Consider the following 57220-nt stretch of genomic DNA (forward strand, 5'->3'; position numbering starts at 1 on the left):
GTGCCGAGGTCGCGGGCGACCGCGATGGCCTCGCGCGTGCGCTCGGGGCCGTAGGACGAGATGCCGACGTAGGTGGCCTTGCCCTGGCGCACCGCGGTGTCGAGCGCGCCGATCGTCTCCTCGACCGGGGTGCCGGGGTCGGCGCGGTGGGAGTAGAAGACGTCGACGTGGTCGACGCTCATGCGCTGCAGGGACGCGTCCAGGCTGGCGAGCAGGTACTTGCGCGAGCCGAGGTTGCCGTACGGGCCCGGCCACATGTCCCAGCCGGCCTTGGACGAGATGACGAGCTCGTCGCGGTACGGCTTGAGGTCGGTGCGCATCATCCGGCCGAAGTTCTCCTCGGCCGAGCCGTACGGCGGGCCGTAGTTGTTGGCCAGGTCGAAGTGGGTGATGCCGTGGTCGAAGGCGTGGCGCAGGATCTCGCGCTGGCTGTCGAACGTCCGGTTGTCGCCGAAGTTGTACCAGAGGCCGAGCGAGATCGGCGGGAGCAGCAGCCCCGAGCGTCCGACCCGGCGATACTCCAGCTGCTGGTGCCGGTCGGCGGCGGCGACGTAGGGGCGGTGGGTCTCGGGGACGTCGGCGGCGTAGTAGGGAGTGCTCACCCGATCACGCTAGCCGCGCGGAGCCGGCGCGCACCGCGAGCGGCGAGGTGACGCCGTGGGGTCGATCCGTCAGGAACCCTGTCCCGGCGCGGTGTTCGCGACTACTGTTCGTGTCGGAAGGGGCACCCCATGACGGCTGAGCACGTCCTGGTACTCAACGCGAGCTACGAGCCACTGCAGCGCGTGTCGGTGCGACACGCCATCAAGATGCTCGTGCGCCGGGTCGCCGTCGTCGAGGAGGCCACCGACCAGGACTTCGGCCCGTTCAAGGTGCCGAAAGTGCTGCGCCTGGTGCGGTACGTGGTGATGCGCTGGACGCACGGCCGCACCCGGTTGTGCACCAAGGCGGCGATCAAGGCCCGCGACAAGATGTGCGCCTACTGCGGCGGCCACGCCGAGACCGTCGACCACGTGGTGCCGCGTAGCCGCGGCGGCACGCTCAGCTGGGAGAACGCCGTCGCCGCGTGCCTGCGCTGCAACCACCGCAAGGCCGACCGCACCCCGTCCGAGGCGGGCATGACGCTGCTGCTGACGCCCGTCGCCCCGGGCTACCTGGCCCTGGTCTAGGACCGGCCGAGTCAAAGGCCGACCCCGGGAGCGGTGAGTGAGCAACCGAACGCCCGCCTGAGCGGTGACCTGGCAACCGAATGAGGGTCTCAATCGGTTGCTGACTCACCGCCCCGACGGCGGACGGGCCGGAAGAGGCTCCACCAAGCGCCGCCGAAGGTCGGTGCCGGTCCGTCGTAGCCCCGGCGGACCAGGGCCTCGTGGACGAGGGCCACCACGGCGCGCGGTGACCGCATCATCGTCCGAGTGACCTGCACGTACTCGATGCCGTGCTCCCGAAGACGTGCGTACCTGGCGAGGTCGCGCGAGAACTGGCCCGGGTCGAGCTCGTGCTGCCGTCCCTCGTACTCGACGGCCACCCGCCACCGCCGCAGGTAGAGGTCGGTCACGGGCGACCTGACGTCGTCCAGCACCGGGACGTTGACCTCCGGCCGGGGCAGGCCGGCGGCGACCAGGAGGCAGCGGACCTGTGACTCGGGCAACGAGCGCGAGCGCCCGTCCAGCAGTGGGAGGACCGAGGCGGCCGCTCGGGCACCACGGCGCCACGACTGTGCCGCGGCGAGCTCGCCGAGACCGACCGCTGACATGAGGCCGCGATGCGCGAGCCAGTCACCGGCGGCGACGACGTCCAGGAGCCGCTCGGTGGCGGCGAGCGCGACGAAGGCAGCCGTCGGCGTGACGCCCTGCTCGTCGAGCGGCGGCAGCAAGGGGGTGCGGTGCAGGAGAACGCCGTCCAGCGCGAGGTGGAGGTCACCCGCGACCACGAAGCGCAGGGGCGGCCGCACGACGTCCAGGCCGGAGAGCAGCAGCCGGGTCGCGTGAGTGGCGTGCACGTGAGGCGGAAGAGCCAGCGTCGCGGCGCGCACCTCGTCCAACCGGGTCATGACGTGGTCACGGTGGACCCAGACCCGCGGATGGACCCGGCGGAACGAGGCACCTTGAAGCTGGCGCGAGGTCAGGCCCGCGGCGAGCCCCTGCGCACGACTGAACGGACCGGTGCGGAGGACCGGCGGGACGACGGCGGTGCGCGGCATGCCGCCACCGTGCGGCGGCGCGAGGGAACGACGGCACGACCGCGACCGGTCCTGGGGACGTCCGGATGGTCCTCGCGTCCTGGGGACATCCGCTGGGCGGTGACCTGGCAACCGAATGAGGTCGTCTTTCGGTTGGCGACTCACCGGCATGAGCGGCGAAGGGTTGCTATCTCACCGCTCAGGCACGGTGACGGCTCAGAGGCCGACGGACTCGTAGATCTCCTCGATCGCGTCGAGGTAGGCGCCGGTGTCGTCGCCCGCGGCGGCGTGGGCGGCCTGGGCGCGAGCGATGACGTCGGCCGCGACCTGCTCGTAGCGGGCATTCCACGCCTCGGCGTCGAACTGCCAGTAGCCGCAGGTGTAGAAGTCGCTCTGCTCCCAGCCGAGCACCTTGCGCAGGTGACGGCGGACCGCGCGGCTGGCGCGCGCCTCGCCGGCGAACCAGACGTAGCGCTCGCCACCGGTCTCCGGCAGCGCCCGGCCCAGGACGGCGCGGGTGAGCGCCTCCTCGACGGCGCGCTCGTCCTGGACGACCTGCCACGTGATGGTGACGTCGCCGGGCGAGGGGAGGTCGAGCTCGTCGGCGGCGTCGGTCAGCACCACGAGCGCCTCGGCGCGCTGACCGGGACGCAGCCCGCGCAGGATGCGGGCGAGGGCCGGGACACCGGTGATGTCGCACACCAGCAGCTGCCACGGGACGTCGGCGCCGGCGGTGTACAGGCCGCGGGGCTCGACGACGCCCACCTCGGAGCCGATCGCGCAGTCGCCCGCCCAGGCCGCGCCCGGGCCGACGTCGTGGAGCGCGACGTCGACGTCGATCTCGGCGCCGCCGGCGGTCTCGCGGTGGTCGGAGATCGTGTAGACGCGGCTGATCGGCTCGACGGCGCCCTCGGGGAACGTGACGTTGAAGTCCGCGTCGATCTGCGGGAGGAACAGCTCCTCGCCCTCGGGGGCGATGAGCACGCGCACGTACTCGTCCGGGACGTCCGTCGTCACCGGCGCGGGCAGCGCCAGGGTGAGCCGCACCAGGTGCGGGGTCAGCTGACGCCGGTCGGTCACGGTGGCACGGCAGGTCTGCATGAGGGTCCTCTCGGCAGGTTTCTTAGGGAAGGCTAACCGACATCGCCTGAGAAGCCCAGGTTGGTAGCCTCGACGGGTGACCCGACCCCTGCGCGTCCGACCGATCACCCCCGAGCAGCACCTGGCCTTCCTGCGCACGCAGCCGTCGGCGAGCTTCCTGCAGACCCCGGCCTGGGGGCAGGTGAAGAACGAGTGGCGCAGCGAGTCCGTCGGCTGGTTCGACGGTGACGAGCTCGTCGGCGCCGGCCTGGTGCTCTACCGCAAGGTTCCGAAGCTCGACCGCTACCTCGCGTACCTGCCCGAGGGTCCCTCGATCCGGTGGGACGCCGCCACGCTGGACGACTGGCTGACCCCGCTGCGCGCCCACCTCAAGGCGTCCCACGCGTTCGGCATCCGCATGGGTCCGCCGGTCGTGCGCCGCCGCTGGCACGCCGACACGATCAAGAAGGCGCTCGCCGACGACGGCCTCAACACGCTGGGCGAGGTGCCCGCGGACGAGGCGGACCCGGCCGCCGAGGCGGTCCGCGACGCGCTCGTGGCCGCCGGCTGGACGCCCGTCCCCACGACCGGCGGATTCTCGGCCGGCCAGCCGGCGTTCAACTTCCAGCTGCCGCTGGCCGGACGCACCGAGGACGAGGTGCTGGCCGGCATGAACCAGCTGTGGCGCCGCAACATCAAGAAGGCGGCCAAGAACGGCGTCGAGGTCACCCGCGGCACGCGCGCCGACCTGGCCGACTTCCACCGGGTCTACGTCGAGACCGCCGAGCGCGACCACTTCACGCCGCGGCCGCTGTCGTACTTCGAGCGCATGTGGGACGCGCTCACCGCCGAGGACCCCGAGCGCCTGACGCTCTACCTCGCCCATCACGAGGGCGACCTCGTCGCCGCCACCACGCTGGTGCGGGTCGGCGAGCACGCCTGGTACTCCTACGGCGCCTCGACCACCGAGAAGCGCGACGTGCGCGGCTCGAACGCCGTGCAGTGGCAGATGATCCGCGACGCCCTGGCCGCCGGCGCGACGGTCTACGACCTGCGCGGCATCACCGACACCATCTCGTCCGACGACCCGCACCGCGGCCTGATCCAGTTCAAGGTCGGCACCGGTGGCGAGGCCGTCGAGTACCTCGGCGAGTGGGACCTGCCGATCAACCGGGTGCTGCACAAGGCGTTCACGGTCTACATGGGGAGGCGCGGATGAGCTTCCGGCTGCACGTCGACGGGGCGCGCTGGCGCGCCCACCTGCGCCACCACGCGGCGGCCCACCCGGGCATCGTCCCGGTGGTCAAGGGCAACGGCTACGGCCTCGGCCGCGACGTGCTCGCGCGCGAGGCGGCGACGCTCGGCGTCGACATGATCGCCGTCGGCACCTACGCCGAGGTGCCCGGCGCGCTGCAGGACTTCGCCGGGGACGTCCTCGTGCTGACCCCGTGGCGCCCGTTCCTGGACGACGTCGTGCTGGACCCCCGGGTCGTGCACACGGTCGGACGGGTCGAGGACGTCGCGGCGCTCGCGGCCACCGCGCCCGCGGGCACCCGCGTCGTGGTGGAGGGCGAGACGTCGATGTCGCGCCACGGTCTGGACCGGCACGAGATCGCCGCCGCGGTCGCGGCGCTGGGCGAGCTGCAGGTCGAGGGCTTCGCGCTGCACCTGCCGCTCGGCCGCGGCCACCTGGCCGAGGCGGAGAGCTGGGTCGCGGCCCTGGAGACCTCGCGGCTGGACACCAGCACCGTCTTCGTCTCGCACCTGGACCCGGCCGAGCACGCCGAGCTGGCCTCGCGCCGCCCCCAGCTGACGATCCGGCCGCGGGTCGGCACGTCGCTGTGGCTCGGCGACCCGGGCGCGCTCTCGGTGCGCGCCCACGTGCTGGACGTCCACCAGGTCGAGCGGGGGGAGCGCGTCGGCTACCGCCAGCGCCCCGTGCCGCGCGGCGGCTACCTGCTCGTCGTGGCCGGCGGCACCAGCCACGGCATCGGCCTGGAGGCACCCAAGGCGGTCACCGGCGTCCTGCAGCGCGGCAAGTCCGTCGCCCGCGGCGGCCTCGAGGCCGCCGGGCTGGCGCTGTCGCCGTTCGTGGTGGCCGGCCGTCAGCGCTGGTTCGCCGAGCCTCCGCACATGCACGTCAGCCTCGTGCTGCTGCCCGAGTCGGTGACCCCGCCCGCCGTGGGCGACGAGGTCACCGCCTCGGTGCGGTTCACCACGGCGTCCTTCGACGCCGTGGTGATCGACTGACCTACGGCTTGGCGGCGTTGCCGGTGCCCGAGTCGGCCGGCGGCGGCACGATCGGCGTCTGGCTCGGCTGCGTCGGCTGCGTCGGCGTGGGCTGCGTCGGCTGGGTGGGGGTCGGCTGGGTCGGGCGCGTCGGGGTGGGACGCGTCGGCTCCGGCTTCTCCTCCTCTTCCTCCTTGACGCACTTGGACTTGCTCTTGTTGAGCGTCTCGCCGTCCTCGCACTCGGGCACGGTGCTCACGCACTCGCCCTCGGACGAGCTGTAGCGCTCGCCGTCGCCGCAGGTCGGGGCCGGCGCGACGTAGTCGGTGCCCTGGTCGGCCTTGATGTTGGCCGGCGGCGGGAACGAGCCACAGTCGGAGGAGTCCAGGACCTTGTTCATGTAGTTGGCGAAGGTCTTGGCCGGGTACTGGCCGCCGTAGAACGTGGGCATGTAGCCCTCGAGGTCCTCGTTGCCCTTGCCGCGGTTGTACATGACCGCGGTGGTGAGCTTCGGCGTCGTGCCGACGAACCAGGACGACGACACGTGCTGGTCCTTGCGCGGGCCGGCGGTCGCGGTGCCGGTCTTGCCCGCGGTCGGGCAGATCGTCCGGCCGTTGGTGCCGGTGCCGTTGCTCACGACGCCCTGGAGCGCCTTGAGCGTGTCGGCCGCGACGTCCTTGTCGATGGTCTGCTTGGGACGCGCGTCGTGCTTGTAGAGCACCCGCTTCTCGGGGGACTCGACGCGCTTGACCACGAACCACTCCGAGCGCTTGCCCTCGGCGGCGAGCGTCGCGTAGGCGTTGGCCATGTCGATGGTCGGGATGACCTCCGTGCCCAGCGACGTGACGACGCCGCGGACGTTCTCGTCGTCGTAGACCGACAGGGCGCGCTCGCTGACGCCGGCGTCCTTGGCCGCCTTGACGATCTTGTCCGGGCCGTCCTCCATCTGGACGGTCAGGTCGACGAACGCGGTGTTGATCGACTCCTCGGTGGCGCGCTCGAGCGGCACGCGGCCGAAGGACTGGCCGCCGGAGTCGCCCTGGTTGCCGATCGTCACGCTGCTGCCGGGCAGGCGGTACGGCGAGTTGCCGTCCAGCTGGGTCTTGAGGCTGAAGCCGTTGTCGAGGGCGGCGACGACGCCGAACACCTTGAACGTCGAGCCGGGCTGGGCACCGAGGGTGGCCCAGTTCAGCTGGCTCTTGAGGAAGTCGTCGCCGCCGAACATCGCCTTCACCGCGCCGGTGCCGGGCTGGACGGTGACCAGCGCCTGGTGCAGCTCCTTGAGCCCGTCCGGACGCGACTCGCGGACCGCCTCGACGGCCGCGTTCTGCATCTTGCGGTCGAAGGTGGTGACGATGCGCAGGCCGCCGCCGTCGATCTGGGCGTCGGTGTAGCCCAGGCCGACCAGCTTCTTGCGGACCAGGTCGAGCAGGAAGCCGCGCGTGCCCTTGTAGCGGCCGCTCGTGGACTTCTTCTTGAACTCGGGCAGGCGCTGGGAGAACTCGTCGTACTGGGCCTGCGTGATCGCGCCGGCCTTGAGCATGCCGGACAGGACGTACCGGTAGCGCGGCATCATCCGGTCGTCGACCTCGTCGGCGTACGGGTCGTAGTAGCTGGGGTTGTTGATGATGGTCGCCAGCGCCGCGGCCTCGTCGACCTCGAGCTTGGACGCGCCGTGGCCGAAGTAGGTCTTGGACGCGACCTGCACGCCGTACGCGCCGTTGCCGAAGTAGATCGTGTTGAGGTAGCCCTCCAGGACCTCCTCCTTGCTCTGCTGGCGCGAGATCTTCAGCGACAGGATCGCCTCCTTCACCTTGCGGCTGTACGAGCGCTCCTGGTTGAGGTAGAGCACCTTCACGTACTGCTGCGTGATCGTCGAGCCACCGCTGGTGATCTCGCCGCTCGTGGTGTTGTTGCGCACCGCGCGCAGGATGCCCTTGAAGTCGATGCCCTCGTTGTCGTAGAACGTGCGGTCCTCGGCGGCGATGACCGCGGACCGGATGGTCTCGGGCATCTGCTCGAACTCGATGGACTCGCGGTCCTGCGTGGCGAAGCTGCCGATCTGGGACTTGCCGTCGCTGTAGTAGACCTTCGTGGTCTGCGTCTTGAAGTCGGCGTTCGCACTGGGCACGTCGATGAGCTGGTACAGCGCGAACAGCGTCGCCACACCCAGGACCAGGCCCAGGGAGAAGAGCACGGCGAGCCAGCGGAGGGTCGAGACCCACCACGACTTTCCGGTGCCACTGATCTTGCGCGCGAGCTTCTTCACTCCGGGCATCTCCATCGTTCGAGGACGTTGCACAGGGCCGCATCCGCCGAAGGACGGGCACGACATCCGGACCAGTGTGGCGGATCGAGCCACAAAATCGAGAGTCGTGAGCGTGGGGTGTTCCCGAACACACCCGTTCGATGTATCGTCCCGATATAACAAGTTGGGCACATCGAGCGGGGGGAGTGGACGTGGCACGACGCAGCAACGCGCTGGAGCTGGCCGTCCTCGGCCTGCTGCACGAGGCGCCCATGCACGGCTACGAGCTGCGCAAGGAGCTCAACGTCGTCCTCGGCTGGGGCCGCGTGCTGTCGTACGGCACGCTCTACCCCACCCTCAAGGCGCTCGTGGCGGCCGGCCACATCCAGGCCGAGACGCCCGTGCTGCCCGAGGCCGACACGCTCGCCCGCGGGCGCAAGGCCCGGATCGTCTACCAGCTCACCGGCGACGGCAAGGACCGTTTCGCCGAGCTGCTGGAGGACGCCGGCCCGAGCACGTGGGACGACGAGAGCTTCGACGTGCGGTTCGCGTTCTTCTCCCGGGTCGCGGTCGCCACACGCATCCGCGTGCTGGAGGGCCGCCGGGCCCGGCTGGAGGAGAAGCTCGAGCGGATCCGCCGCGCGTACACGACGCGCCGGCGAGGCAAGGACGCCTACCGGCTGGAGCGCCAGCGACACCGTCTCGAGCTCGCCGAGCTCGAGATCCGATGGCTCACCGAGCTCATCGACCGGGAGCGGGCGGCACAGACGTCGCCGCGTCCCGACACCGTCAACGAGTAACACGGAGGACCCATGGGTTCGGTTCGAGTAGCGATCGTGGGCGTCGGCAACTGCGCGACGTCCCTGGTCCAGGGTGTGACGTACTACAAGGACGCGCCGGCCGAGGGCCACGTGCCCGGCCTCATGCACGTGAAGTTCGGCGAGTACCACGTCAGCGACGTCCAGTTCGTCGCCGCGTTCGACGTCGACGACAAGAAGGTCGGCAAGGACCTCTCCGAGGCCATCGGCGCCTCGGAGAACAACACGATCAAGATCTGCGACGTCCCCACGCTGGGCGTCGAGGTGCAGCGCGGCCACACGCTGGACGGCCTGGGCAAGTACTACCGCGAGACGATCGAGGAGTCGGCCGCCGACCCGGTCGACGTCGTCCGGGTGCTCCAGGAGACGCAGGCCGACGTGCTCGTCTCCTACCTCCCGGTCGGCTCGGAGGAGGCGGACAAGTTCTACGCGCAGTGCGCCATCGACGCGGGCGTCGCCTTCGTCAACGCCCTGCCCGTCTTCATCGCCTCCGACCCCGAGTGGGCCAAGAAGTTCGAGGACGCCGGCGTCCCGATCATCGGCGACGACATCAAGAGCCAGGTCGGCGCGACCATCACGCACCGCGTCATGGCCAAGCTGTTCGAGGACCGCGGCGTCACGCTGGACCGCACGTACCAGCTGAACGTCGGCGGCAACATGGACTTCAAGAACATGCTCGAGCGCGACCGCCTGGAGTCCAAGAAGGTCTCCAAGACCCAGGCCGTCACGTCGAACCTGACCGGCGAGCTGGCCGGCAAGGTGCACGACCGCAACGTCCACATCGGCCCGAGCGACTACGTCGCGTGGCTGGACGACCGCAAGTGGGCGTACGTGCGCCTCGAGGGCCGCGCCTTCGGCGACGTGCCGCTGAACCTGGAGTACAAGCTCGAGGTCTGGGACTCGCCGAACTCGGCCGGCATCATCATCGACGCGATCCGCGCGGCGAAGATCGCCAAGGACCGCGGCATCGGCGGCGCGCTGCTGAGCGCCTCGTCCTACCTGATGAAGAGCCCGCCGGTGCAGCGCGACGACGACCACGGCCGCGCCTCCCTCGAGGCGTTCATTGCGGGCACCGAGGAGCGCTGACCCGCCGCTCGTGACCGCCTGACGACGGGCCCCCGACCACACGGTCGGGGGCCCGTCGCCGTCCCTAGGGTGCGCGGGTGGCCTCGACGGCCACGAGCACCAGCTCGGCGACCGCGTCCGGGAGGCGCTCGTGCGGCCGCCAGACCGCGGTGAGCGGCCGGCGCAGGTCCAGGTCCAGGTCCACGGGCACCCGCACGAGACGCCCGGTCTCGAGCTCGGCCACGACGGCGCGAGCGGGCACCACGGCCGGGCCGATCCCGGCCAGTGCGGCACCGACGAGCGCGGTCGTGCTGCTGGCCTCGAGCGCCACCGCGACCTCCCGGCGCACCGCGGTCTCGAACGTGCTGCGGGTGCCGCTGCCCGGCTCGCGCATGACCCACGCACGGTCGGCGAGCGCGTCCGCGTCGACCGGGGTCCGCCGGCGGGCCCACGGGTCGCCCGGCGCGACCACCACCACGAGCCGGTCGTGGCCGATCGTGCGGGTCTGCAGGTCGGTCGGCCGCGTGGCCGTCTCGATGAAGCCGACCTCGACGGCGCCGGAGCGGACGAGCTCGGCGACGCGGGCGCTGTTGACCACCTGCAGCCTCGGCTGCACGTCCGGACGGCGGGCGCGCAGCTCGGCGATCCAGCGGGGGAGGAGGAACTCGGCGACCGTGAGGCTCGCGGCGATCGCGACCTCGCCACCGCGCTCGGTGCTCATCGCCGCCAGGCTCTCGCGCATCGTGTCGAGGTGGTGCAGGACGGGACGGGCCCAGGCGACGACGGCGTGGCCGTCGGTGGTCAGGCTGGAGCCGCGCGCCGAGCGCTGCACCACCGCGAGCCGCCACCGCGTCTCGAAGGCACGCACGCGGGCGCTGGCCGCGGGCTGCGTGAGCCCCAGCGCGGACGCCGCCGCGTTGATGCTGCCGCGCTCGTCGAGCGCGACGAGCAGCCGCAGGGTGGTCACGTCCAGGTCCGGATGAGTCATCACCTCCGGTGATACCCCGCCGCGACCGTGATGTCTACCGGCCGCGCCGTCGTCCGGCGACGGTGGAGGGGTGCTGCTGCCCACCCCGTCCCGTCGCGTGCCGACCGCCGTGCTCCTGCTGGCCGCCGGCGGCGCGTCCCTCGGCATGGGCCTCCTCGTCCCGGCGCTGGGCCCGCTGCTGGTGGCGCTCGCGCTGGGCGCGGCGGTCGCGGCCACGCCGTGGGCGGGCCACGCGCGCCTGGCCGGGCACGCGCCGGTCACCCGCGTCCTGCTGCGGTCCGGCGTCGTGCTGCTCGGCCTGCGGCTCCCGCTCGGCGACGTCGTCGACGTCGGGGCCGGTGGCCTCGTGGTGGTGGTGCTGACCCTGGCCACGACGTTCGCCGTCACCACGCTCGCCGGACGGGTGCTGGGGGTGGAGCGCGGGCTCACGGCGCTGGTCGCGACCGGCTTCTCGGTCTGCGGGGCGGCGGCGGTGGCGGCGGTCGACGACGCCGTCCGGGCGCGCCAGCGCGACGTCGCCCTGGCCGTGGCCCTCGTGACAGTGCACGGGACGGCCCTCGTCCTGCTCCTGCCCTGGACCGCGGGGCGGCTCGGGCTGGACGACCGCCAGGCGGCGGTCTGGGCGGGCGCGAGCATCCACGAGGTCGGTCAGGTCGTCGCGGCCGCCGCGCTGCTCGGTCCCGGCGCCCTCGCGGTCGCCACCGCGGTCAAGCTGGCCCGCGTGCTTCTGCTCGCCCCGGTCTACGCCGTGGTGGCGCGCGGCACGGCGGCTCCGGACCAGCCGCGCGGCGGCCCACCGGTGCCGTGGTTCGTGATCGGCTTCGCCCTCGCCGTCGCGGTGCGCTCGGCCGGGGTGCTGCCCACGGCGGTGCTGGACGTCGCGGACGGGGCGACGACGGTGCTGCTGGCCGCCGCGATGTTCGGTCTCGGGCTCGGGCTGCGGGTGCGCGACCTGCTGCCGCTGCCGCGCGGCGTGCTCGCGCTCAGCGCGGTGGCCACCGCGACGGTCACCGGCACGTCGCTGCTGCTCGTCCTCGCCCTGGTCTGAGCTATCCCCCCAGCAGCGCGGCCAGCGCGCGGCGCATCGCGGCGCTGGCGGTGGCGACGTCGAGCCCGAGGTCGTCGCGCATGAGCGACCAGGAGTTCCAGCTCGCCGCGACCGTCAGCGCGAGGGCCTGGGTCTCACGGTCCGCGGGACCGAGCGTCGCCAGCTCCCCGGCGAAGACCTCCTCGACGTCGTCGCGCACACGCTGGACGTGGTGGCGCCGGCTCGCCTGGAGCGCCGCGGAGAACGGCTCGGCCAGGGCGGCCGACCGCGCGGCGGGAGCGATGTTCTCCAGCCGCCGGGCCCGCTCGGCGACGAAGCGGTCCAGCCGCTCGTCCAGCGCCAGGGTCGGCTCGACCTGCTCGCGCAGCTCCCAGTCCGAGCGCAGCCAGTAGTCGGTCGTCGCGTCGAGCAGCCCCTCCATGTCGCCGAACGCGACCCACAGGGTGCGCACGGAGACCCCGGCCCGCTCGGCGATCGTCTGCGCCGTCGGCTTGAGGTCGCCCTCGCGCAGCAGCGCGGAGTGCGCGTCGACGATGCTGCGCCGGGTGCGCTCGCCGCGCAGCCGGCGGCCGTCGCTCTGGCGCAGCGCCTCGGGCCGCAGACGGGGCGAGGGGTGTTCCACGGGGGACAGCATGCCGTGCCCGGCAAAGTTGCACCACCCCTGCAACTTGTCAGTGACCCGCACCACTCTCTAGCGTCCGGCACAACCACCAGGCGGGAGAGAACGTGCTGTCGGTCCAGAACCTCGAGGTCGTCTACCACGACGTCGTGCTCGTGCTGCGAGGAGTGAGTCTCGACGTGCCGGACGGCGCGATCGTGGCCCTGCTCGGCGCGAACGGCGCGGGCAAGACGACCCTGCTGCGGGCCCTGTCGGGCCTGCTCGACGTCCACGACGGGAAGGTGACGAAGGGGCAGGTGCTGCTCGACGGCACCGCGATCGAGCGCTGGCCGGCGCCGCGCATCGTCCAGGCCGGGCTCAGCCAGGTCCTGGAGGGCCGCCGGGTCTTCGCCGAGTTCACCGTCGAGGAGAACCTGCGGGTCGGCGGGCACAGCCACCCCGACGGCCTCGACGGCGCCATCGGGGAGGTGTACGAGCTCTTCCCCGTGCTCAAGGAGCGCAAGGACCGCACGGCCGGCTACCTGTCCGGCGGCGAGCAGCAGATGCTGGCCATGGGCCGCGCGCTCGTCGCCCGGCCGAAGCTGCTGCTGCTCGACGAGCCCAGCCTCGGCCTCGCCCCGCGCATCGTGCAGCAGATCGCCGAGATCGTGCAGGAGATCAACGCCCGCGGCACCACCGTGCTGCTGGTCGAGCAGAACGCCACCATGGCGCTCTCCATCGCCCAGCACGGCTACGTCATGGAGCACGGCAAGATCGTCATGGACAAGCCGGCCGCCGCGCTCCTGGACGACGACGACATCCGCGACTTCTACCTGGGACGCGGCGAGCTGGCCACCTCGTACCGCGACGTCAAGCACTACAAGCGCCGCAAGAGGTGGTTGTCATGAGTCCCGACCCGATCCTGCAGGTCCACGACGTCGAGCTGCGGTTCGCCGGCGTCACCGCCCTGAGCGGCGTGACCTTCGACGTCCTGCCCGGCGAGCTGTTCGCCGTCATCGGCCCCAACGGCGCCGGCAAGACGTCCATCTTCAACGTGCTGTCGGGGGTGTACCGGCCCCAGCAGGGCAGCGTCCGGTTCGACGGGCACGAGCTCGTCGGCGTCCGGCCGCCGCGCATCGCCGCGATGGGCGTCGCCCGCACCTTCCAGAACATCGAGCTGTTCACCAACCTCGACCTGGTCGACAACCTCATGCTCGGGCGCCACCACCACCTCGGCTACGGCTGGCCGGCGGCTGTCGCGTGGTGGGGCAAGGCCCGCAACGCGGAGGTCGCGAACCGCCGCCGCGTCGAGGAGATCGTCGACTTCCTGGAGATCGAGGCCTACCGCGGCATGCCGGTCGGGATGCTGCCCTACGGCGTCCAGAAGCGCATCGAGCTCGGCCGCGCGCTGGCGATGGAGCCGCGGCTGCTGCTGCTCGACGAGCCGGTCGCCGGCATGAACGGCGAGGAGACCGAGGACATGGCCCGGTTCATCCTCGACGTCCGCGACGAGCTGGGCATCGCCATGATCCTCGTCGAGCACGACATGGGCCTGGTCATGGACCTGGCCGACCGGGTGATGGCGATGGACTTCGGCCGGCCGCTCGTCACCGGCACCCCCACCCAGGTGCAGGAGCACCCCGACGTCGTGGCGGCCTACCTCGGCCTGCCCGCGAAGGAGGACGCGTGAGCGAGCCGACCAGCCTGGCCCAGCGGGTCAGGGAGCACGCCCGCCGCACGCCCGACCGGGTGTGCCTGCGGGAGAAGAACCTCGGCCTGTGGGAGGAGGTGACCTGGGAGCAGTACTGGGCCACCGCCGCCCGCGTCGGCCACGCGCTGCTCGCGCTCGGCGTCCGGCCCGGCGACCGGGTCGCGATCCACAGCGAGAACCGGCGCGAGTGGCTCTACACCGACGTCGGCACCACCGCGGTGCGCGCCGCGACGGTGGGCCTGTACCCGACCAACCCGGCACCGGAGGTGCTGCACGTGCTGCGCGACAGCGGCGCCACCGTGGTCGTCGTCGAGGACCAGGAGCAGCTGGACAAGACGATGGAGGTCGTCGAGCAGCTGCCCGACCTGCGTCACGTCGTCCACCTCGAGCACCGCGGCATCACCGGCCGGTACGACGACCCGCGGCTGATGTCGTGGGACGCGTTCCTGGCGCTCGGCGACGAGCACGCCGCCGCGCACCCCGGGGCGGTCGACGCGCTCACCGACGCCGCCGAGCCCGCCGACCTGGCCACGCTCGTCTACACGTCCGGCACCACCGGCCCGCCGAAGGGCGCGATGCTGACCGTCGCGAACGTGGAGTTCGTCGTCCGCACGATCCAGCAGTCCGAGTCGTTCGTCAGCCCGCCGGCCGGGCCGAAGGACGTCGTGCTGTCCTACCTGCCGCTGTGCCACGTCGCGGAGCGGGTCTTCACGACCTGGTTCAACGCCGGGCTCGGCACCCAGGTCTGCTTCGCCGAGTCGATCGACACCGTCCAGCAGAACCTGCGCGAGGTGCAGCCGACGCTGCTGTTCGCGGTGCCGCGCATCTGGGAGAAGATCGTCGCCGGCGTCCACGTCCGCATGACCGGCGCCTCGCGGCTCAAGCGGGCCACGTTCGGCTTCTGGATGAAGGTCGCCGCCGGCATCGGCCGCGAGCTGGTCCAGAACCAGGGCCGGCACACCTGGCGCACGCGGCTCAAGTACGCCGCCGGCTGGGTGTTCGTCTACCGCCCGCTCAAGGAGCGGCTCGGCCTGGCCCACGTGCGGTACGCCGCCTCGGGCGCCGCGCCGATCTCCCCCGAGGTGCTCGTCTTCTTCATGGGTCTCGGCGTGCCGATGCACGAGGTGTACGGCATGACCGAGAACAGCGCCGTCGCCACCGCCAACATGACCGGACGCGTCAAGGTCGGCACCGTCGGTGAGGCCCAGCCGGGCGTCGAGGTCAAGATCGCGGCCGACGGCGAGGTCCTCACCCGGCACGACGGCACCTTCGCCGGCTACTGGAACAACCCCGAGGCCACGGCGCGCACGATCGACGCCGACGGCTGGCTGCACACCGGCGACGTCGGCGAGTGGGTCGACGGCACGCACCTGCGGATCACCGACCGGATCAAGGACATCATCATCACCTCCGGCGGCAAGAACATCTCGCCCAGCGAGCTGGAGAACGCGCTCAAGGCGTCCCCCTACGTCAAGGAGGCGATCGTCGTGGGCGACCGTCGCAAGTACCTGACCGCGCTGGTCGGGATCGAGCTCGACACCGTCGGCAGCTGGGCCCAGCAGCGGCGCCTGGCCTTCACCACCTACCGCGACCTCACCGAGAAGCCCGAGGTCCGCGCCCTGGTGCAGCAGGTCGTCGACGAGGTCAACACCGCCTTCGCCGCCGTGGAGACGATCAAGCGCTTCACGCTGCTGCCCAAGGAGCTCGACCACGACGAGGGCGAGCTGACCGCCACCCAGAAGGTGAAGCGCTCGGTGATCGCCGAGCGGTTCGCCGACCAGATCGAGCAGATGTACGCCGGGAGCCCCCAGTGACCGACTTCCTGCAGGCACTCGTCAACGGCCTCGGCCAGGGCTCGGTCTACGCCCTGCTCGCCCTGGGCTACGTGATGATCTACAAGGCCACGAAGGTGATCAGCTTCGCCCAGCCGTCGCTGATGATCATCGGCGGGCTGTTCGCCTACCACTTCACCCGCGTGTGGGAGCTGCCCTTCTGGGTCGGGCTCGTCATGGCCACGCTGTGCGGCGCGGTGCTCGGCATGGTGGTGGAGCGGCTCGCGATGCGCCCGATGGTCGGCAAGCCGGTGTTCACGCTGGCGATCATCACCATCGGCGTCGACATCGTGCTGCGCATCATCGCCAACCGGTACATCGGCGTGCAGTCCAAGATCGTCGAGTTCCCCGGCGGCTCGCAGCGCTACTCCGTCGGCGGCGTCTCGATCTCGCACCAGACGCTCGGGCTCATGGTGGTCACCGCGGTGGTGGTGGTCGGCCTGCTGACCTTCTTCCGCAAGTCGCGGACCGGCCTGGCCATGCGGGCGACCGCGCTGGACCAGGAGACCGCGCTCGCCCAGGGCATCAAGGTCGGCACGATGTTCGCCCTGGCCTGGGCGATCGCCGGCGGGCTGGCCGCGATCGCCGGCACCTTCGTCGCCACGCAGGCGGCCGGCATCGAGCAGACCACCTGGATCATCGCGCTCAAGGCCCTGCCGGCGATCATCATCGGCGGCCTTGAGTCGATCAACGGCGCCGTCATCGGCGGCCTGGCCGTCGGCGTCGTGGAGGCGCTCACCGCGGTCTACCAGCCCGACGTCGCCCCGTGGCTCGGCGCCAACTTCGCCCTCGTCGCGCCCTACGCCCTCATGTTCGCCGTCCTGCTCGTGCGTCCGTACGGCCTGTTCGGCCAGAAGGAGGTGGAGCGCGTATGAGCCGCTCCGCACTGCGCAACCGTCCGCTCCTGCGCACCGCGTACACGCAGGAGATGGCGATGCTCAACACCCCGGCGAAGCGCCGCTCGGTGCTGGCGATCGTCGTGCTCGCCGCGCTGCTCCCGTTCGTCGTGACCGACGACCTGCTGCTCGTGCTGACCCTCGGCATGATCGCCGCGGTCGGCGCGATCGGGCTCAACCTGGTCACCGGGTACGCCGGACAGGTCTCGCTCGGCCACGCGTTCTTCATCGGCCTGGGCGCCTACACCGGCGCCGTCCTGGGCGGCGACCCCGAGGGGCCGGTGCTCGGCTACGGGCTGCCGATGTGGATCTGGCTGCCCGCCGCCGGCGTGGTCGCCGCGCTCGCCGGCCTGCTGGTCGGACCGCTCGCCGTCCGCCTGCGCGGCCTGTACCTGGCCATCGTCACGCTCGGCCTGGTCTTCCTGGGCGACCACATCTTCCGCGAGGCGCGCGAGATCACCGGTGGTCCGGGCGTCGGCCGGCGCGGCCCTGAGCTGACGCTGTTCGGCATCGACTTCTCGCAGGACGGGGAGGTGCTCACCCGCAGCCAGCTGCAGTTCCTGCTGGCGCTCGTGTTCCTCGTCGTCTTCGCCGTGCTGGCCCGCAACATCACCCGCTCGGGCGTCGGCCGGGCGTTCGGCGCGGTGCGCGACCGCGACGTCGCCGCCGCCGTGATCGGCGTCGACCTGACCCGCACCAAGCTGCTGGCCTTCTCGATGTCGTCGTTCTTCGCCGGCGTCAGCGGCGCGCTCTACTACGCCGTGGTCGGCGTCTTCGAGCCCAGCGCGTTCAGCCTGCTGCTCAGCGTCCAGTACCTGGCGATGGTGCTCATCGGCGGCGTCGCCACGATCAGCGGCTCGATCATGGGCGCGCTGTTCATCGCCTCGCTGGGCCGCATCTCCGGAGAGATCGCGCACTGGCTGCCCTTCGTCAGCCAGTCGTCGGGCGGGTCCGGGCTGCTGTCGGTCTTCCAGCTCGAGGCGATCCTCTACGGCCTGCTGATCATCGGCTTCCTGATCTTCGAGCCGCGCGGCCTGTTCGGCATCTGGCTGCGCGTCCGCAACTACTGGAAGGGGTGGCCCTTCTCCTACTGACCCCGCTCCACCTCCCGGCGCGGCCGTCGGCCGTCCACCCCGAAAGGAACCCTGCATGAAGCTGCACACCCCCGTGCTGCGTGCGGCCGTCGGCCTCACGCTCACCGCGCTCGTCCTGACCGGCTGCCGCAGCGGCGGCGACGACGACGGGAGCGGCGCCACCGACGGCGTGAGCTCCGACCCCTGCCCGGCCAAGATCAACCCCGACAACGGCTGCATCTACCTGGGCGTCATCTCCGACCTCACCAAGGGCCCGTTCGCCCCGCTCGCGGTCCCGATCACCGACGCCCAGAAGGCGTTTTGGAAGAAGGTCAACGAGGACGGCGGCGTCGGCGGGTACGACATCGACGTCGAGAGCAACATCGCCGACGCCGAGTACAACCCCGAGGTCCACAACCGCAAGTACCAGGAGATGCGCAAGGACGTCGCCGCGCTCGCGCAGACGCTGGGCTCGTCCCAGACGCTCGCGATCCTCGAGGACATGAAGAGCGACGACGTCATCGGCGTCCCGGCCTCGTGGAACTCCGCCTGGGAGTTCGAGGACCAGATCCTGGAGAGCGGCGCGAACTACTGCTTCGAGGCGATGAACGGCGTCGACTGGGCCGTGCAGAACCGCGGTGTGAAGGGCAAGGTCGTCGCAGTCGGCTACCCCGGCGACTACGGCGGAGACGCCGCGGCCGGCGTCGAGGCCGCCGCCAAGGCCAACAACCTCGACTTCAAGAAGATCGAGACGCCGACCGGCCAGGACAACCAGGCCGGTGCGGTCGCCGCGATCCTCAAGGAGAAGCCGGACCTCGTCGTCGTCAGCACCGGCCCCGCCGAGATGGCCACGCTCGTGGGCGGCACCGCCGCGCAGGGCTTCAAGGGCACCTTCGTCGGCTCGAGCCCGACCTGGAACCCGGCGCTGCTGGACTCGGCTGCCGCGCCGGCGCTCAAGGCGCTGTACTTCCAGGCCGGACCGTGGGGTCCGTTCGGCTCCGACACGCCCGGCCACGAGGCCATGCGTCAGGCGATCGGCGAGGACGTGTCGCCCAACGACGGGTACACCGCCGGCTGGACCTGGAGCTACCCGCTCCTGGCCGCGATCGAGAAGGCCGCCGAGGACGGCGACGTGACCCGCGAGGCGATCGTCGAGGCGGCCAAGAACCTCGAGGAGGTCGACTACGAGGGCATCCTGCCCCCGGAGGCCGGCCGCACGACCGGTGAGCCGAGCGAGACGGCGTACCGGGCGAGCGTCATCAGCAAGGTCGACGAGTCCGCGCCCACCGGCGTGGCGATCGCCCAGGAGCTGACGGTCGGCCCGACGGCCGAGGGCTACGACTTCTCCGAGCCCTGCTTCAGCCTGCAGTGACCCCTCCGGCGACCCCGGTCCGGCACCCGCCGGACCGGGGTCGTCGCACGTCTAGGCGCGGGCGGCCCACCAGGCCCGCAGCGCCGCGGCGGCGTCGTCGGGGCTCATCGGCCCGCGGTCCATGCGCAGGTCGAGCAGGAACCGGTACGCCTCGCCGACCACCGGACCGGGCTCGACGCCGAGGAGCGCCATGATCTGCTGGCCGTCGAGGTCGGGCCGGATGGACGCGAGCTCCTCGGCCTGCGAGAGCACCTCGATGCGCTCCTCGAGGTGGTCGTAGGACCGGCGCAGCCGGGCGGCCTTGCGCTGGTTGCGCGTCGTGCAGTCGGCCCGCGTGAGGATGTGCAGCCGCTCGAGCTGGTCGCCGGCGTCGCGGACGTAGCGGCGCACCGCCGAGTCGGTCCACTCGCCGCTGCCGTAGCCGTGGAAGCGCAGGTGCAGCTCCACCAGCGTGCTCACCTGGTCGACGACGTCGTTGCTGTAGCGCAGCGCCTTGAGCCGCTTGCGGGCGAGCTTGGCGCCGACGACGTCGTGGTGGTGGAAGGTGACGGTGCCCCCGGGCTGGAAGCGGCGGGTGCGCGGCTTGCCGATGTCGTGCAGCAGCGCGGCGAGCCGGACGACCAGGTCGGGGCCGCCGAGCCGGTCCTCCTGCTCGATGGCCTGCTCCAGCACCGTGAGCGAGTGCTCGTAGACGTCCTTGTGCCGGTGGTGCTCGTCGCTCTCCAGGCGCAGCGCCGGCAGCTCGGGCAGCACGTGGTCGGCCAGGCCGGTGTCGACGAGCAGCGTGAGCCCGGCCCGCGGGTCACGGCCCAGCACCAGCTTGGACAGCTCCTCGCGCACCCGCTCGGCCGAGACGATCTCGATGCGCGCGGCCATGGCGGTCATCGCCTCGACGACGTCCGGCGCGGCGGTGAAGCCGAGCTGGGAGGTGAAGCGGGCCGCGCGCATCATGCGCAGCGGGTCGTCGTCGAAGGACTGCTCGGCCGTCACCGGGGTGCGCAGCACCTGCGCCGCCAGGTCGTCCAGCCCGCCGAACGGGTCGACGAACTCCAGCGACGGAAGCCGGACAGCCATCGCGTTGACCGCGAAGTCACGCCGGGACAGGTCGCCCTCGATGTGGTCGCCGAACGCGACGGTGGGCTTGCGCGACGTGCTGTCGTAGGTGTCGGCCCGGTACGTGGTGATCTCGATCTGGTCGTCGCCCTTGCGCAGCCCGATCGTGCCGAACTCGCGACCCACGTCCCAGAGGGCGTCGGCCCAGCCGGCCACGACCCGCTCGATCTCGTCGGGCGTGGCGGACGTCGTGAGGTCCCAGTCGACGCCCGGACGTCCCAGGAGCGCGTCGCGGACCGGGCCGCCGACCAGCGCCAGCTCGTGCCCGGCGGCCTCGAAGCGACCGGCCAGCTCGGCCAGCGGGGCGGAGGCGACGTGGCGCTCGACGGCGGCGCGCTGCTCGGGGGTCAGGGTCGGGGACACGAGGCACCACTGTACGCGGCGGCCCCCTCTACGATGTCGGGGTGACCACGCCCGCCCGACGTCGACTCGCGGGTCTCCTGGCGGTGCTGGCGACGGCCGTGCTGGCCCTCACCGCGACGCCCACCGCGACCGCCGCCGCCGATCCCGACGACCTGCAGGTGCGGCTGACGGCGATGAGCCAGACCCGGCTCGTCGAGGGTGCCCCGCTCGTCATGTCGGGCACCGTGACCAACCGGGGCAGCGAGACCTGGACCGACGCGCAGGCCTACCTGGTCATCGCCCCGTCGCCGTTCACCACGCGGGCGCAGGTCCGCGACGCCGTCCGCAGCTCGACCGCCTACACCGGTGTGCGCGTGGTCGAGCTCGACGCGATCGCCCAGCTCGGCGACCTCGCGCCCGGCTCCACGACGTCCTTCACCCTGCGCGTGCCCTACGGCCTGCTGGGCGTCACCGGCGCCGACGGCGTCTACCCGACCGGCGTCCAGGTGCTGGCCACCGACCCCGAGGGCGTGCGCGAGAACCAGGCCGTCGCCCGGGCCACGACCTTCCTGCCGCACCTGTCGGGCGCCCGGGCCCGCGTGCCGGTCTCGGTCGCCTGGCCGTTCACCAACCCCGACGTCCTCGGCAGTGACGGCACCTACCGCGACCCCGAGGCGCTGCTGGCCGCGGTGTCGCCGGCCGGGCGGCTACGCCACGTGCTCGACCTGGCCCGCACGTCCCCCGCGACGAGCACGTCGATCCTCGACCCCTCGCTGCTCGTCGAGCTGGACGACCTCGCCCGCGGCCGCCGGCTGCCCGGCGAGCTGGAGCTCACCGACGCCCAGCGCCAGCAGGTGACGTCCTTCCGCGACGACCTGCTGGCCTTCGCCCGGCGCACCTCGCTGTGGGTCGTCGACTACGCCGAGCCCGACGCGCTCGCTCTGTCGCGGCACACCACCGGCACCGCGCTGCCCGATGTCGTCGCCGACGCCACGACCCGCACCCTCGAGGACCTGGGTCTCTCCGGGCGCCGGGTCGTCTGGAGCCGCGGCGTCGACACCGCGCTGGTGGACGACGTGCGCCAGGACGGCGACCGGCCGCTGATCGTCCCGAGCGACGCGCTGGAGGACACCGAGTGGTCCGAGGGTGCCGTGGTCGGCTACGCCGGCGACGACGGCACCGTGCCGCTCGTGCTGCAGGACTCGGTGCTCGACCGCGTGCCCGGCGAGGACTCCGTGGTCGATCTGCGCCAGTGGCTGGCCTCGGAGTCCGCGCTCGCGTCCCTGCAGCGCAGCGTCGACCCCGACGCCACCACGGACGCCGTCGTCGTCCTGCCGCGCGGCTGGGACCCCGGCTCGCAGTGGGCCGCCGGTGATCTCGGCCAGCTCTACGACCTGCCCTGGGTCCAGGGCGCCTCGCTCGACACCCGGCTCGGCGGCACCGTTCCGCGCACGACGGCGACCGTGCCGTCCCGCTCCGACGCCGACACCCTGTCCGTCGAGCAGGTCCGCGCCGCCGAGCGGCTCGCCGAGCGCCAGCGGGCGCTGAGCTCGGTGCGCAGCTCCGACGACGACACGCTCTCGGACGAGCAGCGGGTCGCGGTCGCGGCCTCGGTCCGCTGGCGCGACGACCCGGCGGGCGGACGCGCGTACGTCCGTCAGCTCGAGCAGCAGCTCGACGACGAGCTCGGCGAGATCACCCTCGGCACCCCGCAGCAGGTGACGCTGTCGGGCAGCCAGGGCCAGTTCCCGCTCACCATCAGCAACGACACGGCCAGCCCGGTCACGGTCGGCGTCGAGCTCAGCTCGAGCCGTCCGGGCCTGACCCTGGAGGACGTCGACCCCGTGACGATCGATGCCGGGGCGCGCTACACGCTCACGGTGCAGGTGGACGTCGGCGACCAGGGCTCCTCGACCCTGCGCGCGTCCCTGGTCACCCCCGACGGCGACCCCATCGGCACGCCGGTCGACTTCAACGTGCGCTCGAGCGCCGTCGGCTCGGTGCTGTGGGTCGCCATCGGGCTGGCCGGCCTCTTCGTCGTCGTCGCCCTCGTGCGGCGCTTCCGATTCCGCCGCCGCGACCGCCGGGAGGGCACCGCGTGAGCACCGACGAGCAGCAGGGCGGCGGCGAGCTCGTCCGCGCCAGCGCCTGGATGGCCCTGGGCACGATCGTGTCGCGACTGAGCGGTTTCGTCCGGCTCTTCCTGCTCGCGTACGTGCTGGGCTCGGCGCTGGACGCCGACATCTTCAACAACGCCAACACCGTGCCGAACGCGGTGTACATCCTGGTCGCCGGCGGCATCTTCAACGTCGTCCTGGTGCCGCAGCTCGTCCGGGCCATGAAGAACGACCCCGACGGCGGCGACGCCTACGCCCAGCGCATCATGACGCTGGGCCTGGGCGTCCTGGCCGTGGCGACCGTCGTGCTGGTCGCCCTCGCGCCCCTCGTCGTCCGGCTGGTCTTCGCCGAGAGCTTCTTCGAGCCCGAGCTCGCCGCCCAGCGCGCGGACGCGGAGCTGCTCATGCGCCTGTGCATGCCGCAGGTCTTCTTCTACGGCGCGTTCGTGCTGGCCGGGCAGATCCTCAACTCGCGCCGCCGTTTCGGACCGATGATGTGGGCGCCGATCGTCAACAACGCGGTCGCCTGCCTCGTGCTGGTGACCTACGCGGTCGTCTTCGGCGCCGCGGAGCGCGGCACCACCGACGTCGACGGCTTCACCACCGGCGAGGCGTGGCTGCTGGGCGCGGGGTCGACCGCCGGCATCGTCGTGCAGGCCCTCGTGCTGGTGCCGTACCTGCGCTCGGTCGGGTTCCGCTTCCGTCCGCGCTTCGACCTGCGTGGCACCGGCTTGGGCCACACGCTGCGCCTGGGGTACTGGACGCTGCTGTTCATCCTGGTCAACCAGGTCGCCTTCGTGGTCGTGAACCGGCTGGCCACGTCGGCGACGGTGTCGGGCGCGACCGACGGCTCGACCGCCGGCGGCTCGGCGGTCTACCAGATGGGCTTCCTGATCAGCCAGGTCCCGCACGGGGTCGTGACGGTCTCGCTGGCGACCGCGCTCATGCCGACGCTCTCGGCGCTCGCGGCCGACCGGGCGTACGCGCCCATGCGGTCCGAGCTGATGCGCACGCTCCGGCTCGCGCTGGCCGTGGTGGCGCCGATCGCCGTCGGGGTGGCGTGCCTGGGTCCGCAGGCCATCGCCCCGCTGCACGCCTGGGGCTCGATCGGCGACAACGCCGAGGTCATCGGTCTCGCGGTGCAGGCGTTCGCGCCGGCCATCGTGCTGTTCAGCGTGCACTACGTGATGATGCGCGGCTTCTACGCCGACGAGGACACCCGCACGCCGTTCCTGGTGCAGACGCTGGTGGCCGCCACCAACATCGCGCTCGCCGTCACGTTCGTCCGCACGGTCGACCCGCAGCACGTCCCCGCCGCCCTGGCCCTGGCCTACGGCGGCGCGTACCTGGTCGGGTCCATCGCGGTCACGACGTTGCTCTCGCGCCGCATCGGCCGCGTGCTGGACGCCGTCACGCTCGGCTTCCTGCTTCGCCTGGCGGTGGACCTGGCCCTCACCGCCGCCGTCGTGCTGGGCGCCGTGCGGCTCCTCGACCTCGCCGGCCTGGACGTCGACGAGAGCGGCGGCGGCCTGGTCGCGCTGGCCGTCGGTGGCGTGCTGGGCGTCGTGACCTACCTCGTGGGCGGCCGCCTGCTGCGCATCGCCGAGATCGGCATGGTGCTGCGCGTCGTCACCCGCCGCTAGTCCGGCCGCGCGCGGCTGGGCCCATTGCCTAGGCTGGGCGCAAGCGGCGAAAGGGCTCGACATGGCGGACGCGCGGTTCCCCTCCTCAGGGGACCTCGTCGCAGGACGCTACGAGCTGATGGAACGCGTCTCCGAGCGCCTCGGCGCGGCGACCTGGCGGGCCCGCGACCACGTCCTGGAGCGCAACGTCGGCATCGAGACGCTCCCCGCCGACGATCCCCGGGCCAGCTCCTTCGTCGCGGCCGCCCGCGCGTCCACCGTCGTGGTCGATCCCCGGTTCCTGCGAGTCCTGGACGTGCTCGACGACGACGGCGGGTTCGCCGTGGTCGTCCGCGAGTGGGCCCGCGCCTTCCCGCTGGACCAGCTGCTGCGCCACGGCACGCTGCCGAACCGGCGGGCCGCGCTCGTCGTCGCCGAGGTCGCCCTCGCGCTGGCCAGCGCCCACGAGCAGGGACTCCACCACCGCCGGCTGTCGCCGCACCAGGTGCTGGTGAAGCAGTCCGGCGCCGTGCGCATCGTCGGCCTGGGCGTCGCCTACGCGCTCGCTCCCGGCCCCGACGTCCGCGAGGACGGCCGCGACCCCGAGCGTGAGGACGTCCGCGACCTGGGCCGGCTGCTGTACGCGTGCCTGGCGGCCCGGTGGCCCGGCGGCCCGACCGACGGCCTGCGGGCCGCGCCGACCGTCCACGGGCACGTGCTGCACCCGCGCCAGGTCGTGGCCGGCGTCTCCCGCGACGTCGACGAGGTGTGCGACCGCATCCTGGGCACGCCACCGCGGCACGGCGCCCGTCCGCTGCGCACCGCCCGCGACGTCGCCCACGAGCTGCGCGAGGTCGGCGAGGACGTCGTCCCGGACGAGCAGCCGAGCATGTCGCACCTGGACGGCTCGGACCTGCTGCGCATCGATCCCGTCGTCGTGCCGGCCGGCCCGCCACCCGGCCTGGAGCCGCCCCGGCGCCGGCCCAAGGCGTACGCACCCAAGCCCCCCACCTCGTGGCAGCGCGCCCGGGCGCGGGCCCGCCTCATGACGCACGGCGACCGGGCGCTGGTGCTGCTCGGCCTGGTCGGGGCCCTGCTGCTGTCGGGCACCCTGGGCTGGTTCGCCGCGCAGGTCGAGGGCGACGACGGCGGCTACGAGCCGCCCTCCGCCTCCGAGATCACCCGCCTGCCGGTCACCCGCGTCACGGCCATCGATCCGGAGGGTCGCGACGGCGGCGAGAACTCCGCCGACGCCGGACTCGCCGCCGACGACTCCGACGCGACGGCGTGGCGCACCTCCCAGTACTTCGGGTCCGCCGACTTCGCCGGCCTCAAGGACGGCGTGGGGCTCGTCCTGGACCTCGGGACCCAGCGCGAGCTGACGTCGGTCGAGGTCCGGGTCGGCGACGGTCCCACGAGCCTGTCGGTCTACACGTCGTCCACCCGCAAGAGCGCGCCCCGGTCCCCCGTCGGCATGCGCCTGGTCGCCAGCCGGCGCAACGTCACCGGCACGGTCAAGATGGAGCTCGAGGACCAGGTGCTGAGCCGGTACGTCGTGGTCTGGCTCCGCCGGCTCCCCGAGGTACGTCCCGGGGTGTTCCAGGGCCAGGTCCAGGAGGTCGTCGTCCGCGGACGGCCGTGACGTCCCGGGCCGGAATACCCACCACCTAGACTGCGTTGACGCCAGCACACCACCCCGTCGTGGGTCGTCCACCGAAAGGTCGTCCATGTCCGACGTTCGCAACCTGATCATCATCGGGTCGGGCCCCTCGGGTTACACCGCTGCGGTGTACGCCGCCCGGGCCAACCTGAACCCGCTCGTGTTCGAGGGCTCGGTCACCGCCGGTGGTGCGCTCATGAACACCACGGACGTCGAGAACTTCCCGGGCTTCCCGACCGGCATCATGGGCCCCGAGCTCATGGACAACATGCGCGCCCAGGCCGAGCGGTTCGGCGCCGAGCTGATCGCCGACGACGTGACGGCCGTCGACCTCAGCGGTCCGGTCAAGTCCGTCTCCCTCGCCGACGGCCGCACCTTCCAGGCGCACACCGTCGTCCTGGCGATGGGCTCGGGCTACCGCCGGCTCGGCATCGAGGGCGAGGACCGCCTGTCCGGCCACGGCGTGAGCTGGTGCGCCACGTGCGACGGCTTCTTCTTCCGCGACAAGGAGATCCTCGTCGTCGGCGGCGGCGACTCCGCCGTCGAGGAGGCCACCTTCCTGACCCGCTTCGGCTCCAAGGTAACCCTGGTGCACCGTCGCGAGGAGCTCCGCGCGTCCAAGATCATGCAGGAGCGCGCCTTCTCCAACCCCAAGCTGGAGATGGCCTGGAACTCCGAGGTCGCCGAGATCCACGGCGACGGCCTGCTCGAGGCGGTCACCCTGCGCGACACCGTGACCGGCGAGACCCGTCGCGTCCCGGCCTCCGCGCTGTTCATCGCCATCGGCCACGACCCGCGCTCGGAGCTGGTGAAGGGCCAGGTCGAGCTGGACGACGAGGGCTACGTCCTCGTGCAGCCCGGCTCCACCGCCACGAACCTGCCCGGCGTGTTCGCCGCCGGCGACCTGGTCGACCACACCTACCGCCAGGCGATCACCGCGGCCGGCACGGGCTGCTCGGCCGCGCTGGACGCCGAGCGCTACCTCGCCGACCTGTCCCTCGCCGGCGCCCCCGCGCCGGCCGAGTCCCTGCTCTGACCCACCACTCACCCGAAGGAGCCCTCGTGGCCAACATCGAAGCTGTCACCGACGCCGACTTCCAGAGCAAGGTGCTCGAGGCCGACGGTCCCGTCCTCGTCGACTTCTGGGCCAGCTGGTGCGGCCCGTGCCGCCAGGTCGCCCCGATCCTCGAGGAGATCGCCGCGGAGAAGGGCGAGAAGCTGACCATCGTCAAGATGGACGCCGACGCCAACCCCGTCACCCCGGCGCAGTACCGCGTGACCGGCCTGCCCACGATCAACCTGTACTACCAGGGCGAGGTCGTGAAGTCGATCGTCGGTGTGCGACCCAAGTCGGCCATCCTGGCCGAGCTGGAGGAGTACACCGCCTGAGCGTTTAGAGCGTCAAAGCAATAAGTCGACAAGGCAACTTGTCGGCTTATTGCTTTTCTAGGACGTCTTCGGGTCCATCAGCGCGACGATGCGCTCGAGGTCCTCGAGGGTGGCGAACTCGACGGTGATCTTGCCCTTGGAGCGGCCGAGATCGACCTTGACCCGGGTCTCGAACCGGTCCGAGAGGCGGGCCGAGACGTCGGCCAGCTTGGGCGCGGTCGGTCGCGGACGGCTGGTGCGGCGCTCCGCCCGGCCGTCCGGGCCGAGGGTGACGATCTCCTCGAGGGCTCGCACCGACAGGCCCTCGGCGACCACGCGCTGGGCCAGGCGGTCCTGCACCTCGGCGTCGTCGATCGAGACGAGCGCGCGGGCGTGGCCGGCGCTCAGGACGCCCGCGGCGACCCGTCGCTGGACGGCCGGGGAGAGGCGCAGCAGCCGGAGCGTGTTGCTGATCTGCGGGCGCGACCGGCCGATCCGCTTGGCCAGCTCCTCCTGGGTGCAGCCGAAGTCGTCCAGCAGCGCCTCGTACGCGGCTGCCTCCTCGAGCGGGTTGAGCTGGCTGCGGTGCAGGTTCTCCAGGAGGGCGTCACGGAGCAGGTCCTCGTCCTGGGTCTCACGGACGACGGCCGCGATGGTGTCCAGGCCGGCCTGCTGGTGCGCGCGCCAGCGGCGCTCGCCCATGATCAGCTCATAGGCCTCCGGACCGGTCTGCCGGACGACCACCGGCTGGAGCAGCCCGATCTCCTGGATCGAGTGCACCAGCTCGGCCATGTGCTCCTCGTCGAACACCTGGCGCGGCTGGCGCGGGTTCGGGACGATCTGGCCGAGCGGGATCTCGGCGAAGCGCGCCCCCTCGATCTCCTGCAGCCCGGCCTCCTTCGCCTCCGCCGGCGTCGCCGGGATCAGCGCCTCGAGCCCACGGCCCAGTCCACGTCGTGCCATCAGTCCTCCAGCCGTTTCGCCATGACGGTGATCTCGCGTGCAGCCTCCAGGTACGACAGCGCGCCCGAGGACGTGGGGTCGTAGGTGAGGACGGTCTGCTGGTAGCTCGGAGCCTCCGAGATGCGCACCGACCGGGGGATGGCCGTGCGCAGGACCTTGTCCTGGAAGTGCTCACGCACCTCCTGCGCGACGCCCGCCGACAGGTTCGTGCGGGCGTCGTACATGGTCAGCAGGATGGTGGTGACCTCCAGGCGCGGGTTGAGGTGCGCGCGCACGAGGTCGATGTTGCGCAGCAGCTGACCCAGGCCCTCCAGCGCGTAGTACTCGCACTGGATCGGGATGAGCACCTCGCGCCCCGCGACCATGGCGTTGACCGTGAGCAGACCCAGCGAGGGCGGGCAGTCGATCAGCACGTAGTCGACCCGGCGTCCCGCGCGCTCACGCACGTCGAGATAGCTCTGCAGCGCCTTGTCGAGGCGCGACTCACGAGCCACGAGCGAGACGAGCTCGATCTCCGCGCCGGCCAGGTCGATGGAGGCCGGCAGCACGTCGAGGGTCGGGTGCTCGGGGCACGTCTGCACGAGGTCGACGACGTCGTCGCCCTCGACGACCGCCTCGTACACGCCCGGCGTGCCCTCCGCGTGCGGGATGTCCAGCGCGGTGGACGCGTTCCCCTGCGGATCGAGGTCGACCACCAGCACGTTGAGTCCCCGCATGGCCAGCGCGGCGGCCACGTTCACGGTGGTCGTCGTCTTGCCGACGCCACCCTTCTGGTTGGCGACCACGAAGATCCGGGTGTCCGCCGGACGGTCGAAGCGCTGCGTGCGCTCGACCCGGGCGGCCAGCTGCACGTGGTCCGCGGCCTCACGGGCGAGGGGAGTGGCGTCGTCCAGGCCGAGGCCGGCACCCGGGCCGGCCAGGGCGCCGGCCGACGGGGCGCCGAGCGGGTTGTTCATCGAGGCGGCTCCTGCGTTTCACGTGGAACAGTCGGCTGCCAGCCCACGGGCTGGGGCGACGGCGGGGTCGTCCAGGGCCATCCGGTCGGCTCGCTCATCGCGCCACCTCCACCACGGTCGTCGGGTCGTCCTGCGGGCCGTACGTCGTGACCACGATAGACCGGGCCCCGAGCTTCCTGAGCACGGCGCCGTCACGATCCACCTCGTCCTGGGCGGACCGGCCCTTGAGCGCGAGCAGCACGCCGCCGGGTGCCACGAGGGGCAGGCACCACCGGGCGAGCCGCGCCAGCGGGGCCACCGCCCGCGCGGTCACGACGTCGTACTGCTCGCGGACGTCCTCCGCGCGTGAGCGCAGCACCCGGACGTTGGCGAGCTCGAGCTGGTCGACGACCTCCTGCAGGAAGATCGTCCGGCGCTGCAGCGTCTCGATGAGCGTGACCTGCAGGTCGGGACGGGCGATCGCCCAGACCAGTCCCGGCAGTCCCGCGCCCGTGCCCACGTCGGCGACCGTGCAGCCCTCGGGCACGCGGGGCAGCACCACGCCGCAGTTCACCAGGTGGCGCTCCCACAGGCGCGGCACCTCGCGCGGCCCGATCAGACCGCGCTCGACCCCGTCCGTCGCCAGTCGGTCGGCGTAGGCGCCCATGGGCGCCAGCCGGTCGCCGAACAGCTCGTGCGCGGCCGGCGGGGGAGTCGTTTCACGTGAAACCGTCACGAGGCGGGCAGGACGACCACGTGGCGGGACGTCTCGAGACCCTCGGACTCGCTGGCGAGACCGGCCTCGGCGACGACGTCGTGGACGACCTTGCGCTCGAACGGCGACATCGGGGCCAGGGCGACGCGCGCGCCGGACTCCTTCACCTGCGTGACGGCCTCCTCGGCGAGCTTCACCAGCTCCGCCCGGCGGGCGGCGCGGTGGCCGTCGATGTCCAGCATCAGCCGGCTGCGCTCACCGGTCTCGCGGTACACGGCCAGGCGGCACAGCTCCTGCAGGGCGTCAAGCACCTCGCCGTCGGGACCCACGAGGGACCGCAGGTCACCACCGGCGATGGACACCGACGCCCGGTCACCGTCGACGTCCATGTCGATGTCGCCGTCCAGGTCGGCGATGTCGAGCAGGCCCTCGAGGAAGTCGGCGGCGACGTCACCCTCCTGGATCAGCTTGTCCTGGCTCATCGGTTCCCCTTCCCTCCGCCGTTGGGCGGGTTCTGGCCCTTCTTGCGCTGGCTCCGCGGCTGCTTCTTCGGCTGCTGGCGCTGGCGGACCGCCTTCTGCTCCTCGGTCTCCGTCTCCTCGGCCGGCACGACCTCGCCCTTGACGACCTTGCCCTTGGCCTTGTCGCGCTCCTGCTTGGCCGCGAAGGCGGGGGTGCCGGGCGCCGGGTTGCGGCGGATCACGTAGAACTGCTGGCCCATGGTCCACAGGTTCGTGGTGGTCCAGTAGATGAGGACGCCGATCGGGAAGGCGACGCCGGAGATGGCGAAGACGAACGGCAGCACGTAGAGCAGAAGCTTCTGCTGCTGGGCGTACGGGCCGTTCAGTGCCTCGGCCGGCATGTTCTTGGCCATCAGCTGGCGCTGGGTGGTGAACTGCGTGGCGCACATCGCGACCACGAGCACGACCGCCAGGATGCGGGTCTCCCACAGGTTCGTGTTGACGAACGTGTCGGCGATCTTGCCGCCGAGCAGGATGGCGTTCGACAGGCTCTCGGCCTGCTCGCCGGACAGGAAGCCGCGCGCGCCCTCGGCGCCGTTCTTGGCCGCCTGGTCGAGCACGCGGAACAGCGCGAAGAAGATCGGCATCTGCACGAGGATCGGCAGGCAGGACGCCAGCGGGTTCGTGCCGGTCTCCTGGAACAGCTTCATCTGCTCCTGGGCCAGACGCTCACGGTCGTGGCCGTACTTCTTCTGCAGCTCCTTGATCTTGGGCTGCAGGAGCTGCATGTTGCGGCTGCTCTTGATCTGCTTGACGAACAGCGGGATCAGCAGCGCACGGATCGTGACCGTCAGGCCGACGATCGACAGCGCCCACGTCCAGCCGGAGTCGGGGTCGAGCAGCTGGGCGAAGAGCCAGTGCCAGGCGAGCAGCACGCCGGACACCGCGTAGTACAGCGGCGTCATGATGGCCGAGCCGATCGACCCTAGGAAGTCGAGCATTCAGTTCCTCCGTGACGGACGGGCACCGGGTCGAGACCGCCGGCGCTCCAAGGATGGCATCGAGCGAGGCGACGGACCGCGTACCAGCTGCCGCGCACGGAGCCGTGGGTCTGCACCGCCTCGAGGGCGTAGGCCGAGCAGGTGGGGTAGTAGCGGCAGACGTCGCCGTACATCGGGCTGATGACCAGCCGATACCCCTTGAGCAGCGCGACCAGGAGGTGCTTCACGACGTCACCAGACGTCGCGCGACGGTCGCGAGGGCGGAGTCCAGGTCCGCTCCCAGTTCGACCGAGCTGGCCTGGGCGGCCGAGGGATGCGCGCGCACCACCAGGTGGGCGTCGGCCGGCAGCGCGTCGAGGCGCTCGCGCACCAGCTCGCGCAGCCGGCGCTTGACGCGGTTGCGCACCACGGCCGGGCCCACGCGGCGGCTCACGACGAAGCCGACCTCGACCGGGCCCGGAGCCGTGGACGCATGCACCACGAGATGCGAACGGCCCGCACGCACGCCGGAGCGCACGACGGACCGGAAGCTCGCACTCGCCCGCATGCGGTGCGCACGCGGGAGCAAGGCTCAGGCAGACAGCTCGGCGCGGCCCTTGCGGCGGCGCGAGGCGAGGATGGCGCGACCGGCACGCGTGCGCATGCGGAGGCGGAAGCCGTGCTTCTTGGCGCGACGGCGGTTGTTCGGCTGGTAGGTGCGCTTGCTCACGGGGAGATCCTGTTCTTCGTCGACGGGCGGCGTGATGCTCGATCGCCACCGCTCGCCCGCGGACAAGACGTCCTGCGGGCAGGCGGCAGTGGTCGTGACAACGACTATCCAACGGTACGGGTGCCCTCCCGTCCGGTCAAACTCGCGCGCAATAGACGATCCGGCGTCGGGCGTCCAGACGACACGCCGTACCGTGGACCCCTCAACCAGCGAACCACTTGTGACCGAGCGCTCGACGCTGCTAGCGTCGCCGGGTCGCGGGGGCTTTTCCACAGCATCGAGGGCCCGGAGGCCCCGGACATGCACACCTTGTGGAAAATCATGTGGATGCGAGCAAGGGGAGACATGAGCGATCCGGGGACCACTGACGAGAACGACGCCGTCGAGGCGTGGTCGCGCACCGTCGAGACGCTGTCCCCGGGGATGAAGGTGTGGGTCTACTCGGCCCGCCCGGTCACCCTGCACGGCAACACGCTCATCGTCGCCGTGCCCGACGACCTCACCCGCACCCAGCTCGAGACGCGCGTCCGGGCCGCGCTCGAGGAGTCGCTGAGCGCCGCCTACGGCCAGCCGATCCGCCTGGGGGTCACCGTCGATCCGTCGATCGCCGAACAGCCGGGTAGTCATACTGACTTGTCGACAAATAGATTTGACGTCAGGAAGCCCGAGCCGGTGGCCGAGGTGGAGGACGACGACGAGGACGACGAGGACGAGGAGTTCGTCCCCAGCTGGGCCGGCCGGCAGACCGCCGCCCCGCCGCGCAGCGGCTCGGCCGCCGAGGCCCGGCTCAACCAGCGCTACATCTTCGACCGCTTCGTCATCGGCTCGTCCAACCGGTTCGCGCACGCCGCGGCCGTCGCGGTCGCCGAGGCACCGGGCAAGGCGTACAACCCGCTGATGATCTACGGCGACTCCGGGCTGGGCAAGACCCACCTGCTGCACGCCATCGGCCACTACGTGCTCCACCTCTATCCCGGCACGCGTGTGCGCTACGTGAACTGCGAGGAGTTCACCAACGACTTCATCAACTCCATCGGCGACAACCGGCAGGCCGCGTTCAAGCGCAAGTACCGCGAGACCGACGTCCTGCTGGTCGACGACATGCAGTTCCTGGAGAACAAGAAGGAGACGCAGGAGGAGTTCTTCCACACCTTCAACGTGCTCCACAACGAGAACAAGCAGATCGTCATGACCTCCGACCGCCACCCGCGGTACCTGGAGAACCTCGAGGACCGGCTGCGCACGCGCTTCCAGTGGGGCCTCACCACCGACGTCCAGCCGCCGGACCTGGAGACGCGCATCGCGATCCTGCGCAAGAAGGCGGCGATCGAGAAGCTGACCGCGCCAGCCGACGTGCTGGAGTTCATCGCCAGCAAGGTGCAGACGAACATCCGCGAGCTGGAGGGCGCACTCATCCGGGCCACGGCGTTCGCCAACCTGAACAACCAGACGGTCGACCTGCAGCTGGCCCAGATCGTGCTCAAGGACCTCATCCCCGAGGGGGGTGAACCGGACGTCACGGCGGGCCTGATCATGGCCCAGACCGCCGCCTACTCGAACTTCTCCATCGACGAGCTGTGCGGCACCAACCGCAGCCGCAACCTGGTGCAGGCGCGCCAGATCGCCATGTACCTGTGCCGCGAGCTCACCGACATGTCGCTGCCCAAGATCGGCCAGGAGTTCGGCGGCCGCGACCACACCACGGTCATGCACGCCGAGCGCAAGATCCGCAAGCTCATGGCCGAGAAGCACGCCGTCTACAACCAGGTCACCGAGCTCACGAACCGCATCAAGCAGCAGGCGAAGCAGGCCTGAACCGGCCCGATCGAGCCGAAAGTGCCTCCCGGAACGACCCGGGAGGCACTTTTTTTGTGTTTACACAGCTGGGGACAGACCTGTGCACATCGCCGGACGGCTGTGGACGTGACGGGGGACGACGGTGGGTCGCGTGTGGGGACGAACGACACGTCCACACCCGACGGGGCGTCGTCCACGACACCGCCCGCAACGCTGTCCACGGGGCGACGCCTACTCCCACCTGGCCAAACAGGGGTTTTCCACGACATCCACACCGGCTACTACGACTACGACAGAACTACATACCGCGTGAAGGGCCGAAGCAGGACGAGCCGTGTTCCTGTGGACGTCGGGGCCGACAGGTCCGGTACCGGAGACCCCTGGAGCCGTGGCAGGATTCATGTCGTTCCCCCGAGCACGACCTTCCGAGAGGCGACACCAGGTGAGATTCCGGATCGAACGCGACGCGCTCGCCGACGCCGTGGCATGGACGGCCCGCAGCCTGCCCCACCGTCCGAGCGTCCCGGTCCTCGCCGGCCTGCTGGTCGAGACCGGTCCGGACGGGCTCACGCTCTCGGGCTTCGACTACGAGACGTCCACCCGCGCCACGCTCCCGGCCGAGGTCATCGACGACGGTCGTGTGCTGGTCTCCGGCCGGCTGCTCGCCGAGATCGTGAAGTCGCTGCCGAACAAGCCGGTCGAGCTCACGCTGGACGGCACCAAGGTCGCGCTGACCTGCGGCGCCTCGCGCTTCAGCCTGCAGACGCTCCCGGTCGAGGAGTACCCGCAGCTGCCGACGATGCCCAGCTCCTCGGGCACCGTGAAGTCCGACGAGTTCGCCCAGGCCGTGGCCCAGGCCGGCGCCGCCGCGGGCCGCGACGAGATGCTGCCGCTGCTCACCGGCATCCGCCTGGAGATGGAGGGCTCGACGATCTCGCTCATGGCGACCGACCGCTTCCGCGCCAGCCTGCGCGACGTGGCCTGGGCCCCCGAGCAGACCGAGGTCTCGGCCCACGCGCTCGTCCCCGCCCGGGTGCTCACCGACACGGCCAAGTCGCTCGTCTCGGGCAGCGACGTGACCATCGCGATCGCCACCGGTGACGCCGGTGACGGCCTCATCGGCTTCGAGGGCACGGTCGGCACCGGCACCCGCCGCACCACGACCCGCCTGCTCGAGGGCGACTTCCCGCGCGTCCGTCAGCTGTTCGCCACCCAGGGCGAGACGGTTGCCTACGTCGCGACCCAGTCGCTGGTCGAGGCGGTGCGTCGCGTGTCGCTGGTCGCCGAGCGCAACACCCCGGTCCGGCTGACGTTCTCCGACGGCAGCCTGCTGCTCGAGGCCGGCAGCGGCGACGAGGCCCAGGCCTCGGAGTCCATCGAGGCGACCATCGAGGGCCCGGACATCTCGATCGGCTTCAACCCCAGCTACCTGCTCGAGGGCCTGTCGGTCATGCAGGAGCCGGTCGTCCACCTGGCCTTCACCCAGCACACGAAGCCGGCCGCCCTGGCCGGCGTCCCCGAGGTCGGGGCCGTCCCCGACTTCGCGTTCCGCTACCTGATCATGCCGGTCCGGCTGCAGAGCTGACCGGTCCCACCACCCCACCCTCGCGAGGAGCTCTGGTCCGCGTGCACATCGGCCTCATCGGTCTCGGCAAGATGGGCGGCAACATGCGCACCCGCATGCGCAACGCCGGCATCACCGTCGTCGGGTTCGACCACAACCCCGACGTCCGCGACGTCGACTCGCTCGAGGCGCTCGTCGAGGCGCTGCCCGCCGACGCCCCGCGCGTCGTGTGGGTCATGGTCCCCGCCGGCGACCCCACCCGCGAGACAGTGCGTGCGGTCGGCGCCCTGCTGCGCGAGGGCGACGTCGTCATCGACGGCGGCAACTCGCGCTGGACCGACGACGAGATCAACGCCCAGGCGCTCGCCGAGCGCGGCGTCGGCTTCGTCGACTGCGGCGTCAGCGGCGGCGTCTGGGGCCTGGACAACGGCTACGCGCTGATGGCCGGCGGCTCGGCCGATGACATCGCCAAGGCGCAGTTCGCCTTCGACGCGCTCAAGCCCGAGGGTGACTCCGGCTTCGTCCACGCCGGCCGCGTGGGCGCCGGCCACTTCTCCAAGATGGTCCACAACGGCATCGAGTACGCGATGATGCAGGCCTACGCCGAGGGCTGGGAGCTGCTGGAGAAGGTCGACCTGGTCGACAACGTCACCGAGGTCATGGACTCCTGGCGCGAGGGCACCGTCGTGCGCTCGTGGCTGCTCGACCTGCTGGTCAAGGCGCTCGAGGAGGACCCGGGCCTGTCGAAGATCCGCGGCTACGCCGAGGACTCCGGCGAGGGACGCTGGACGGTCGAGGCGGCCATCGAGAACGCCGTCGCCACCCCGACCATCGCCGCCTCCCTGTTCGCGCGCTTCGTCTCGCGCCAGGATGAGTCCCCCGCCATGAAGGCGGTCGCCGCCATGCGTCAGCAGTTCGGCGGTCACGCGGTGCGCGCCGCGCAGGAGGAGGGCCTGGACCCCGCCTCGGCGGACGCCTCCGACCCCGTCTGACATGCACGTCACCCGTCTGGCCCTGCACGACTTCCGCTCCTACGACTCGATCGAGATCGAGCTCGATCGGGGAGTCTCGGTCTTCGTCGGCGCCAACGGGCAGGGCAAGACCAACCTGGTCGAGTCCATCGACTACGTCGCGACGCTGGCCTCGCACCGGGTGTCCTCGGACGCTCCCCTGGTGCGGGCCGGCGCCGACAGCGCCGTCGTCCGCGTCGAGGTGCAGCGCGCCGAGCGCTCCGCGCTGCTCGAGGTCGAGCTGCTCCCGGGCAAGTCCAACCGCGCGCGGGTCAACCGCTCGCCGCTGCCGCGGGTGCGCGACCTCGCCGGCATCCTGCGCACGGTGATCTTCTCGCCCGAGGACCTGGCGCTGGTGAAGGGCGACCCGTCGGACCGACGCGCCTTCCTGGACGCGCTCATGGTGCTGCAGACGCCGCGGCTCGCCGGCACCCGGGCCGAGTACGACCGCATCCTGCGCCAGCGCAACACCCTGCTGAAGGCGGCCGGCCGCAACCGCCGGGCCGAGCTGAGCACGCTGGACATCTGGGACGAGAACCTGGCCAGCGCCGGGGGCGAGCTCATGGCGGCACGCATCCGGCTGCTCGACGCGCTGGCCCCGCACCTGGCTGAGGCGTACGTCAACGTCGCGGCGCTCGCGGCCGAGGACCGGCGCACCGCCACGGCCATCTACCGGCCGTCGTTCGACCTCGGCGAGGCGCGTGACCCGGCGGCGCTGCGCGAGGCGATGCTCGCGCAGATCGAGCGGCGCCGTCCCGACGAGCTCGAGCGCGGGGTCAGCCTGGTCGGCCCCCACCGCGACGAGGTGGTGCTGACGCTGGGCGACCTGCCGGCGAAGGGCTACGCCAGCCACGGCGAGTCGTGGTCGTTCGCGCTCGCGCTGCGGCTCGCGTCCTTCGCGCTGCTGCGCGAGGACGGCGACGACCCGGTGCTCGTGCTCGACGACGTGTTCGCCGAGCTCGACCGCGGCCGCCGCGACCAGCTGGCCGCCCTCGTCGGCGACGCCGAGCAGGTGCTCGTCACGGCGGCGGTGCTGGAGGACGTCCCGAGCGGGTTGTCCGGACAGGTGTTCCACGTGGAACAGGGGGTGGTGAAGCGTGACTGAGGGACCCGACGGCACCCCCGAGCGTCCGGCCGACGCCGCCGCAGCAGCTCCGGAGCCGGACGACGGCCTCTCGCTGGCCCGCGAGATCGCCGACGCCTACCGCACCACGCCGAGCCAGCCCCGGCGCCGACGCCGGAGCGGTGGACGCGCGGCCAAGCCGTACCGGCCGCAGCGCGACGACGCGTCGCCGCTGGCCCAGCACCTGGACGCGCTGGTGTCCGCGCAGGGCTGGACCGACGACCTGGCGACCCACCGGGCGATCGGCGACTGGGCGCGGATCGTGGGCGACGAGGTCGCCCAGCACTGCCACGCCGTCGAGATCGAGGACGGTCGGCTGACCGTGCAGGCCGACTCGACCGCGTGGGCGACGCAGATCAAGCTGCTCGCGCCGCGGATCCTGGCCCGGCTCAACGAGGAGATCGGCCAGGGATCGGTCATCTTCCTCGACGTCCGGGGCCCGCAGGGCCCGAGCTGGAAGACCGGTCGTCGGTCGGTGCGCGGCGGGCGCGGCCCGCGCGACACCTACGGCTGAGGACGCACCGGGCGGAAGCCCGCCGCCACGGTGAGGGCGAGCGAGAACGCGACCCCTGTGCCGCCGAGCACCGTCGCCGCCTCCGCCGCGCCGGCCCAGCCGTCGGTGGGCCGCACGCCGATCAGCACGACCACGACGCAGGCGGCCGCCGAGCCCAGCAGCGCGGTGAGGAAGGTCAGCAGCGCCGGACGCCAACGGGTGCGCAGCACGAGGCACACCGCGCCCAGCCAGGCCAGGCACACGCAGGCGGCGACCAGCAGGTCCGCCGGGCGGTGCCATCCCGCGACCACCATGGACGTCCCGACGAACGTGGCCAGGAAGCCGCCGGCCGCGCCGAGCACGGGGCGGCCGGTGCGCGGGACCACCAGCAGGGCGGCGACGAGCACGCTCAGCACGACCGTCGCGTGGCCGCTGGGCATGCTGTTGTGGTCACCCAGGCCGAGGTCGGGCCGCTCCAGGACGCTGTGCTTGAGCACCTGGGTGGTCAGGTTCGCCCCGGCCACGACCACGACCGCCGCGACGGCCAGGCCCGCGTTGCGCCGGGCCATCGCCGTGACCACGCAGACCGCCAGCACCGCGGCGGCCGAGCCGATCGACACGTAGCCCAGCACGCTGAGCAGCGTGTCGCGGGTGTCGGTGCCCGCCCACACGGCCTCCATCGCGTCCTGGTCGAGCTGCTGTCCGTCGCTGTCGAGCAGCGCGTGGCGCACGAGCTGCAGGCCGGCGAGGACCGCACCGACGAGCGTCAGCACGGCGGCCAGCGGGCGATGGGTCGTGTGCACGGCACCTACTCTGCCGGGCCCCACCCAGCCGCACGCCGCCGACCGGGGCGTGGGCCGCCGGAGGGTGCTCCAGCGGTACCGGAGGTTGGTCGGCGGTCCGCCAGCCGCTTGGAGGGGCCGTCTCGTCCGTCTCAGCCGGGTGTGGACAGACGTCCACCGCGTGTCGCGGAGCACATGTGACGCTGAGAGGGCGTAGGAGGCCGGTACACTGGACTGGTGACGCAGACTCCGGATTCTCAGGGCCAGACGTACGACGCCAGCAACATCCAGGTCCTGGAGGGTCTGGAGGCCGTGCGCAAGCGCCCCGGCATGTACATCGGCTCCACCGGTGAGCGTGGTCTCCACCACCTGGTCTACGAGGTCGTCGACAACTCCGTCGACGAGGCGCTGGCCGGGTACGCCAGCGAGATCGTGGTCGTGATGCAGGCCGACGGCGGCATCCGCGTCGTCGACGACGGCCGCGGCATCCCGGTCGACATCCACCCCACCGAGAAGATCCCGGCCGTCACCCTGGTGCTCACCTCGCTGCACGCCGGCGGCAAGTTCGGCGGCGGCGGCTACAAGGTGTCGGGCGGTCTGCACGGCGTCGGCGTCTCGGTGGTCAACGCGCTGAGCACGAAGCTGTACATCGACGTCAAGCGCGACGGCTACCGCTGGACGCAGTCGTTCACGTACGGCGTGCCCGACGGCGAGCTCGAGCGTCACGAGGCGACCGACGAGACCGGCACGACCAACACGTTCTACGCCAGCGCCGACATCTTCGAGACCACCGAGTACTCCTACGACACGCTCAAGACGCGCTTCCGCGAGATGGCCTTCCTGAACAAGGGCCTGAAGATCACGCTGCGCGACGAGCGCGAGCGCCCGGACGAGGACGACGAGGACGCCGAGCGCGAGGTCAGCTTCCGCTTCGACAAGGGCCTGGTCGACTACGTCAACTTCATCAACTCCGGCAACCGCGAGCCGATCCAGCGCGACGTCATCAGCCTCGAGCGCGAGGACGAGGCCAACGGCATGTCGCTGGAGCTCGCGATGCAGTGGAACGCCACGTACACCGAGAGCGTCCACACCTTCGCCAACACCATCAACACGCACGAGGGCGGCACCCACGAGGAGGGCTTCCGCACCGCGCTGACCAACACGGTCAAGAAGTTCGCCGACGCCAACAACCTGCTCAAGGGCAAGGACGAGCTGTCCGGCGACGACATCCGCGAGGGCCTCACCGCGATCATCTCGGTCAAGCTGGCCGAGCCGCAGTTCGAGGGCCAGACCAAGACCAAGCTGGGCAACAGCGAGGCGCGCAGCTTCGTGCAGAAGGCGGTCAACGACGAGCTGGCCGCGTGGTTCGAGCAGAACCCGAACGAGGGCAAGATCATCGTCCGCAAGGCGATGGACGCCGCCAGCGCCCGGCTCGCCGCGCGCAAGGCCAAGGAGCTGGCCCGCAACCGCAAGGGCTTCCTCGGTGGCGGCGGCCTGCCCGGCAAGCTTGCCGACTGCTCCTCGCGCAGCCCCGAGGAGTGCGAGATCTTCATCGTCGAGGGCAACTCGGCCGGTGGCTCGGCCAAGAACGGCCGCGACCCGCGCACCCAGGCGATCCTCCCGCTGCGCGGCAAGATCCTGAACGTCGAGAAGGCGCGGATCGACCGCATCCTGCAGAACGCCGAGGTCCAGGCGATCATCAGCGCGTTGGGCACCGGGGTCCAGGAGGACTTCGACATCGCCAAGCTGCGGTACCACAAGATCGTGCTCATGGCCGACGCCGACGTCGACGGCCAGCACATCACCACGCTGCTGCTCACGCTGCTGTTCCGCTACTTCTACGACCTCATCGAGGCCGGCAAGGTCTACCTGGCGCAGCCGCCGCTGTACAAGATCAAGTGGTCGAACCACGCCCACGAGCTGGCCTACTCCGACACCGAGCGCGACGCGCTGCTCGCCGCCGGGGAGGAGGCCGGACGCCGCCTGCCCAAGGAAGCGCCCGTCCAGCGGTTCAAGGGTCTGGGCGAGATGAACGCCTCCGAGCTGTGGGAGACCACGATGGACCCGGACGCCCGGGTGCTGCGCCAGGTCACCCTCGAGGACGCCATCCAGGCCGACACGATCTTCCAGGTCCTCATGGGCGAGGACGTCGAGCAGCGCCGCGACTTCATCCAGAAGAACGCCAAGGACGTCCGCTTCCTCGACATCTGACGCCGCCGCGTCCCGTCGACCTTCCACCGCACTCCACAGGAGCACCTGAACCGTGACCGAGACCCCCACCAGCGGCGACCGGATCGAGCCCGTCGGCCTGACCGACGAGATGCGGCGCTCGTACATCGACTACGCGATGAGCGTGATCGTGTCCCGCGCGCTGCCCGACGTCCGCGACGGGCTCAAGCCCGTCCACCGGCGCGTGCTCTACGCGATGTACGACGGCGGCTACCGCCCCGACCGCGGCTTCTCCAAGTGCAGCCGCATCGTCGGTGACGTCATGGGTCAGTACCACCCGCACGGCGACACGGCGATCTACGACACCCTCGTGCGCCTGGCCCAGCCGTGGGTGATGCGCGCGCCGATGATCCTGGGCCAGGGCAACTTCGGCTCGCCGGGCGACGACCCGGCCGCCGCCATGCGGTACACCGAGTGCAAGCTCGCGCCGATCGCCATGGAGATGGTGCGCGACATCGACCAGGAGACGGTCGACTTCAAGCCCAACTACGACGGCCGCTCGCAGGAGCCCACCGTCCTGCCCTCGCGCATCCCGAACCTGCTGGTCAACGGCAGCGCGGGCATCGCGGTCGGCATGGCCACCAACATCCCGCCGCACAACCTGCGCGAGGTCGCGGCCGGCGCGCAGTGGGCGCTGGCCCACCCCGACGCCGGGCGCGAGGAGCTGCTCGAGGCGCTCATCGAGCGGGTCAAGGGCCCGGACTTCCCGACCCACGGCCTCATCGTCGGCAACCGCGGCATCGAGGACATGTACCGCACCGGTCGTGGCTCGGTCACGATGCGCGCGGTGGTGAACATCGAGGAGGACGCCAAGGGCCGGCTCCAGCTCGTCGTCACCGAGCTGCCCTACCAGGTCAACCCGGACGCGCTCATGCGCAAGATCGCCGACCTGGTCAACAGCGGACGCCTGCAGGGCATCTCGGACCTGCGCGACGAGTCCAGCGACCGCGCCGGCCGCCGCATCGTCATCGAGCTGCGCCGTGACGCCGTCGCCCGGGTCGTGCTGAACAACCTCTACAAGCACACCGAGCTGCAGACGAACTTCAGCGCCAACATGCTGGCCATCGTCGACGACGTGCCGCGCACGCTGACCCTCGACGCGTTCATCACGCACTGGATCCGGCACCAGATCGAGGTCATCCGCCGGCGCACCGAGTTCCGGCTGCGCAAGGCCGAGGAGCAGGCCCACATCCTGCGCGGCCTGGCCAAGGCGCTCGACGCGCTCGACGACGTCATCGCGCTCATCCGCCGCAGCCCCACCGTGGAGGAGGCCCGCGGTGGCCTGATCGCCCTGCTCTCGATCGACGAGCTGCAGGCCAACGCGATCCTGGACATGCAGCTGCGCCGTCTCGCCGCGCTCGAGCGGCAGAAGATCGTCGACCAGCTGGCCGAGCTCGAGCGCCAGATCGCCGACTTCAAGGACATCCTGGCCCGGCCCGAGCGGCAGCGGCAGATCGTCAGCGACGAACTGGCCGACATCGCCGACAAGTGGGGCGACGACCGCCGCACGATCATCACCGCCGACGCCGGCGACCTGTCGATGGAGGACCTCATCCCCGACGAGGACGTCGTGGTCACCATCACCAGGGGCGGCTACGCCAAGCGCACCCGCACCGACCAGTACCGGCTGCAGAACCGCGGCGGCAAGGGGGTGCGTGGCGCGGCGCTGCGCGGCGACGACGTCGTGGAGCACATGTTCCCCACGACCAGCCACCACTGGATCCTGTTCTTCACCACCGCCGGCCGGGTCTACCGGGCCAAGGCGTACCACCTGCCCGAGGCCGGGCGCGACGCCAAGGGCGGCCACGTCGCCGGGCTGCTGAGCTTCCAGCCCGACGAGCAGATCGCCCAGGTGCTGGCGATCCGCGACTACGACGCGCAGCCCTACCTGGTGCTCGCCACCCGCAAGGGCCTGGTGAAGAAGACGCGCCTGGTCGACTACAACAGCCCGCGCCAGGCCGGCGTCATCGCGATCAACTTCCGCGACGAGGACGACGAGCTGATCGGCGCCGACGTGGTCGGACCCGACGACGACATCCTGCTCATCTCGCGCAAGGCCCAGGCCATCCGCTTCCGCGCCGACGACGAGCAGCTGCGCCCGATGGGCCGCGCGACGTCCGGCGTCACCGGCATGAAGTTCCGCGACGGCGACGAGCTGCTCTCGCTCTCGGTCATCCGCGCGGGCGACGAGGAGGCCGAGGACAAGCCCGAGCTGTACGTCTTCACCGTCACCGACGGTGGCTTCGCCAAGAAGACCCCGGTGCGCGAGTACCGCCTGCAGGGCCGCGGCGGTCTGGGCATCAAGGCCATGCAGATCAGCGAGGGCCGTGGCGTCCTCGTGGGCGGCCTGGTGCTGGTCGACAGCGACGACGTCATCTCGGTCACCGAGCGCGGCCAGGTGACGCGCAGCCTCGTGTCGGGCGTCAAGTCGACCGGGCGTGGCACCATGGGGGTCAAGTTCGTCACCTTCAAGGGCGACGACCGAGTCGTGACCATCGCCCGCAACACCGAGAGCGCCGTCGAGGCCGCCATTGAGGGCGACGAGACCAGCACCGAGCCCCAGGGGGATGACGCATGAGCGACCAGAAGGCGAGCCGCGGGCTCGGCCGCCAGGACGTGACCGCCGTGTCGCGGCCGCGCTCGGGCCCCGCACGCGCCGACGAGACCGCGGTCATCCCGGTCGTCCGCGACGAGCCGAGCGACCGCTCGACCGGTTCGGCCCGGGCGTCCGCCGCCGCCACGGCGCCGAGCACGTCCGCCTCGCCGGGCAAGGGCCGCGAGGCGCGGCTGCGCCTGGTGCGGCTGGACCCGTGGTCGGTCGTCAAGACGGTCTTCACCCTGTCGGTCGCGCTCATGATCGTGGCCGTCGTGGCCATGACCGTGCTGTGGTCGGTCCTGTCGGTCGCCGGCGTGTGGGACCAGGTCAACTCGACCGTCACCGCCGTCCTGAGCGACGACAGCGGCTCGTTCGACATCAAGGACTACCTCGGCTTCGGCCGGCTGGTCGGTCTGACCCTGGTGATCTCGGCGATCAACGTCCTGATCTCCACCGCCGTCGCGGCCATCGCGGCGCACCTGTACAACCTCGCCGCGCAGCTGCTCGGTGGCATCACGGTCACGCTGGCCGAGGACGCCTGAGGCACGACGGGAGCACCACCCCACCCCCGTTGTGGGAGCCGTGAGGTGCGTGAGGTAGTGTTTCTCGTCGGTACGGGCCTATAGCTCAGCTTGGTTAGAGCGCTTCCCTGATAAGGAAGAGGTCGCTGGTTCAAGTCCAGCTAGGCCCACCATTCCCACCCCTCCAGGAGGACCCCATGAAGAAGATTCTCGCGGTCCTGGCCGTCGGCGGCCTGGTGTTCTGGGCCCGTCGCCGCAAGGCGAGCAGCACCGACGCGTGGGCGCAGGGGACCGACTCCATCTGAGCCGGACCGCCACGGGGCCGTGGCGCAATTGGTAGCGTACCTGCCTTGCATGCAGGGGGTTAGGGGTTCGAGTCCCCTCGGCTCCACCGAGCAGGACCGCCGGTCGTCGACCGGCGGTCCTTCTGCGTCCACGGCCGTCGGGAGGGGCAGCACGACGGCCCGCACCCCGAGGGGCACGGGCCGTCGCGCGCGGGCTCAGCGCACCCGCAGGCGCTCCCGGTCGGTCGCCTTCCCGACCGTCGACGAGCCGCGGTAGGACGCCGTCACGCTGACGGAGCCCTCACGGCGCGGGGCGCGCAGCCGGATCGAGACCCGGCCGCGGTCACGCTCGGTGACCCGCACCGTCACGGTGCGGCCACCGACGGTGAGCCGGACGGTGCCGGTCGGCCGGACCGACGTCCCGGGGACGCTCAGCCGCACGCGGGCGGTGAACCGGGATCCGTCCTGCACGGTGCGGGGGCTCAGCGACAGCTGCACCTTCGCCCGTGCCTTCGCCACGCTCATCGACAGTCGCTTCTCGCCGGCCGAGGTGACCCGGTCGCCCCCGTAGCGCGCGGTGAGCGTGTGGCGCCCGACCCGCAGCCCGTCGGTGCGGACCGAGAAGGTCGCCCGGCCGCCGCGCAGCGTCACCCGGGTGGCCCGCCGTCCGTCGACCAGCAGGTCGACCGAGCCGGTCGACGCGCCGCGGTCGGAGGCGACCATGACCACGCCCGACACCCGGGTCCCGTAGCGGACCGAGGAGTCGGCGAGCCGCACCGTGATGCGTGCGGCCCCGACCTTCACCGGTGCCTGCACCGACTGGGGTGCCGACACGTTGCCGGCGGCGTCGGTGGCCCGCACCTGGACGGTGCCGGCGTCCGCACCGACCTGGACCGGCCCGGTGTAGGCCTTCCAGGCATCGGTGCCGAGGCGGTACTCGATCGACGCCACGCCCGAGGTCGCGTCGGTCGCCGTGGCCCGCACCGTGCGGGTCGCCGCGTCCCACGTGGCCCTGGCCTGCGGGACCTCGGTGTCGACCTTGACGTCGAGCGACCGGGTCGCCTCCGTCGCACCGTCGTCCACGCTGCGGTAGTCGACCTTCGTGCGTCCCTCGGGGACGGTCACGGGCTCGGTGTACGGCTTCCACGTGGTGCCGTCCAGGGAGTACTCCAGCCGGGCGTCGTCGTCACCGCGGACGACCTCCAGCACCAGCTTCGGTGCCTTGACGTACCAGCCCGCGGCCCCGTCGGGGTCCTTCGGGTCCAGCGACGCCCTGCTCTGCAGCGCGATCTTGCCGACCGGGACCGTCTCGGTGGTCACGTTGCCGGCCCTGTCGGTCGCCCGGAAGCCCACGCTGGTCGCCTTCGCGCCCACCGCCACCGGACCGGTGTACGAGGTCCAGGCCCCGTCGCCCAGTCGGTACTCCAGGCCCTGCAGGCCCGAGGTGCCGTCGGTCGCGGTCGCCGCCATCGTGCGGGCCTCCTCGTCCCACTGCGGGGTGATCGTCGGCTTCACCGTGTCGACCTTCAGCGCCAGGGTGTGGGCCGCCTCCGTCTCGGACGCGTCGCGGCCGCGGTACTGCACGGTCACGTCGCCGTCAGGGACGGTGAAGGGCGCGGTGTAGCCGGTCCACGGCCCGTCACCGATGCGGTGCTCGGCCACGGTGCCGGGCGCGCCCGACTCCACCGAGAGCGTCACCTTCGGCGCGGACCGGTACCAGCCGCCCGTGCCGTCGGCCGCCGCCGGAGCCACCGTCGCCGAGGTGACGACCGGTGCCTTCGGCACGGCGAGCGTCTTCTCCTCCGAGACGTTGCCGGCGGTGTCGGTCGCCCGCATCGTCACCGAGTGGGCGGCGCCGTCGAGCGCCACCGCCGCGGTGTACGGCGTCCAGGCGCCGGCGTCGACCTTGTACTCCCGGCTCGCGACGCCGGACGTGGCGTCCAGGCCGTTGACGGTGACCTTGCGGGTCGCGGCGTCGAACGTCCCGCTGACCGTCGGCCGCACCGTGTCGACCTTGAACGTCATCGTCGTGGCGTCGCCCGCGGTGAAGAAGGTGCGGGCCCGGTGGGCGAAGGTGGACGTGCCCTCGGCGATGGTCACCGGGGCGTTGTAGGTGCGCCACGCTCCGCCGTTCAACGCGTACTCGCGCACCGCGTTGTTCGTGCTGGTCGACACCGTCACCTTGGGAGCGGTGCGGTACCAGCCGGCGGCTCCGTCCGGGGTCGCGGGCGTCGCGCTGGCAGTGCTCAGCGGCTTGGTCGAGGTGATCGAGAAGTCGTCGACCACGAGCTCGCCGACCGCTCCGATGTTGAGGCCGAAGCTGATGCCGGTCGTGTCGTCGGGGATGGCCGGCGTGGTGAACGAGGCCGAGGACCAGCCCGTGCTGGCCGGGAACGACGGGCTCGAGGCCCAGTAGCTCCAGCTGCCGGCGCTGTTGCGCAGGTAGACCTCGTACTGGGTCGCGGTGGTGGACTTGTACCAGCCCCGCAGGACGTACTGGGCACCCTTGACCGCCTCGGGCGCGCAGCTGCCCAGGTCGAGTGCGGGCGTCCACTTGGCGTCGCCGTCGGTGTAGGCCGTCATCGTGACCCGGCCGGCCCGGTTGCCCGTTCGGCCCGGGCTGACCACGTCGAACGCGGCGGTGTTGCTGCCCCAGCCGTTGGTCTGCCAGCAGACCGGCTTGCCGCCCTCGACGAGGGTCTCGAAGCCGGGGTTGGTGAGCCCGCTCGAGTCGGGGTTCGGGGTGGACGTGCCGCCGTCGACGGCCGGCTTGTCGTCCCCGCCGATCACGTCGCCGACGGTCTTGGTCACGGTGCCACGCGCCTTCAGCCAGTCCAGGAACTGCGCCAGCACCGTCGGGGTGATGCTGAGCTCCCCGCAGCCGCTCTCGCACACGCGGTGGAAGGTGTACTGCACCCAGCCGCCGCTCGCGCCCTCGGCGTTCGTGACGCCCGCCTTGAGGTCGTCGAGAGTCCAGGTGTCGTCGAACTGGTCGAGCGCCTTGGTCTCGAACGGGTCGGCCGGCGGCATGGTCTCGGCCTTGGCACAACCGGCGCAGCCGAAGCGCGACTCGATGTCGCCGAGGTTGCGCGCGCTGTTGTAGCCGCAGTCCTTGACCGTCTGCTTCACCGAGGACGACATGGAGGCGAAGGGGTAGGCGAAGCTGCGGACCTTCAAGCCCCAGCTCTTGAGCGTCGAGCGGTCCTGGCAGACCTCGCGCTTCACCTCTCCTGCGGGCAGGGTCGCCAGGTCCGGGTGGGTGACGGTGTGGCCGCCGACCTCGTGCCCGGACGCCTGCAGCGCCAGCAGGTCGGCCTTGGTCATGAAGCCGGCGTCGTCGATCGTGCCGGAGTTGACGTAGAACGTGCCGACCTGGTCGCGCGCGTCCAGGAGGGACGCCGCGACCTTCTGGTCGATGTTTCCGTCGTCGAAGGTCAGGCTGACGACGGCGGTGCCGGCAGCGCGGGCGGTCGTCGCGGTGGCGACGACCGACAGGAAGCCCGCCACGAGCGCGAGCACCGCCACGAGGGCGGTGGACGCGCGCGCGGAGCGGGCGCGGGGGATGGGTGTCGAGTGCACGGGAGTGCTCCTTGTCTGCTGGAGCCCGCCGCCGGGGTGGACGTCCGCCGGTGGGCCTGACGGTCGCCGTCCGGCTCGGCCGGGGCAGGGTCAGGCGGCTCCTCCACCGTCGAGTGGGCATCCACCGCGGTCAACGAGAACCGGGCAAGACTGCGGCCCCCCGCCCGGGTCGGACGGAGGGCCGCAAGCAGACGCAGGCGGGCCCCGCACCCGAAGGTGCGGGGCCCGCCGAGGTGGGTGGTCTAGCGGCGCAGGTGCTGCACCACGAGGCCGACGACCGCGCCGGCGGCGAGGCCGGCGAGGACGACGAGCGGCGCCTTGAGCCGCTGCTCGGTGGCCTCGACCTTGGCGGTCAGCGCGTCGACCGTGGCGGCCAGGTCGGCCCGGGTCTGCTCGATCTCGTGCTCGATGCGGCTGGTCTCAGACATGACGCTCCTTCGCGGCCTCGACGTCGGCCTTGACGCTCTCGACCCGGTTGCCCGGGAAGCTCGGTGCCTTGTCGACGTTCTTCTTGCCGACCAGGGCCAGCACGCCGGCGACGGCGAACAGGACGACGGCGACGATCAGCGCGGCGAGCCACGCGTCCAGCGCGGCCGCCAGCCCCAGGACCGCGGCGGCGATGAGCACGCCGAGCCCGTAGAGCGCGACGAGCCCGGCGCCACCGAACATGCCGGCGCCGATCCCGTAGCGCTTGCCGGCCTCGCTCATCTCCGCCCTCGCCAGGCGCATCTCGTCCCTCACGAGGGTCGAGACCTGCTCGCTCAGCGCGCTGAGCAGCTCACCGGTCGAGCGGTCCTGCGGCGCGCCGGTCACGGCTGCTGGGGGTCGACCGGGTCGCCGTGGGTCGACGACGGGCTGCCGGCCGAGCCGGACGGGGTGGAGCCCGAGCCGGAGTCCGACGAGCCGGAGAGCTTGCTGCTCGCGGCGTCCTTGGCCTGGCTGGCCGCGTCGGTGGCCTTGCTGCCCAGGTCGCTGGCGGTGCTCTTGGCGTACGTCGTCGCGTCGTCGACGGCCGACTGGACCTGGGGCTTGCGCCAGATCTTGTCCGCCTGGCTCTTGATCTGCTCGTAGCGCTCGCGGCCCGCGCGGGTGCCCAGCACGTAGCCGACGCCGGCCGAGGCCAGCAGGGTGATCTTCTTCACTCGTACCACTCCTAGGTGTCGGTGGGTGGACCTCCATCGTGCGACGGCTGGGCGCGGCGCGCCTCTCGAAGCGTCCGTGCGCGGACCAGCAGGTGGACGGCCACCCCGGCCACCAGGGACCAGAACGCGGCCCCGACACCGGCGAGCGCGGTGCCCGACGCGGCCACCACGAACGTGACCACGGCGGCCTCGCGCGAGGCCGGGTCGGACGTCGCCGCCGCGAGGGCCGAGCCCAGCACCGGGACGAGCGCCAGCCCGGCCGCGGCCTGCACGACACCGGCCGGCGCGGACGTCACGAGGGCGACCAGGGAGGCCGACACGACGGCCAGCACGAGGTAGGCGCCGCCGGCCGAGAGCGCGGCGCGCCAGCGGCGCGAGGGGTCGGGTCCGGCGTCGGTGCCGGCGGCGAGCGCGGCGCTGATGGCGGCCAGGTTCACCGCGTGCCCGCCGAACGGCGCGGCCGCCACGGTGCCCAGCCCGGTGGTCAGCATCGCGGGCCGCCACGGGACGTCGTAGCCGTGGGCCCGCATGACCGCCACGCCGGGGACGTTCTGCGACGCCATGGTCACCACGAACAGCGGCAGGGCCACCCCGACGACGCCGCCGACGGTGAGCACGGGGGTCGTCCAGGCCAGGTCGGGGGCCACGACCAGGGCCGCGTCGGGCCCGGAGGCCACGGCCACGACCAGGGCGGCGACGAGCGCACCCGGTGCCGCCCAGCGGGGAGACGCCAGGACGAGCACGAGCCAGGCGGCCAGCACGGGCACGACCGGCCAGGCGTCCTGCTCGAGCGACCGCACCGGGGCCAGGCACAGCGGCAGGACCACGCCGGCGAGCATCGCCTGCGCGACCGGCACCGGCACCCGTGCGACGAGCCCGCCGAGCGCCGGCCACAGCGCGGTGAGCAGGACGAGCAGGCCGCAGACGCCGAAGCCGCCGACCGCGGCGGCCCAGCCGCCGTCGACCTGTCCGGTCGAAGCGAGCAGCGCGGCGCCGGGGGTCGACCAGGCGAGGGTCAGCGGCTGGCGGTGGCGCAGGGCCAGGACGAGCATGCCCAGGCCCTGGACGACGCACAGCGCCAGCAGGCCGGACGCGGCCTGGTCGGTGGATGCGCCGACCGCGACGAGCCCGGCGAGGACGACGGCGAACGAGCTGGTGAAGCCCACCAGGGCGGCCACCAGCCCGGCGACGTACGGACGGCTGTCGCGCATGCACCCTCCGATCGGCGCGGGACGCGACGAGCCTAGGGCGTCCGCGCCGACCGGGGTGCCCGACGGCTCAGCGTGGGATGACCGAGAACAGGAACCGCTTCTTGACCATGACCCAGATGGTCAGGATGACCGCCGTGTGCACGAGCGCGCCCTGCCAGATGCTCATGCGGTCCAGGCCGGGGATGTTGCCCACGGCCAGCACGAAGAACACGTGGACGATGAACACGTACAGGCTGGCCTGGCCGAGCGGGATCCACAGCCAGCCGATGGCCGCGTTCACCGGCTTCCAGCAGGTCGTGAGGAAGGCGTACGCGACCACGACCATGACCGCGAGGTCGAGCAGCCGGCCCCACTGCAGGAACACCCGGATGTACGCGTGGTCGTACAGGTAGCCGTACGCGTTCGCCGGCAGCAGGTCGGGCCGCACCTCGAAGCGGTGGCACAGCCACAGGTAGCCCAGCGCCGCGGCGTACCCGACGACGACCACGCCGACGAGGACCTTGCCCAGGCGGGTGGTGAGCGCCCGCTGGATCGGCCGCCGGTAGTGGCCCAGCACGAGCCCGTGCACGAACGGCAGCTGCCAGGTCAGCAGCGGGAAGACGTCCTGGAACTGCGAGGGCAGCACGCGGACGCCGTAGGCCGCGTCGAGCAGGTACAGCCCCCAGCTCACCGCCAGGACCAGCCACCACAGGCCCCGCCGGACGAACCACATGATGACCGGCAGCAGCAGGCTCAGGACGACGAACAGACCCATGATGTTGAAGACCCACGGGCCGATCTGCAGCAGGAGCAGCTGCTTCACCGCGTACCAGGGCGGCGGGTAGTCGAACAGCCGCGGCGCGTTGGCGTACAGGTCGTAGACGGTGCCCGACGCGCCCTCGCCCTCGGCACCCGTGCCGCGGTCGGTGAACGTGGTGATGACGGACGCGTCGACGAACGGCAGCAGGCTGAGCAGGTAGACGATCATCACGACCGCCAGCGCGACCAGGTACTGCTTGCGCGCCCGGCGCCACATCGTGACCGCGGTGGCCCACTCCCCGAACCGCTTCACCGTGGGCGCGTAGATCATGCCCAGCACGACGCCGGACAGAAGCACGAACATCTCCGCGCCGGTGATGGCGCCGATCGCGTTGAGCGTCACGTACGAGTACGGCCCGCTGACCTCGATGTGGGTGATGACGACGGCCAGGATGATCCAGCCGCGGAACAGGTCGAGCCGGCGGTCGCGCGGGTCGTCCTCGTCCGGGTATCGCCACGAGCGGAGGTAGCGGCCGGCGAGCCCGGAGAACAGGTAGGCGACGGCGAGCAGCACGACGCACAGGACGATCCAGCCCATCTCGGCGCTGACGTCGTCGGGCTGCCAACCCTGCTGGCTGGCCTCGTTGCCGGTCTCCTGGTCCAGGACGCGGGTCACCGGCCCGAGCTCGACGCTCGAGTCCTCGAGGTCGGCCCGCAGGTCGTCGGCCAGCTCGTCGCGGTGGACGGCCCGCCAGTCGACCACGTCGCCGTCGGCCTCGGCCTCCTGCCGGCGCAGCTCGAGCCAGGTGACGCCGGCGATGCGCGGGTGCGACGGCAGCTCGGCGAGCACCTGGCGCCACCACGTCCGCTTGACGTCGAGCTCGTCGTCGCCGCCCCGGGACTCGGTGTTGAACAGCGCACCGGTCTCGACCAGCATCGGCTGGTCGCGACCCTCGGCGAACCGCTCGTAGAACGCGCGCCGGCGGCGCTCGTCGCCGTAGCCGGCCTGCTCGTCCAGCCGGGCCGCGAAGTCGCCGTCGTCGGGGCGGACGTTCTCGCCGAAGTCCTGCACCTCGCCGAAGTGGTAGAGCGACAGCCCGACCCAGTCGACCGCCGCGTCGCCGGGGTAGTACGGCCCGTAGGGGTCGTCGGCCTCGGTGACGTCGCCGTCGTCGTCGGTGTCCAGCGCCGCCGAGCGCTCGGGGTCGACGGTCTCCAGCGCCCCGTACGCCGTGCCGTACGGGTACCCGGCGCCGTAGGCCGGCGACCAGACCATCGCCGCGTTCGGGGCCTCGGCGTGCACCGCGTCGGCGACGACGCGGAACGCGCGCCGGTAGTCGGCCGGCGACTGGCCCCAGGTGACCCAGCTGGCGTTCATCTCCGGCGCGAAGCGCACCAGGACGTCGGCGTCGCGCTCGCGCTCGAGCGCGTCCAGCCGGCCGGCGAGACGCTGCGCGTCCTGCTCGGACAGCTGGTCGAGCAGGACCTGGGGCTGCAGCTCGACGACGGCCACGGCGCCCTGCGAGGTCGCCTGCTGGACGAACTGGTCCAGGTAGGTGACGTCGTCGTCGGTCAGCGGGTAGTGCACCCGCTGGGCGTACAGCGACGGCGTGGCGCCCAGGCGCTCGGCGTAGCCGGTGGCGGTCTGCTTCTCCCAGTCCAGGTTCGGCCCGAACCAGGCGCGGCCCTCGTCGGGGCCTTCCGGCGCCGCCTGGGCCGGGCCGCCGACCAGGGTCAGCAGCAGGCCGAGGACGGCGGTGAGGAGCAGGCGGACGGTCGCGGGGGAACGATCCGTCACGCGCCGCCCCGACGGCAGCTCAGCCGCCAGTGGTTGCGCCCCGACAGCCGCTCGTAGTCGAGCTGGTCGACCGCGGCGAGCGCCAGCGCGAGCCCGCGGCCGGACTCGGCGTCCAGGTCGGGGTCGGGCATCGTCACGTCGCTGAGGTCGATGGCCACCGGCAGCCCGTTGTCGACGAACTCGGCCCCCACCTCCTCGTCGCTGCACCACACCGTCACGTGGACGCGCCGGCTGTCCGAGCCCGGCGGGTCGAGCCGGCGGGTGTGCTTGGCGATGTTGCCGATGACCTCGGCGACGGCGGTCTCCAGCCGGATGCGGTCGAGGTCGCCGACGTCCGGGGCCTGCTCCCACAGCGTCTGGAGCAGGTCCTGGGTCTGGTCGACCGCGGTCTCGTCGGCACCGGTGGCAAGGGTGAGGCGCACCGGCTCAGCCATCGAAGGCTCCGTCCACCGACTCCCGCGGGCGCAGGACCTTGTCCATGTTGGTGAGGCCCAGGACGGTGACGACCTGCTGGGTGGGCCGGGCGATCCGCAGGTCCCCGCCGGCCTGGCGGGCCGACTTCAGGCCCGCGACCAGGGCGCCGAGCCCCGACGAGTCCAGGAACGTGGTCTCGGCCAGGTCGACGACCACCTTGGTGGTGCCGGCGTCCACCAGCTCGGACACCGCGGTGCGCAGCTGCTTGGCCGAGACCATGTTCAACCGGCCCTTCGGTGTCACGACACCGATGCCCCGGGCATCGGTCCTCACGTCAAAGTCGGTCATGGTCCTCCTCGTGGTCGGGCTCGAACCCTCGGTAGCGAGCCGCGCGGATGATGATGCTGAAGATGGCCAGGTCGAAGATCACCCAGAGGGTGTTGAGCGACCAGCCGACGAGCGTGGCCTGGCCTACGGCGTAGCGGACGGCGCCGATGACGGCGGCCGCGGCGAGCGCGGCCATGGCCCACAGCTGGGGCCGCACCAGGTGCCAGGCCGGACCGGTGCTGGCCGGGCGGGTCTTGGGGGTCACGGCGAAGTCCAGGTCGCGACGCAGGAACACGTTGCCGAACGCCGAGGTGAACGCCTTGATCCAGGTCGGGAAGAGCGCGAGGGAGTACTGCTGCCCGCGCCACGTCGGACGTCCGGCCGCCACCACGAGGAACAGCAGCTGGTTGACGACCAGGAACGGGACGAGCCGGATGAAGAAGTCCGGGCCGTACGCCTGGACGGGCAGGACGCCGACGGCCAGGTACAGGATCGGGGCGGCCAGGTAGACCAGTGCCGCGAAGCCCGACAGGTAGGACCACATCGTGGCGAAGTACATGAGCCGCTGCGACCACCGCAGCCTGCGCTGGGCCAGCGGGTTCTCGCGGAACAGCACCTGCATCGTGCCCTGCGCCCAGCGCAGCCGCTGGGTCAGCATCGTCGGCAGGTCCTCAGGAGCGAGGCCGTGGGCCAGCACCTCGTCGTGGTAGGCGGTGCGCCAGCCCAGGCCGTGCAGCCGCATGCAGGTCGCCATGTCCTCGGTGACCGAGATCGTGGCCAGCGGCATGACCGGCTGGGCCTCCTCGCCGCGATCGACGTCGACGGCCGAGACCAGGGCGGACACGGTCTCGACCGCGCCGAGCGGCGACCAGTCGCGCGAGGCCATGTGCTCCAGCGTCGTCTCGTCGATCGTGGCCAGGCCGGTGCCGGGCTGGGCGTCGGCCTGCCGCTCCATCGCGGCGATCTCGGCCAGATCGGCCTGCAGCGCCTGCAGGTCGGCGTCGACGAGGATGCGGCGCACGTCGTCCATGCGCCGCTGGAACCGGTAGGTGACGTCGGCCAGCGCGATGCCGCGAGCGATCTCGCGGCGGGCCCGGCCGATCTCGTAGCCGACCAGGTCGAGCGCCCGGCGGGCCGTCTCGTCGTCGGGACCGAGCTCCTTGCGGGCCCGGGCGAGGACGCGCCGCGCGGTGCGCAGCGCCCGGTGCACGCCGATCTCGACCTCGCCGGCGTAGCGCGTGACGCCGAGCATCATGAGCGCCTCGCGCCGGATGACCGCGTTGGAGCCGCAGAAGAACGCGGCGTTCCAGCCGTCCTTGCCCTGCTGGATGGGCCCGTAGAACAGCGGGGCCTGGCTGCCGAGCGGGTCGTCGTCCGGCACGTTCTCGAACCACTGCGGCGTCTGCACGAGGGCCATCTGGTCGTCGCGGAACCAGCCGAGCGTCCGGTCGAGGATCTCGGGCCTCGGCACCTGGTCGGCGTCCAGGATGAGCAGGTACTCGCCCTCGGTCGCCAGCAGCGCGTTGTTGAGGTTGCCCGCCTTGGCGTGGCGCGGCCGGTCGGGCGTCCAGTCGCCGGAGCGGTTGATGACCCCGATGCCCTCGGCCTCGGCGACGGCCCGCAGCTCGTCGCGGTTGCCGTCGTCGAGGATCCACGTCGTGTGCGGATACGTGATGGCCTGCGCGGCCCGCGCGGTGCGCATGACGAGATCGATCGGCTCGTTGTAGGTGGTGATGAAGACGTCGACGGTCGCGTCCTCGGGCGGCGCCGGCGGCTCGCCGCGCTCCTTGAGCCGCCACATGGTCAGGCCGAACAGCAGCGAGTCGACAAGGCTGTAGGTCTCGGCCACGACGAGCGGCACGGCGATCCACCAGGCCGACCAGTGCACCGACTCCAGCCAGCGCCACAGCACGTAGTTGACGCCGAGGATCGCCGTGAGGACGACGATGACCCGGATCAGCAGCAGGCGGGGGCTCACACGGCCTCCCCGGCCGGACGGCGGCACACCACCAGGGCGGTCACGTCGTCGACCGGGGTGCGGTCGATCGCCAGCATCATGATCTGGCCGAGGACGTCGCGCGGGTCGTCCGCGCTGTGGAGCAGGGCCGCGAGCGGCGGCATCCAGTCGTCCGGGTCGTCGAGCAGGTCGAGCACGCCGTCGCTGAAGACCAGGATGCGGTCGCCCTCCTCGACGGTGCACTCGTGCTGGTGGAATCCCGAGCCGGGCATGACGCCGATCGGCAGGTCCTCGCCGGTGAGCTGCACGTGGCTGCCGTCGGCCCGCACGAGCAGCGCCAGGCCCAGCCCGGCGTCGGCGTAGCGCAGCCGTCCCGTCGACAGCTCCAGGGCGCCCTCGAACAGGGTCACGAAGGAGCCGGCGCGCTCCAGGTCGGACGAGGCGCCCTGCTCGAGCCGGCCGAGGACCAGCCCGAGGTCGGCACCCTGGACGACGGCCAGGTGCGCCGCCCGCAGCGCCACGCGCATGCCGGCGCCGATGAGCGCGGCCGCCGTGCCCTTGCCCATGACGTCGCCGAGGCCGAAGTGGACGACCCCGTCGTCGAGCGCGTAGTCGAAGTAGTCGCCGCCGACCGAGAGGGCGGGCAGGCAGATGCCGTCGACGTGCCAGTCGCCGTGGTCGATCGGGGCCGACGGCAGCATCGAGACCTGCGCGTCGTGGGCGCGCGACATCTCGGCCAGCGCGAGCACCTCGACCTCGGCCCAGGCGCCCATCTCGGCCAGCAGCCGCCGGTCGCGCGGGCCGAACTCGCGCGGCTCGTGGTCGTAGACGCAGAAGGTGCCCATGACGTTGCCGTACGGGTCGCACAGCGGATGGGCGGCGTAGAAGCGGAACGGCGGGTCGGCCCGCACCAGCGCCAGGTCGCGGAAGCGGGGGTCCTCGAGCGTGTCCTCGGAGACGATGCTGCCGCCCAGGCGCACGGACCGGTCGCAGAAGGTATCACCGCGCGGCATGGGGCGAGCCGGCATGCCGATCGCGGAGGGGAACCGCACCCAGTCGCCGTCCAGCATGGTGATCGAGGAGATGGGGATCCCGAACGCGACCGTGGCCATGCGGGTGATGCGGTCGAGCCGCTCCTGGTGCGCCTGGTCGAGGATGCCGACGCTCTCGACGACGCGCTGCCGTCTGTCGTCGACCGGCCCGAGCCCGTCCGACACGAGTGCCACTGCTTGTCCCTTCCCCCGAACGGACTCCCTTGGCGCCACCCTAGGACGAATGAGTCCGGAGCGCCGTCCAGGGGGAAGTGATCAGGCGGTGGGCCGGTCGTCCTCGTCGCCGGCCTCAGCCTCGTCGGCCGGCTTGCGCAGGGCCTGGGAGAGGGACGAGACGACGTCGTCGTCGGGAGAGGCCGCGGCCTTGTTGCTGGCCTCGACCTGCACGAGCACCTCGGTGCGGTGGACCGCCACGGAGCGGGGCGCGTCGATGCCGATGCGGACGACGTCGCCACGG

Annotated in this window: 52 protein-coding genes and 2 tRNA genes (2 of these 54 cut by a window edge); 27 read left to right on the forward strand and 27 right to left on the reverse strand. The window is 71.9% G+C overall.

The genetic code is table 11. The features are described from left to right. A protein-coding gene (locus tag HGAM_RS03210; RefSeq protein ID WP_019144030.1) for an aldo/keto reductase crosses the window boundary here: on the reverse strand, positions 1 to 602 show its 5' portion. The gene continues 463 nt to the left of window position 1, outside the view; the window shows 602 of its 1065 coding nt (coding positions 1-602); its start codon is at positions 600 to 602; its stop codon lies beyond the left edge, outside the window. 129 nt (positions 603 to 731) lie between these two features. Between HGAM_RS03210 and HGAM_RS03215 the strand changes: the two genes are divergently transcribed. After that, complete coding sequence (locus HGAM_RS03215; protein ID WP_019144031.1) at positions 732 to 1169, forward strand: HNH endonuclease; 438 nt, start codon at positions 732 to 734, stop codon at positions 1167 to 1169. Between the two features lie 89 nt (positions 1170 to 1258). On the opposite strand, the gene HGAM_RS17450 is transcribed toward HGAM_RS03215, so the two are convergent. Together HGAM_RS17450 and HGAM_RS17455 are read right to left on the reverse strand one after the other, a co-directional pair. After that, positions 1259 to 2203 (reverse strand): hypothetical protein, encoded by a 945-nt coding sequence (locus tag HGAM_RS17450; protein WP_019144032.1) that lies wholly within the window; start codon positions 2201 to 2203, stop codon positions 1259 to 1261. Between the two features lie 195 nt (positions 2204 to 2398). Further along, positions 2399 to 3262, reverse strand: coding sequence for a siderophore-interacting protein (locus HGAM_RS17455; protein ID WP_172636417.1), 864 nt, complete (start codon positions 3260 to 3262; stop codon positions 2399 to 2401). 97 nt (positions 3263 to 3359) lie between these two features. On the opposite strand from HGAM_RS17455, the gene HGAM_RS03230 reads away from it, so the two are divergent. Then, positions 3360 to 4481: a lipid II:glycine glycyltransferase FemX gene (locus HGAM_RS03230; RefSeq protein ID WP_019144034.1), complete on the forward strand. Its 1122-nt coding sequence runs from the start codon at positions 3360 to 3362 to the stop codon at positions 4479 to 4481. Then, on the forward strand, positions 4478 to 5512 hold the full coding sequence (locus HGAM_RS03235) for an alanine racemase (protein WP_019144035.1): 1035 nt from the start codon (positions 4478 to 4480) through the stop codon (positions 5510 to 5512). Before HGAM_RS03230 ends, HGAM_RS03235 begins: the two co-directional genes overlap by 4 nt. A gap of 1 nt (position 5513) precedes the next feature. On the opposite strand, the gene HGAM_RS03240 is transcribed toward HGAM_RS03235, so the two are convergent. Beyond that, positions 5514 to 7775: a transglycosylase domain-containing protein gene (locus HGAM_RS03240; protein WP_020691397.1), complete on the reverse strand. Its 2262-nt coding sequence runs from the start codon at positions 7773 to 7775 to the stop codon at positions 5514 to 5516. A 176-nt stretch (positions 7776 to 7951) separates the two neighbouring features. On the opposite strand from HGAM_RS03240, the gene HGAM_RS17460 reads away from it, so the two are divergent. Further along, positions 7952 to 8539 carry a PadR family transcriptional regulator gene (locus tag HGAM_RS17460; protein ID WP_049798182.1) on the forward strand — a complete coding sequence of 196 codons (588 nt, stop codon included), beginning with the start codon at positions 7952 to 7954 and terminating at the stop codon, positions 8537 to 8539. Between the two features lie 12 nt (positions 8540 to 8551). Then, entirely contained in the window at positions 8552 to 9643 is a 1092-nt protein-coding gene (locus HGAM_RS03250; protein ID WP_038951524.1) for an inositol-3-phosphate synthase, read from the forward strand. A gap of 64 nt (positions 9644 to 9707) precedes the next feature. Here the strand turns inward: HGAM_RS03250 and HGAM_RS03255 are convergent, their stop codons facing one another. Then, positions 9708 to 10610 carry a LysR family transcriptional regulator gene (locus HGAM_RS03255; RefSeq protein WP_019144039.1) on the reverse strand — a complete coding sequence of 301 codons (903 nt, stop codon included), beginning with the start codon at positions 10608 to 10610 and terminating at the stop codon, positions 9708 to 9710. A gap of 70 nt (positions 10611 to 10680) precedes the next feature. On the opposite strand from HGAM_RS03255, the gene HGAM_RS17465 reads away from it, so the two are divergent. Next, complete coding sequence (locus HGAM_RS17465; RefSeq protein WP_019144040.1) at positions 10681 to 11658, forward strand: YeiH family protein; 978 nt, start codon at positions 10681 to 10683, stop codon at positions 11656 to 11658. A 1-nt stretch (position 11659) separates the two neighbouring features. On the opposite strand, the gene HGAM_RS03265 is transcribed toward HGAM_RS17465, so the two are convergent. Next, positions 11660 to 12280 carry a TetR/AcrR family transcriptional regulator gene (locus HGAM_RS03265; RefSeq protein WP_218915226.1) on the reverse strand — a complete coding sequence of 207 codons (621 nt, stop codon included), beginning with the start codon at positions 12278 to 12280 and terminating at the stop codon, positions 11660 to 11662. 104 nt (positions 12281 to 12384) lie between these two features. Between HGAM_RS03265 and HGAM_RS03270 the strand changes: the two genes are divergently transcribed. From HGAM_RS03270 to HGAM_RS17470, 6 genes are read left to right on the forward strand one after another with little or no spacing between them, the layout of a single operon-like run. Further along, complete coding sequence (locus HGAM_RS03270; RefSeq protein ID WP_019144042.1) at positions 12385 to 13164, forward strand: ABC transporter ATP-binding protein; 780 nt, start codon at positions 12385 to 12387, stop codon at positions 13162 to 13164. Continuing rightward, positions 13161 to 13946, forward strand: a complete 786-nt coding sequence (locus tag HGAM_RS03275) for an ABC transporter ATP-binding protein (RefSeq protein ID WP_019144043.1) — start codon at positions 13161 to 13163, stop codon at positions 13944 to 13946. Before HGAM_RS03270 ends, HGAM_RS03275 begins: the two co-directional genes overlap by 4 nt. Further along, a complete protein-coding gene (locus HGAM_RS03280; RefSeq protein ID WP_019144044.1) occupies positions 13943 to 15781 on the forward strand; it encodes an AMP-dependent synthetase/ligase in 1839 nt (612 codons plus the stop codon). Before HGAM_RS03275 ends, HGAM_RS03280 begins: the two co-directional genes overlap by 4 nt. Further along, on the forward strand, positions 15778 to 16674 hold the full coding sequence (locus HGAM_RS03285; RefSeq protein ID WP_019144045.1) for a branched-chain amino acid ABC transporter permease: 897 nt from the start codon (positions 15778 to 15780) through the stop codon (positions 16672 to 16674). The genes HGAM_RS03280 and HGAM_RS03285 overlap by 4 nt, the downstream gene beginning before the upstream one ends. Then, positions 16671 to 17789: a branched-chain amino acid ABC transporter permease gene (locus tag HGAM_RS03290; RefSeq protein WP_019144046.1), complete on the forward strand. Its 1119-nt coding sequence runs from the start codon at positions 16671 to 16673 to the stop codon at positions 17787 to 17789. Before HGAM_RS03285 ends, HGAM_RS03290 begins: the two co-directional genes overlap by 4 nt. Positions 17790 to 17844: 55 nt before the next feature. Continuing rightward, on the forward strand, positions 17845 to 19140 hold the full coding sequence (locus HGAM_RS17470; protein ID WP_019144047.1) for an ABC transporter substrate-binding protein: 1296 nt from the start codon (positions 17845 to 17847) through the stop codon (positions 19138 to 19140). Between the two features lie 51 nt (positions 19141 to 19191). Here the strand turns inward: HGAM_RS17470 and HGAM_RS03300 are convergent, their stop codons facing one another. Next, on the reverse strand, positions 19192 to 20616 hold the full coding sequence (locus HGAM_RS03300; RefSeq protein ID WP_019144048.1) for a CCA tRNA nucleotidyltransferase: 1425 nt from the start codon (positions 20614 to 20616) through the stop codon (positions 19192 to 19194). Positions 20617 to 20657: 41 nt separating this feature from the next. Between HGAM_RS03300 and HGAM_RS03305 the strand changes: the two genes are divergently transcribed. The 5 genes from HGAM_RS03305 (at position 20658) to trxA (ending at position 27383) form a co-directional block, all read left to right on the forward strand. Beyond that, entirely contained in the window at positions 20658 to 22697 is a 2040-nt protein-coding gene (locus tag HGAM_RS03305) for a DUF6049 family protein (protein ID WP_019144049.1), read from the forward strand. Continuing rightward, on the forward strand, positions 22694 to 24355 hold the full coding sequence (gene murJ, locus HGAM_RS03310; protein ID WP_019144050.1) for a murein biosynthesis integral membrane protein MurJ: 1662 nt from the start codon (positions 22694 to 22696) through the stop codon (positions 24353 to 24355). The genes HGAM_RS03305 and murJ overlap by 4 nt, the downstream gene beginning before the upstream one ends. Before the next feature lie 118 nt (positions 24356 to 24473). After that, positions 24474 to 25976 (forward strand): protein kinase family protein, encoded by a 1503-nt coding sequence (locus tag HGAM_RS03315; protein WP_147543488.1) that lies wholly within the window; start codon positions 24474 to 24476, stop codon positions 25974 to 25976. Positions 25977 to 26061: 85 nt separating this feature from the next. Beyond that, on the forward strand, positions 26062 to 27030 hold the full coding sequence (gene trxB, locus HGAM_RS17475; RefSeq protein ID WP_020691395.1) for a thioredoxin-disulfide reductase: 969 nt from the start codon (positions 26062 to 26064) through the stop codon (positions 27028 to 27030). A 26-nt stretch (positions 27031 to 27056) separates the two neighbouring features. After that, positions 27057 to 27383 (forward strand): thioredoxin, encoded by a 327-nt coding sequence (trxA, locus tag HGAM_RS03325; RefSeq protein WP_019144053.1) that lies wholly within the window; start codon positions 27057 to 27059, stop codon positions 27381 to 27383. 57 nt (positions 27384 to 27440) lie between these two features. On the opposite strand, the gene HGAM_RS03330 is transcribed toward trxA, so the two are convergent. From HGAM_RS03330 to rpmH, 8 genes are all read right to left on the reverse strand, one after another. After that, positions 27441 to 28325 (reverse strand): ParB/RepB/Spo0J family partition protein, encoded by an 885-nt coding sequence (locus HGAM_RS03330; RefSeq protein ID WP_019144054.1) that lies wholly within the window; start codon positions 28323 to 28325, stop codon positions 27441 to 27443. After that, positions 28325 to 29281 carry a ParA family protein gene (locus HGAM_RS17480; protein ID WP_019144055.1) on the reverse strand — a complete coding sequence of 319 codons (957 nt, stop codon included), beginning with the start codon at positions 29279 to 29281 and terminating at the stop codon, positions 28325 to 28327. Before HGAM_RS17480 ends, HGAM_RS03330 begins: the two co-directional genes overlap by 1 nt. 94 nt (positions 29282 to 29375) lie before the next feature. Further along, positions 29376 to 29996 (reverse strand): 16S rRNA (guanine(527)-N(7))-methyltransferase RsmG, encoded by a 621-nt coding sequence (gene rsmG, locus HGAM_RS17485; protein WP_020691394.1) that lies wholly within the window; start codon positions 29994 to 29996, stop codon positions 29376 to 29378. Next, positions 29993 to 30457, reverse strand: a complete 465-nt coding sequence (locus tag HGAM_RS03345) for a Jag family protein (protein ID WP_019144057.1) — start codon at positions 30455 to 30457, stop codon at positions 29993 to 29995. The genes rsmG and HGAM_RS03345 overlap by 4 nt, the downstream gene beginning before the upstream one ends. Next, entirely contained in the window at positions 30454 to 31437 is a 984-nt protein-coding gene (gene yidC, locus HGAM_RS17490) for a membrane protein insertase YidC (RefSeq protein ID WP_019144058.1), read from the reverse strand. The genes HGAM_RS03345 and yidC overlap by 4 nt, the downstream gene beginning before the upstream one ends. Continuing rightward, complete coding sequence (gene yidD / locus HGAM_RS19985) at positions 31422 to 31664, reverse strand: membrane protein insertion efficiency factor YidD (RefSeq protein WP_020691393.1); 243 nt, start codon at positions 31662 to 31664, stop codon at positions 31422 to 31424. Before yidD ends, yidC begins: the two co-directional genes overlap by 16 nt. Next, a complete protein-coding gene (rnpA, locus tag HGAM_RS03355; RefSeq protein ID WP_038951528.1) occupies positions 31661 to 32005 on the reverse strand; it encodes a ribonuclease P protein component in 345 nt (114 codons plus the stop codon). Before rnpA ends, yidD begins: the two co-directional genes overlap by 4 nt. Positions 32006 to 32008: 3 nt before the next feature. Continuing rightward, a complete protein-coding gene (rpmH, locus tag HGAM_RS03360) occupies positions 32009 to 32146 on the reverse strand; it encodes a 50S ribosomal protein L34 (RefSeq protein ID WP_019144060.1) in 138 nt (45 codons plus the stop codon). Positions 32147 to 32491: 345 nt separating this feature from the next. Here rpmH and dnaA point away from each other — a divergent pair, with 345 nt between their 5' ends. The 5 genes from dnaA (at position 32492) to HGAM_RS03385 (ending at position 38154) form a co-directional block, all read left to right on the forward strand. Further along, entirely contained in the window at positions 32492 to 33961 is a 1470-nt protein-coding gene (gene dnaA, locus HGAM_RS03365; protein WP_019144061.1) for a chromosomal replication initiator protein DnaA, read from the forward strand. 424 nt (positions 33962 to 34385) lie between these two features. Continuing rightward, complete coding sequence (gene dnaN / locus HGAM_RS03370) at positions 34386 to 35528, forward strand: DNA polymerase III subunit beta (protein WP_019144062.1); 1143 nt, start codon at positions 34386 to 34388, stop codon at positions 35526 to 35528. Between the two features lie 41 nt (positions 35529 to 35569). Then, the gene (gene gnd, locus HGAM_RS17495) at positions 35570 to 36499 is read left to right on the forward strand and encodes a phosphogluconate dehydrogenase (NAD(+)-dependent, decarboxylating) (protein ID WP_019144063.1); all 930 of its coding nucleotides are present in this window, start codon (positions 35570 to 35572) and stop codon (positions 36497 to 36499) included. Between the two features lies 1 nt (position 36500). Then, positions 36501 to 37622 carry a DNA replication/repair protein RecF gene (gene recF, locus HGAM_RS03380; protein ID WP_019144064.1) on the forward strand — a complete coding sequence of 374 codons (1122 nt, stop codon included), beginning with the start codon at positions 36501 to 36503 and terminating at the stop codon, positions 37620 to 37622. Beyond that, positions 37615 to 38154, forward strand: a complete 540-nt coding sequence (locus HGAM_RS03385; protein WP_019144065.1) for a DciA family protein — start codon at positions 37615 to 37617, stop codon at positions 38152 to 38154. Before recF ends, HGAM_RS03385 begins: the two co-directional genes overlap by 8 nt. On the opposite strand, the gene HGAM_RS17500 is transcribed toward HGAM_RS03385, so the two are convergent. Further along, positions 38145 to 38936, reverse strand: coding sequence for a phosphatase PAP2 family protein (locus HGAM_RS17500; RefSeq protein ID WP_019144066.1), 792 nt, complete (start codon positions 38934 to 38936; stop codon positions 38145 to 38147). The two genes, HGAM_RS03385 and HGAM_RS17500, sit on opposite strands and share 10 nt — an antisense overlap. Positions 38937 to 39152: 216 nt before the next feature. Between HGAM_RS17500 and gyrB the strand changes: the two genes are divergently transcribed. The 5 genes from gyrB (at position 39153) to HGAM_RS03420 (ending at position 44652) form a co-directional block, all read left to right on the forward strand. Then, positions 39153 to 41126: a DNA topoisomerase (ATP-hydrolyzing) subunit B gene (gene gyrB, locus HGAM_RS03395; RefSeq protein ID WP_019144067.1), complete on the forward strand. Its 1974-nt coding sequence runs from the start codon at positions 39153 to 39155 to the stop codon at positions 41124 to 41126. A gap of 52 nt (positions 41127 to 41178) precedes the next feature. Then, on the forward strand, positions 41179 to 43722 hold the full coding sequence (gene gyrA / locus HGAM_RS17505; RefSeq protein WP_019144068.1) for a DNA gyrase subunit A: 2544 nt from the start codon (positions 41179 to 41181) through the stop codon (positions 43720 to 43722). After that, positions 43719 to 44282, forward strand: a complete 564-nt coding sequence (locus HGAM_RS17510) for a DUF3566 domain-containing protein (protein ID WP_019144069.1) — start codon at positions 43719 to 43721, stop codon at positions 44280 to 44282. Before gyrA ends, HGAM_RS17510 begins: the two co-directional genes overlap by 4 nt. A 74-nt stretch (positions 44283 to 44356) precedes the next feature. Then, positions 44357 to 44434: transfer RNA gene (locus tag HGAM_RS03410), tRNA-Ile, on the forward strand. Between the two features lie 145 nt (positions 44435 to 44579). Next, positions 44580 to 44652, forward strand: a tRNA-Ala gene (locus HGAM_RS03420). A 109-nt stretch (positions 44653 to 44761) separates the two neighbouring features. Here the strand turns inward: HGAM_RS03420 and HGAM_RS17515 are convergent. The 11 genes from HGAM_RS17515 to csrA all read right to left on the reverse strand — a co-directional run. Continuing rightward, positions 44762 to 48124, reverse strand: a complete 3363-nt coding sequence (locus tag HGAM_RS17515; RefSeq protein WP_019144070.1) for an OmpL47-type beta-barrel domain-containing protein — start codon at positions 48122 to 48124, stop codon at positions 44762 to 44764. A 242-nt stretch (positions 48125 to 48366) separates the two neighbouring features. Then, positions 48367 to 48552, reverse strand: coding sequence for a DUF3618 domain-containing protein (locus HGAM_RS03430; RefSeq protein WP_019144071.1), 186 nt, complete (start codon positions 48550 to 48552; stop codon positions 48367 to 48369). Beyond that, a complete protein-coding gene (locus tag HGAM_RS03435; protein ID WP_019144072.1) occupies positions 48545 to 48937 on the reverse strand; it encodes a phage holin family protein in 393 nt (130 codons plus the stop codon). The genes HGAM_RS03430 and HGAM_RS03435 overlap by 8 nt, the downstream gene beginning before the upstream one ends. Then, positions 48934 to 49266, reverse strand: a complete 333-nt coding sequence (locus tag HGAM_RS03440; RefSeq protein ID WP_019144073.1) for a YtxH domain-containing protein — start codon at positions 49264 to 49266, stop codon at positions 48934 to 48936. Before HGAM_RS03440 ends, HGAM_RS03435 begins: the two co-directional genes overlap by 4 nt. Positions 49267 to 49277: 11 nt before the next feature. Next, the gene (locus tag HGAM_RS17520) at positions 49278 to 50477 is read right to left on the reverse strand and encodes a benzoate/H(+) symporter BenE family transporter (RefSeq protein WP_019144074.1); all 1200 of its coding nucleotides are present in this window, start codon (positions 50475 to 50477) and stop codon (positions 49278 to 49280) included. Between the two features lie 67 nt (positions 50478 to 50544). Continuing rightward, complete coding sequence (gene opgC / locus HGAM_RS03450) at positions 50545 to 53013, reverse strand: OpgC domain-containing protein (protein WP_019144075.1); 2469 nt, start codon at positions 53011 to 53013, stop codon at positions 50545 to 50547. Beyond that, complete coding sequence (locus tag HGAM_RS03455; RefSeq protein WP_019144076.1) at positions 53010 to 53447, reverse strand: ATP-binding protein; 438 nt, start codon at positions 53445 to 53447, stop codon at positions 53010 to 53012. Before HGAM_RS03455 ends, opgC begins: the two co-directional genes overlap by 4 nt. Beyond that, complete coding sequence (locus HGAM_RS03460; RefSeq protein WP_020691389.1) at positions 53440 to 53775, reverse strand: STAS domain-containing protein; 336 nt, start codon at positions 53773 to 53775, stop codon at positions 53440 to 53442. The genes HGAM_RS03455 and HGAM_RS03460 overlap by 8 nt, the downstream gene beginning before the upstream one ends. Beyond that, positions 53762 to 55732 (reverse strand): glycosyltransferase, encoded by a 1971-nt coding sequence (locus HGAM_RS03465; protein ID WP_245532096.1) that lies wholly within the window; start codon positions 55730 to 55732, stop codon positions 53762 to 53764. The genes HGAM_RS03460 and HGAM_RS03465 overlap by 14 nt, the downstream gene beginning before the upstream one ends. Beyond that, positions 55729 to 56937, reverse strand: coding sequence for a PP2C family protein-serine/threonine phosphatase (locus tag HGAM_RS03470; RefSeq protein ID WP_019144079.1), 1209 nt, complete (start codon positions 56935 to 56937; stop codon positions 55729 to 55731). The genes HGAM_RS03465 and HGAM_RS03470 overlap by 4 nt, the downstream gene beginning before the upstream one ends. A gap of 81 nt (positions 56938 to 57018) precedes the next feature. After that, a protein-coding gene (gene csrA, locus HGAM_RS20980; RefSeq protein WP_019144080.1) for a carbon storage regulator CsrA crosses the window boundary here: on the reverse strand, positions 57019 to 57220 show its 3' portion. The gene runs 74 nt beyond the window's last position; 202 of the gene's 276 nt are visible here — the last part of the coding sequence; its start codon lies off the right edge, out of view; the stop codon is at positions 57019 to 57021.

It is taken from the genome of Aeromicrobium massiliense JC14 (assembly GCF_000312105.1).
GTDB lineage: Bacteria > Actinomycetota > Actinomycetes > Propionibacteriales > Nocardioidaceae > Aeromicrobium > Aeromicrobium massiliense.

What these genes read in the sequence shown, in the direction of transcription:
- HGAM_RS17450 (WP_019144032.1), bottom strand. Translation starts at nt 2,203, where the DNA reads ATGCCGCGCACCGCCGTCGTCCCGCCGGTCCTCCGCACCGGTCCGTTC.
- HGAM_RS03240 (WP_020691397.1), bottom strand. Translation starts at nt 7,775, where the DNA reads ATGGAGATGCCCGGAGTGAAGAAGCTCGCGCGCAAGATCAGTGGCACC.
- recF (WP_019144064.1), top strand. Translation starts at nt 36,501, where the DNA reads ATGCACGTCACCCGTCTGGCCCTGCACGACTTCCGCTCCTACGACTCG.
- HGAM_RS03315 (WP_147543488.1), top strand. Translation starts at nt 24,474, where the DNA reads ATGGAACGCGTCTCCGAGCGCCTCGGCGCGGCGACCTGGCGGGCCCGC.
- yidC (WP_019144058.1), bottom strand. Translation starts at nt 31,437, where the DNA reads ATGCTCGACTTCCTAGGGTCGATCGGCTCGGCCATCATGACGCCGCTG.
- HGAM_RS03215 (WP_019144031.1), top strand. Translation starts at nt 732, where the DNA reads ATGACGGCTGAGCACGTCCTGGTACTCAACGCGAGCTACGAGCCACTG.
- HGAM_RS03430 (WP_019144071.1), bottom strand. Translation starts at nt 48,552, where the DNA reads ATGTCTGAGACCAGCCGCATCGAGCACGAGATCGAGCAGACCCGGGCC.
- HGAM_RS03235 (WP_019144035.1), top strand. Translation starts at nt 4,478, where the DNA reads ATGAGCTTCCGGCTGCACGTCGACGGGGCGCGCTGGCGCGCCCACCTG.
- HGAM_RS03330 (WP_019144054.1), bottom strand. Translation starts at nt 28,325, where the DNA reads ATGGCACGACGTGGACTGGGCCGTGGGCTCGAGGCGCTGATCCCGGCG.
- HGAM_RS17470 (WP_019144047.1), top strand. Translation starts at nt 17,845, where the DNA reads ATGAAGCTGCACACCCCCGTGCTGCGTGCGGCCGTCGGCCTCACGCTC.
- HGAM_RS03290 (WP_019144046.1), top strand. Translation starts at nt 16,671, where the DNA reads ATGAGCCGCTCCGCACTGCGCAACCGTCCGCTCCTGCGCACCGCGTAC.
- HGAM_RS03455 (WP_019144076.1), bottom strand. Translation starts at nt 53,447, where the DNA reads ATGGCTGAGCCGGTGCGCCTCACCCTTGCCACCGGTGCCGACGAGACC.
- HGAM_RS17520 (WP_019144074.1), bottom strand. Translation starts at nt 50,477, where the DNA reads ATGCGCGACAGCCGTCCGTACGTCGCCGGGCTGGTGGCCGCCCTGGTG.
- HGAM_RS17480 (WP_019144055.1), bottom strand. Translation starts at nt 29,281, where the DNA reads ATGAACAACCCGCTCGGCGCCCCGTCGGCCGGCGCCCTGGCCGGCCCG.
- HGAM_RS03255 (WP_019144039.1), bottom strand. Translation starts at nt 10,610, where the DNA reads ATGACTCATCCGGACCTGGACGTGACCACCCTGCGGCTGCTCGTCGCG.
- HGAM_RS03460 (WP_020691389.1), bottom strand. Translation starts at nt 53,775, where the DNA reads ATGACCGACTTTGACGTGAGGACCGATGCCCGGGGCATCGGTGTCGTG.
- HGAM_RS03345 (WP_019144057.1), bottom strand. Translation starts at nt 30,457, where the DNA reads ATGAGCCAGGACAAGCTGATCCAGGAGGGTGACGTCGCCGCCGACTTC.
- HGAM_RS17510 (WP_019144069.1), top strand. Translation starts at nt 43,719, where the DNA reads ATGAGCGACCAGAAGGCGAGCCGCGGGCTCGGCCGCCAGGACGTGACC.
- dnaA (WP_019144061.1), top strand. Translation starts at nt 32,492, where the DNA reads ATGAGCGATCCGGGGACCACTGACGAGAACGACGCCGTCGAGGCGTGG.
- trxB (WP_020691395.1), top strand. Translation starts at nt 26,062, where the DNA reads ATGTCCGACGTTCGCAACCTGATCATCATCGGGTCGGGCCCCTCGGGT.
- HGAM_RS03250 (WP_038951524.1), top strand. Translation starts at nt 8,552, where the DNA reads ATGGGTTCGGTTCGAGTAGCGATCGTGGGCGTCGGCAACTGCGCGACG.
- HGAM_RS03275 (WP_019144043.1), top strand. Translation starts at nt 13,161, where the DNA reads ATGAGTCCCGACCCGATCCTGCAGGTCCACGACGTCGAGCTGCGGTTC.